At 71.2% G+C, this 55347-nt stretch carries 54 protein-coding genes and 4 pseudogenes (1 of these 58 only partly in view); 15 read left to right on the top strand and 43 right to left on the bottom strand.

Translation table 11 applies throughout. The features are described from left to right. On the bottom strand, positions 1-2892 hold the 5' portion of the coding sequence (locus tag AB0D29_RS10705; protein WP_362853199.1) for a S8 family serine peptidase. Its footprint begins 717 nt before the window's first position; only the first 2892 of its 3609 coding nucleotides appear in the window; its start codon is at positions 2890-2892; its stop codon lies off the left edge, out of view. 185 nt (positions 2893-3077) lie between these two features. Between AB0D29_RS10705 and AB0D29_RS10700 the strand changes: the two genes are divergently transcribed. The 3 genes from AB0D29_RS10700 (at position 3078) to AB0D29_RS10690 (ending at position 6959) form a co-directional block, all read left to right on the top strand. After that, positions 3078-4574 carry an MFS transporter gene (locus AB0D29_RS10700; RefSeq protein ID WP_362853198.1) on the top strand — a complete coding sequence of 499 codons (1497 nt, stop codon included), beginning with the start codon at positions 3078-3080 and terminating at the stop codon, positions 4572-4574. Between the two features lie 27 nt (positions 4575-4601). Beyond that, on the top strand, positions 4602-5231 hold the full coding sequence (locus AB0D29_RS10695) for a DUF6629 family protein (RefSeq protein ID WP_362853196.1): 630 nt from the start codon (positions 4602-4604) through the stop codon (positions 5229-5231). A gap of 87 nt (positions 5232-5318) precedes the next feature. After that, entirely contained in the window at positions 5319-6959 is a 1641-nt protein-coding gene (locus AB0D29_RS10690) for a GMC oxidoreductase (protein ID WP_362853194.1), read from the top strand. Positions 6960-7055: 96 nt separating this feature from the next. On the opposite strand, the gene AB0D29_RS10685 is transcribed toward AB0D29_RS10690, so the two are convergent. From AB0D29_RS10685 to AB0D29_RS10665, 5 genes are all read right to left on the bottom strand, one after another. Then, the gene (locus tag AB0D29_RS10685) at positions 7056-7535 is read right to left on the bottom strand and encodes a carboxymuconolactone decarboxylase family protein (protein ID WP_362853192.1); all 480 of its coding nucleotides are present in this window, start codon (positions 7533-7535) and stop codon (positions 7056-7058) included. After that, positions 7532-8614, bottom strand: a complete 1083-nt coding sequence (locus tag AB0D29_RS10680; RefSeq protein WP_362853190.1) for a dihydrodipicolinate reductase — start codon at positions 8612-8614, stop codon at positions 7532-7534. Before AB0D29_RS10680 ends, AB0D29_RS10685 begins: the two co-directional genes overlap by 4 nt. 70 nt (positions 8615-8684) lie before the next feature. After that, positions 8685-8846: a DUF6126 family protein gene (locus AB0D29_RS10675; RefSeq protein WP_362853188.1), complete on the bottom strand. Its 162-nt coding sequence runs from the start codon at positions 8844-8846 to the stop codon at positions 8685-8687. Between the two features lie 17 nt (positions 8847-8863). Then, complete coding sequence (locus AB0D29_RS10670) at positions 8864-9496, bottom strand: XRE family transcriptional regulator (protein ID WP_362853186.1); 633 nt, start codon at positions 9494-9496, stop codon at positions 8864-8866. A 91-nt stretch (positions 9497-9587) separates the two neighbouring features. Then, the gene (locus AB0D29_RS10665) at positions 9588-11123 is read right to left on the bottom strand and encodes an ATP-dependent DNA ligase (RefSeq protein WP_362853184.1); all 1536 of its coding nucleotides are present in this window, start codon (positions 11121-11123) and stop codon (positions 9588-9590) included. Between the two features lie 152 nt (positions 11124-11275). Here AB0D29_RS10665 and AB0D29_RS10660 point away from each other — a divergent pair, with 152 nt between their 5' ends. The 3 genes from AB0D29_RS10660 to AB0D29_RS10650 all read left to right on the top strand — a co-directional run bounded on the left by AB0D29_RS10660 (position 11276) and on the right by AB0D29_RS10650 (position 15439). Next, a complete protein-coding gene (locus tag AB0D29_RS10660; protein ID WP_362853182.1) occupies positions 11276-13984 on the top strand; it encodes an alpha/beta fold hydrolase in 2709 nt (902 codons plus the stop codon). Further along, positions 13981-14844 carry an ABC transporter permease gene (locus AB0D29_RS10655; protein ID WP_362809315.1) on the top strand — a complete coding sequence of 288 codons (864 nt, stop codon included), beginning with the start codon at positions 13981-13983 and terminating at the stop codon, positions 14842-14844. Before AB0D29_RS10660 ends, AB0D29_RS10655 begins: the two co-directional genes overlap by 4 nt. Before the next feature lie 64 nt (positions 14845-14908). Continuing rightward, on the top strand, positions 14909-15439 hold the full coding sequence (locus AB0D29_RS10650) for a hypothetical protein (RefSeq protein WP_362853180.1): 531 nt from the start codon (positions 14909-14911) through the stop codon (positions 15437-15439). 60 nt (positions 15440-15499) lie between these two features. On the opposite strand, the gene AB0D29_RS10645 is transcribed toward AB0D29_RS10650, so the two are convergent. The 9 genes and pseudogenes from AB0D29_RS10645 to AB0D29_RS10605 all read right to left on the bottom strand — a co-directional run bounded on the left by AB0D29_RS10645 (position 15500) and on the right by AB0D29_RS10605 (position 23075). Beyond that, positions 15500-16477: a D-2-hydroxyacid dehydrogenase family protein gene (locus tag AB0D29_RS10645; protein WP_362853178.1), complete on the bottom strand. Its 978-nt coding sequence runs from the start codon at positions 16475-16477 to the stop codon at positions 15500-15502. Beyond that, positions 16474-17424 (bottom strand): aldo/keto reductase, encoded by a 951-nt coding sequence (locus tag AB0D29_RS10640; RefSeq protein ID WP_362853176.1) that lies wholly within the window; start codon positions 17422-17424, stop codon positions 16474-16476. The genes AB0D29_RS10645 and AB0D29_RS10640 overlap by 4 nt, the downstream gene beginning before the upstream one ends. 44 nt (positions 17425-17468) lie before the next feature. Next, on the bottom strand, positions 17469-18125 hold the full coding sequence (locus AB0D29_RS10635) for a hypothetical protein (RefSeq protein ID WP_362853174.1): 657 nt from the start codon (positions 18123-18125) through the stop codon (positions 17469-17471). Between the two features lie 91 nt (positions 18126-18216). Then, positions 18217-18363: a hypothetical protein gene (locus tag AB0D29_RS10630; RefSeq protein WP_362853624.1), complete on the bottom strand. Its 147-nt coding sequence runs from the start codon at positions 18361-18363 to the stop codon at positions 18217-18219. A gap of 58 nt (positions 18364-18421) precedes the next feature. After that, a pseudogene (locus tag AB0D29_RS10625) lies at positions 18422-18805 on the bottom strand (SUKH-4 family immunity protein); the annotation flags it as partial. Between the two features lie 80 nt (positions 18806-18885). Continuing rightward, positions 18886-20676 carry an SMI1/KNR4 family protein gene (locus AB0D29_RS10620; protein WP_362853172.1) on the bottom strand — a complete coding sequence of 597 codons (1791 nt, stop codon included), beginning with the start codon at positions 20674-20676 and terminating at the stop codon, positions 18886-18888. Positions 20677-20947: 271 nt separating this feature from the next. After that, positions 20948-21313 (bottom strand): peptidase inhibitor family I36 protein, encoded by a 366-nt coding sequence (locus AB0D29_RS10615; RefSeq protein WP_362853170.1) that lies wholly within the window; start codon positions 21311-21313, stop codon positions 20948-20950. Positions 21314-21567: 254 nt separating this feature from the next. After that, entirely contained in the window at positions 21568-22212 is a 645-nt protein-coding gene (locus tag AB0D29_RS10610; protein WP_362853169.1) for an NAD(P)-binding domain-containing protein, read from the bottom strand. 50 nt (positions 22213-22262) lie between these two features. Further along, entirely contained in the window at positions 22263-23075 is an 813-nt protein-coding gene (locus AB0D29_RS10605; protein WP_362853167.1) for an inositol monophosphatase, read from the bottom strand. A 126-nt stretch (positions 23076-23201) separates the two neighbouring features. Between AB0D29_RS10605 and AB0D29_RS10600 the strand changes: the two genes are divergently transcribed. Next, on the top strand, positions 23202-24146 hold the full coding sequence (locus AB0D29_RS10600; protein ID WP_362853165.1) for a LysR family transcriptional regulator: 945 nt from the start codon (positions 23202-23204) through the stop codon (positions 24144-24146). Positions 24147-24179: 33 nt separating this feature from the next. Here the strand turns inward: AB0D29_RS10600 and AB0D29_RS10595 are convergent, their stop codons facing one another. The 6 genes from AB0D29_RS10595 to AB0D29_RS10570 form a co-directional block, all read right to left on the bottom strand. Next, positions 24180-24383, bottom strand: a complete 204-nt coding sequence (locus AB0D29_RS10595; protein WP_362853609.1) for a YdeI/OmpD-associated family protein — start codon at positions 24381-24383, stop codon at positions 24180-24182. A 115-nt stretch (positions 24384-24498) separates the two neighbouring features. After that, positions 24499-24912, bottom strand: a complete 414-nt coding sequence (locus AB0D29_RS10590; RefSeq protein ID WP_362853163.1) for a VOC family protein — start codon at positions 24910-24912, stop codon at positions 24499-24501. A 39-nt stretch (positions 24913-24951) separates the two neighbouring features. Then, complete coding sequence (locus tag AB0D29_RS10585) at positions 24952-25617, bottom strand: glyoxalase (protein WP_362853161.1); 666 nt, start codon at positions 25615-25617, stop codon at positions 24952-24954. Then, positions 25617-26138: an AraC family transcriptional regulator gene (locus AB0D29_RS10580; RefSeq protein ID WP_362853159.1), complete on the bottom strand. Its 522-nt coding sequence runs from the start codon at positions 26136-26138 to the stop codon at positions 25617-25619. Before AB0D29_RS10580 ends, AB0D29_RS10585 begins: the two co-directional genes overlap by 1 nt. Before the next feature lie 141 nt (positions 26139-26279). Then, complete coding sequence (locus AB0D29_RS10575; protein ID WP_362853157.1) at positions 26280-26690, bottom strand: VOC family protein; 411 nt, start codon at positions 26688-26690, stop codon at positions 26280-26282. Positions 26691-26890: 200 nt separating this feature from the next. Next, the gene (locus tag AB0D29_RS10570; protein WP_362853155.1) at positions 26891-27475 is read right to left on the bottom strand and encodes a DinB family protein; all 585 of its coding nucleotides are present in this window, start codon (positions 27473-27475) and stop codon (positions 26891-26893) included. A 226-nt stretch (positions 27476-27701) separates the two neighbouring features. Between AB0D29_RS10570 and AB0D29_RS10565 the strand changes: the two genes are divergently transcribed. Together AB0D29_RS10565 and AB0D29_RS10560 are read left to right on the top strand one after the other, a co-directional pair. Beyond that, positions 27702-28508 (top strand): DUF4328 domain-containing protein, encoded by an 807-nt coding sequence (locus AB0D29_RS10565; RefSeq protein ID WP_362853154.1) that lies wholly within the window; start codon positions 27702-27704, stop codon positions 28506-28508. 77 nt (positions 28509-28585) lie between these two features. Next, a pseudogene (locus tag AB0D29_RS10560) lies at positions 28586-28756 on the top strand (GNAT family N-acetyltransferase); the annotation flags it as partial. A gap of 156 nt (positions 28757-28912) precedes the next feature. Here AB0D29_RS10560 and AB0D29_RS10555 read toward each other — a convergent pair. The 11 genes from AB0D29_RS10555 to AB0D29_RS10505 all read right to left on the bottom strand — a co-directional run bounded on the left by AB0D29_RS10555 (position 28913) and on the right by AB0D29_RS10505 (position 41666). Then, on the bottom strand, positions 28913-30478 hold the full coding sequence (locus AB0D29_RS10555) for a polysaccharide lyase family 1 protein (protein WP_362853153.1): 1566 nt from the start codon (positions 30476-30478) through the stop codon (positions 28913-28915). 317 nt (positions 30479-30795) lie between these two features. After that, positions 30796-32085: a pectate lyase gene (locus tag AB0D29_RS10550; RefSeq protein WP_362853151.1), complete on the bottom strand. Its 1290-nt coding sequence runs from the start codon at positions 32083-32085 to the stop codon at positions 30796-30798. A gap of 58 nt (positions 32086-32143) precedes the next feature. Beyond that, on the bottom strand, positions 32144-33484 hold the full coding sequence (locus AB0D29_RS10545; protein WP_362853150.1) for a sugar ABC transporter substrate-binding protein: 1341 nt from the start codon (positions 33482-33484) through the stop codon (positions 32144-32146). Positions 33485-33575: 91 nt separating this feature from the next. Beyond that, positions 33576-34415 (bottom strand): PmoA family protein, encoded by an 840-nt coding sequence (locus AB0D29_RS10540; protein WP_362853149.1) that lies wholly within the window; start codon positions 34413-34415, stop codon positions 33576-33578. After that, on the bottom strand, positions 34412-35587 hold the full coding sequence (locus AB0D29_RS10535) for a Gfo/Idh/MocA family oxidoreductase (RefSeq protein WP_362853148.1): 1176 nt from the start codon (positions 35585-35587) through the stop codon (positions 34412-34414). Before AB0D29_RS10535 ends, AB0D29_RS10540 begins: the two co-directional genes overlap by 4 nt. Next, positions 35584-36459 (bottom strand): carbohydrate ABC transporter permease, encoded by an 876-nt coding sequence (locus AB0D29_RS10530; RefSeq protein WP_362853607.1) that lies wholly within the window; start codon positions 36457-36459, stop codon positions 35584-35586. Before AB0D29_RS10530 ends, AB0D29_RS10535 begins: the two co-directional genes overlap by 4 nt. Next, positions 36408-37382, bottom strand: a complete 975-nt coding sequence (locus tag AB0D29_RS10525; RefSeq protein WP_362853147.1) for a sugar ABC transporter permease — start codon at positions 37380-37382, stop codon at positions 36408-36410. The genes AB0D29_RS10530 and AB0D29_RS10525 overlap by 52 nt, the downstream gene beginning before the upstream one ends. A 59-nt stretch (positions 37383-37441) precedes the next feature. Continuing rightward, a complete protein-coding gene (gene araD, locus AB0D29_RS10520) occupies positions 37442-39163 on the bottom strand; it encodes an L-arabinonate dehydratase (protein WP_362853146.1) in 1722 nt (573 codons plus the stop codon). Continuing rightward, the gene (locus AB0D29_RS10515) at positions 39160-40068 is read right to left on the bottom strand and encodes a dihydrodipicolinate synthase family protein (RefSeq protein WP_362853145.1); all 909 of its coding nucleotides are present in this window, start codon (positions 40066-40068) and stop codon (positions 39160-39162) included. The genes araD and AB0D29_RS10515 overlap by 4 nt, the downstream gene beginning before the upstream one ends. Next, a complete protein-coding gene (locus AB0D29_RS10510; RefSeq protein ID WP_362853144.1) occupies positions 40065-40706 on the bottom strand; it encodes a GntR family transcriptional regulator in 642 nt (213 codons plus the stop codon). The genes AB0D29_RS10515 and AB0D29_RS10510 overlap by 4 nt, the downstream gene beginning before the upstream one ends. Positions 40707-40841: 135 nt before the next feature. Further along, positions 40842-41666, bottom strand: a complete 825-nt coding sequence (locus AB0D29_RS10505; RefSeq protein ID WP_362853143.1) for an NAD(P)-dependent oxidoreductase — start codon at positions 41664-41666, stop codon at positions 40842-40844. A 181-nt stretch (positions 41667-41847) separates the two neighbouring features. On the opposite strand from AB0D29_RS10505, the gene AB0D29_RS10500 reads away from it, so the two are divergent. Continuing rightward, positions 41848-42999 (top strand): hypothetical protein, encoded by a 1152-nt coding sequence (locus AB0D29_RS10500; protein ID WP_362853142.1) that lies wholly within the window; start codon positions 41848-41850, stop codon positions 42997-42999. A gap of 41 nt (positions 43000-43040) precedes the next feature. On the opposite strand, the gene AB0D29_RS10495 is transcribed toward AB0D29_RS10500, so the two are convergent. The 4 genes from AB0D29_RS10495 to AB0D29_RS10480 all read right to left on the bottom strand — a co-directional run bounded on the left by AB0D29_RS10495 (position 43041) and on the right by AB0D29_RS10480 (position 46109). Further along, on the bottom strand, positions 43041-43412 hold the full coding sequence (locus AB0D29_RS10495) for a MerR family transcriptional regulator (RefSeq protein WP_362853606.1): 372 nt from the start codon (positions 43410-43412) through the stop codon (positions 43041-43043). Between the two features lie 26 nt (positions 43413-43438). Then, entirely contained in the window at positions 43439-44197 is a 759-nt protein-coding gene (locus tag AB0D29_RS10490; protein WP_362853141.1) for an SDR family oxidoreductase, read from the bottom strand. 205 nt (positions 44198-44402) lie between these two features. Then, a complete protein-coding gene (locus AB0D29_RS10485) occupies positions 44403-44891 on the bottom strand; it encodes a hypothetical protein (protein ID WP_362853140.1) in 489 nt (162 codons plus the stop codon). Positions 44892-45140: 249 nt separating this feature from the next. Beyond that, positions 45141-46109 carry an oxidoreductase gene (locus AB0D29_RS10480; protein WP_362853139.1) on the bottom strand — a complete coding sequence of 323 codons (969 nt, stop codon included), beginning with the start codon at positions 46107-46109 and terminating at the stop codon, positions 45141-45143. A 220-nt stretch (positions 46110-46329) separates the two neighbouring features. Between AB0D29_RS10480 and AB0D29_RS10475 the strand changes: the two genes are divergently transcribed. From AB0D29_RS10475 to AB0D29_RS10460, 4 genes are all read left to right on the top strand, one after another. Next, the gene (locus AB0D29_RS10475; RefSeq protein WP_362853138.1) at positions 46330-46878 is read left to right on the top strand and encodes a TetR/AcrR family transcriptional regulator; all 549 of its coding nucleotides are present in this window, start codon (positions 46330-46332) and stop codon (positions 46876-46878) included. Between the two features lie 494 nt (positions 46879-47372). Further along, the gene (locus AB0D29_RS10470) at positions 47373-47912 is read left to right on the top strand and encodes an NUDIX hydrolase (RefSeq protein WP_362853137.1); all 540 of its coding nucleotides are present in this window, start codon (positions 47373-47375) and stop codon (positions 47910-47912) included. 227 nt (positions 47913-48139) lie between these two features. Continuing rightward, entirely contained in the window at positions 48140-48688 is a 549-nt protein-coding gene (locus AB0D29_RS10465) for a DUF1062 domain-containing protein (RefSeq protein WP_362853136.1), read from the top strand. Between the two features lie 136 nt (positions 48689-48824). Next, positions 48825-50318 carry a serine/threonine-protein kinase gene (locus AB0D29_RS10460; RefSeq protein ID WP_362853135.1) on the top strand — a complete coding sequence of 498 codons (1494 nt, stop codon included), beginning with the start codon at positions 48825-48827 and terminating at the stop codon, positions 50316-50318. A 10-nt stretch (positions 50319-50328) separates the two neighbouring features. On the opposite strand, the gene AB0D29_RS10455 is transcribed toward AB0D29_RS10460, so the two are convergent. The 6 genes and pseudogenes from AB0D29_RS10455 to AB0D29_RS10430 all read right to left on the bottom strand — a co-directional run bounded on the left by AB0D29_RS10455 (position 50329) and on the right by AB0D29_RS10430 (position 54750). Beyond that, the gene (locus tag AB0D29_RS10455; RefSeq protein ID WP_362853134.1) at positions 50329-50484 is read right to left on the bottom strand and encodes a hypothetical protein; all 156 of its coding nucleotides are present in this window, start codon (positions 50482-50484) and stop codon (positions 50329-50331) included. 170 nt (positions 50485-50654) lie between these two features. Further along, positions 50655-51278, bottom strand: coding sequence for a hypothetical protein (locus tag AB0D29_RS10450; RefSeq protein ID WP_362853133.1), 624 nt, complete (start codon positions 51276-51278; stop codon positions 50655-50657). After that, a complete protein-coding gene (locus tag AB0D29_RS10445; protein WP_362853132.1) occupies positions 51275-52765 on the bottom strand; it encodes a hypothetical protein in 1491 nt (496 codons plus the stop codon). Before AB0D29_RS10445 ends, AB0D29_RS10450 begins: the two co-directional genes overlap by 4 nt. Before the next feature lie 45 nt (positions 52766-52810). Then, positions 52811-53278: a hypothetical protein gene (locus AB0D29_RS10440; protein ID WP_362853131.1), complete on the bottom strand. Its 468-nt coding sequence runs from the start codon at positions 53276-53278 to the stop codon at positions 52811-52813. 254 nt (positions 53279-53532) lie between these two features. Then, positions 53533-53943 carry a RidA family protein gene (locus tag AB0D29_RS10435; protein WP_362853130.1) on the bottom strand — a complete coding sequence of 137 codons (411 nt, stop codon included), beginning with the start codon at positions 53941-53943 and terminating at the stop codon, positions 53533-53535. A gap of 149 nt (positions 53944-54092) precedes the next feature. Further along, positions 54093-54750 (bottom strand): annotated as a pseudogene (locus AB0D29_RS10430) (transposase). 32 nt (positions 54751-54782) lie between these two features. Here AB0D29_RS10430 and AB0D29_RS10425 point away from each other — a divergent pair. Continuing rightward, a pseudogene (locus AB0D29_RS10425) lies at positions 54783-55091 on the top strand (hypothetical protein); the annotation flags it as partial. Positions 55092-55110: 19 nt separating this feature from the next. Here the strand turns inward: AB0D29_RS10425 and AB0D29_RS10420 are convergent. After that, a partial coding sequence (locus AB0D29_RS10420; RefSeq protein ID WP_362853129.1) for a hypothetical protein occupies positions 55111-55347 on the bottom strand: 237 nt, incomplete at its 5' end.

Here is a 55347-nt window from a genome sequence, read left to right as displayed (position 1 = left end):
CAGGGTCCGCGTGCGCTTCTGGTTCGCCGGGAGCACGATCTCCACGGACGGCTTGGACGCCGTCACCTTGCCGGTGCGCAGGGACTGCGTCACCGCCGTGACGTCGGCGGCCTTGACGTTCACCGTCGCCGTGGCGGACTCGTACTGGGGCGCCGCCAGCGAGACGGGGAGCGAGCCCGACGGGCTCTGGACGACGTATCCGCCGTCCGCCGCGGTGGTCGCCGACACCGCCGTGTCGCCGGTGCCGACGGTGACCGTGGCGCCCGCGACGCCGTTGCCGTCGTTGGCGTCGAGCACCCGGCCCGCCACCACACCGCTCTTGGTGGTCCGGAAGGCGATGGACAGGCCGTCCGTGATGACCGCGGTGTTGAAGGAGTACTTGAAGGCGTCGGTGCCGGCCGCGTTCTCGACGCCGACCGTGGCCGTGGAGCCGCCCTTGATGCCGGTGCCGCCGGTCCCCTTGTAGGAGTAGGAGACGGTGCCGTCCTCGCCGATCGACGCCGAGAAGGAGAACTTGTCGGCCTGCGCGGACCAGTGGGACACCTGGCGCCACTCGATCACGTAACTGCGGTGCGGGGCGGTGCCGGTGACGGCGGTGAAGACGCCCGAGCCGCTGCCCGCGGCGCCGACGACCAGGTCGTCCCAGAACGGGTACAGGGCCGCGTTGGGCGTGGCCGTGCTCGGGAGGTCCCCGTTGATGTCACCGGTGTTGTTGCCGCCGAAGCTGACCGTGCCGTTCGTGCCGATCCAGGCCTGGCCGTACGTCTTGCCGTACAGCGGCAGCGGGAACGGCAGGTCGACGCGCTCGGTGGTGTTGTCGCCGGTCAGCGCGAGCTGCCGGCTCCCCTCGGCGTACGGGCGGTCGCCGGCCGTGGCGCAGGCGTAGCCGTACCCGTCGGTGCGCTCGGGGAGGTTCACCGCGACGGTGGCGTCGCCGGCGACGGTGACCTTCGCGGTGCCGCCGGTGAGGCAGCGCGAGGCGTGGGTGGCGCTCACGTCGTACGTGCCGTGCGGCAGGGTGACCTCGAAGCGGCCCTGCGCGTCGGCGGTCGCGGTCACCGGGGTGTCCGCGATGGCGACGGAGGCGCCGGCGGCGGGTCCCGCGGCCGAGGAGACGGTGCCGGTGAGCTTGCCGGAGGGTGCCTGGGTGAGGGTGAAGTCGCCGGTGGCGGTGGCGTTCTCGGTCACCGTGGCCGACGCGGTCTGCTGCCCGTAGCCGAACTTGGCGGCGGTCAGCGTGTAGTCGCCCGCGGAGAGGGACGGGAAGGCGTAGCTGCCGTCGGCGGCCGTGGTCGCGGTGCGGTCGATCGGGCCGTCGGCCGTGATCTTCACGCCCGCGAGCGGCTGGTCACCGGAGCGGACGACGCCGCCGAGGGCGCCGATCGCCCCGCGCGGGGCGGCGTTCACGGCGGCGAGGACGTCGAGCTTGCCCTCGCCGAAGACGTTGTTGTCGGCGGGCGTGCCGCCGCACTGGCTGCTGTCGGTGTCCTGGGCGGTGCCGTCCAGGAGCGATTCGGTCTGCGCGACGTCACCTTCGAGGGCGGGCGCGGCGGACCAGAGCAGGGCCACGGCGGCCGCGGTGTGCGGGGAGGCCATGGAGGTGCCGGAGAAGGCCTCGTATCCGCCGCCGGGTACGGAGGAGCGGACGTTCACGCCGGGGGCGGCGATGTTCGGCTTGATGATGCCGCCGGGGCCCGCGCCGCGCGAGGAGAAGGACGCGATCGCGTTGTTGATGTCGAAGGCGCCGGAGCTGTAGGAGCTCGCGTAGTCACCCGGGGAGCCGCTGGTGGAGCAGCCGGGGCCGGCGTTGCCGTTGGAGAAGGCCGGGAAGATCCCGGCGGCCCGCCAGGTGTTGACGATCTCCTGGTACCAGGTGTCGCCGCCCGAGCCGCCCCAGGAGTTGTTGACGATGTGCGGGGCGAGGTCGGGCCGGGGGTTCTGACCGTTCAGGTCGGTCGGAGCCACGATCCACTGGCCGGAGGCGAGCAGGGAGGCCTCGGAGCAGGAGTTGGACTCGCAGCCCTTGGCGGCGATCCACTTGGCTCCGGGGGCGACACCGATCTTGTTGGCGCCGCCGTCGTCGCCGACCATGGTGCCCATCGTGTGGGTGCCGTGGTCGTTGTTGTCGCAGGGGGCCGCGGTGGAGCAGACGCCCGCAGGGTCGAACCAGTTGTAGGCGTGGTCGTACGAACCGTCCGCCTTCTTGCCGCGGTACTGGTTGTTCACGGCCGGGTGCGTGTAGTCGACGCCGCTGTCGATGTTGGCGACGACGATGCCCTCGCCGCGGACACCGAGCTGGTCCCAGACCTGCGGGGCCTTGATCCGGTCGATGTTCCACTCGACGGCGTCGGCGGCGGCCTTCTCCCGCTTGCCCTCGGCGGGCTTGGGGAGCTCGACCTTGTCGTCGGCGTCGATCCGGGCGACCTCGGGACGCTGCGCCAGGGCCCCGGCGAGCTTCTCGCTGCCGACGACGCGGACGGCGTTCACGATCCAGTACGAGGTGTACTCGGCCTGGGCGCCTTCCAGGGCCTTGACGATCCCGGCCTGGCTGCGCGCGGCATGGTCCCTCTTGGTCCGCAGAACCGTTTCGGCCTTGGCGGCGCGGGTCTGCTGCTTCCCCGCGGCGGTCAGGTCGGCGGCACTGTCGAGGTACACCCAGAAGACGGCCTTGGCCGAGCCGTCGAGCTGGGCGCGGAGCTTGGGTTCGATCTTGCGCTCGGCCGCGCTCGGCGCGTCGGGACCGGGGTCCTGCGACGCCGCGGCGACGCCCGCGCCGAGCGGGAGGAGCAGGACCGAGGTGAGGGCGGCGAGCGCCGCGCGTAAGGACCGTGCGGGCCTTGTCGACCTTGTGGGCCTTAAGGCTCGTGAGGACCGGTTGTCGCGTTGGGCCACGTGTTGTCTCCTCGTACGCCGTGTGCGGGTTGTGCGGGAAGGGTGCGCGTGACGTGCGCGGGTCATGGTGAAGGAGAGGTCATGTGCATTACAAGAGGGCCTATTGAGCCGGATCGAGCCATCCCCCGGCCTCGGACAACGCCCTCCCGGTGGCCCTTCCCGGCCTCGCGGGCCAGCCTGAAGACATGACTGCGCCCGCCGAGCCGTCCGGAGCCGGTGTCCCGATCGCGTCCGCGCGCGGCCGGTGGATCCTGCTGACCACGGTGCTCGGCTCGACCATGGCCATGCTGGACGGGACCGTGGTGAACGTGGCGCTGCCGCGCATCGGGGAGGACCTCGACGCCGATCTGGCGGTGCTCCAGTGGACGGTGAACGCCTATCTGCTGACCCTGGCCGGGCTGATCCTGGTCGGCGGATCACTGAGCGACCGCTTCGGGCGGCGCCGGATCTTCGTCCTGGGCGTGGTGTGGTTCGCGGTGGGCTCGCTGCTGTGCGGGATCGCGCCGAACGCCGGGGTGCTGATCGCCTCCCGGGCCCTGCAGGGCATCGGCGGGGCACTGCTGGCGCCCGGCTCCCTGGCCCTGATCCAGGCCTCGATCCGCGCCGAGGACCGGGGGCGGGCGATCGGCCTGTGGTCGGGGTTCGGCGGGGTGGGCGCGGCCGTGGGACCGTTCCTCGGCGGCTGGCTGGTGGACGGGCCGGGCTGGCGCTGGGTGTTCCTGCTGAACGTGCCGCTGGCCGCGGTGTGCGTGCCGGTCGCGCTGCGGCACGTACCGGAATCCCGGGACCCGCAGGCGCACGGTCGGTTCGACGTGGCCGGGGCGGTACTCGGTGCGACCGCCCTGGGGCTGGTCACCTACGCGCTGATCGAGGCCCGGTCGGGCACGGTGGCGGTGACCGTCGCGGCGGTGCTCGGGGTCCTGCTGGCCGTCGCCTTCGTCTCCGTGGAGCGGCGGCGGACCGACCCGATGGTGCCGCCGGACATCTTCGCGTCCCGCCAGTTCACCGCGGTCAACCTCGTCACCCTGTGCGTGTACGGGGCCATCGGCGGGTTCTTCTTCCTCGCGGTGCTCCAGCTCCAGGTGGTGTCCGGCTACTCGGCGCTGGCCGCCGGGGCCGCGATGCTGCCGACGACCCTCCTGATGCTGCTCCTGTCGGCCCGCTCGGGTGAGCTCGGGGAGCGGATCGGGCCGCGCATCCCGCTCACGGTGGGGCCGCTGCTGTGCGCGGCCGGGACGCTGCTGATGCTGCGGGTGGGGCCCGCGGCCTCGTACGTACGGGACGTGCTGCCCGCGATGGTCGTGATGGGCATGGGCCTGGTGGCCCTGGTCGCCCCGCTGACGTCGACCGTACTGGCCTCGGTGGATCCCGGCCGGGCCGGCCTGGCCAGCGGCATCAACAACGCGGCGGCGCGCGTCGCCGGGCTGCTCGCGGTGGCGGCGCTCCCGCTGCTGTCCGGAATGGGACCGGAGTCGTACCGCTCGGCGACCCAGTTCGACGCGGCCTTCGGGCGGGCCATGCTCTGGTGCACCGGGGCGTTCATCGCCGGCGCCGCCGTGTCCTGGGCGACCGTACGCTCCCCCGCGCCCACCGAGGCGTGCCACCCGCAGTGCCACACGTACTGCGCGGTGACGGCCCCGCCGCTCGAACCGCCGCGGGAGGGGAAGCGGGGACTTGGCTGACTTCCGGGTCGGGTCCGGCTGATCCCCGTGTGCTGGAGCGCGACGGCCGATCTGGTGGCGGGCACGGTGATCGCCGCCGTCGGAGTCGTGTGCGCGGCGCGCGTGCGGCGGGCCCGCGATCTGCCGATCGCCGCGCTGCCGCTGGTGCTGGGCGCACATCAGCTGGTGGAGGCCGCCGTCTGGAGTTCCGGGGGCGGGTGCTCCGCGGCGGCCACGGCCTGGGCCGCGATCGCCCTGCCGCTGCTGCCGGTCTGGGTGCCGGTGGGGGTGCTGCTCGCGGCCGCGCCCGGGACGCGGCGCCGGCTGTGGGGGCCGGTGGCCGTGGGCCTCGCCACCGCCGCGGTGCTCGCGTACTGCCTCGCGACCCGGCCGGTGACCGCCGAGATCCGGGGCCGCACCATCGGCTACGGCGTGAATGTTCCGTGGATGCCGCTCGTCCTGACGGGCTACCTGTTCGCCACGCTCGGCGCCCTGCTGCTCGCCGGGGACCGGCGGCTGCGCACCCTCGGCGTGGTGCTGGCCGCCGGGGCGCTGGCCTGCTCAGCGCTGTGGCGGCTGGAATTCGCCTCCACCTGGTGCGCCTTCGCCGCGGTCGCGTCCGCGCTCGTCCTGGGCTGGGTACGGCGCCGGGAACCTCCCTGCCGCGCCACACGCTGACCGAAAGTTACCTAGACGTATGTAGTGACTTCACATGCACGCGGCAGTAGAACTCGTTCCCATTCCACCGAGAGTGAGGAACCTCGCATGGGTGACAATACCCTGCCCGGAAATGGCTCGAAGGGAATTTCCCGTCGTGGATTCATCGGTAGAACTGGTTCTATTTTGGGAGCCGTGGCCCTGGCGGGCCACATCACCCCGGCCCAGGCCGCTCCCGCCGCCGCCCCGATAGCCGACGGCGCCCGCGTACCGGCCCTGGTCATCGGCACCGGTTACGGGGGCTCCGTCGCGGCGCTGCGCCTCGCGCAGGCCGGCGTGGACGTGCAGATGATCGAGATGGGCATGTCCTGGGACACCCCCGGCTCGGACGGGAAGATCTTCCCGAAGGTGACCACTCCGGACTACCGGTCCTTCTGGCTCCGCACCCGGACCAAGGCGCCGCTCAGCAACTTCCTCGGCTTCCCGATCGACAAGGACGTCCCCAAGTACACGGGGATCCTCGACGCCGAGGACTTCGCCGGCATCACGGTCTACCAGGGCCGCGGCGTCGGTGGCGGTTCTCTGGTCAACGGCGGCATGGCGGTCACGCCCAAGCGCGCCAACTTCGCCGCCGTCCTCCCGTCGGTGGACGCCGACGAGATGTACGCGACCTACTACCCCCGGGCCAACGCCGGTCTCGGTGTGGGCATGATCGACCCGGCGTGGTTCGACACCGCGGACTGTTACCAGTTCTCCCGCGTCGGCCGCAAGCACGCCCAGCGCTCCGGATTCGCGTGGACCTTCGTGCCCGACGTGTACGACTGGGACTACATGAAGCAGGAGGCCGCCGGCACCGCCACCAAGTCCGCCCTGGCCGGCGAGATCCTCTACGGCAACAACCACGGCAAGAAGTCGCTGGTGCAGACGTACCTCGCCCAGGCCAAGGCGACGGGCAAGGTCACCATCTCGGCGCTGCACAAGGTCACTTCGGTCTCCCCCGCCGCGGGCGGCGGCTACACGGTCACCATCGACCAGATCAACACCACCGGCGACACCGTGGCCACCAAGACCGTGACCGCGGACCGGGTGTTCTTCGCGGCCGGCAGCGTCGGCACCAGCAAGCTCCTGGTCAAGCTGAAGGCCACCGGGGCGCTGCCGAACCTCAACAACGAGGTCGGCAAGGGCTGGGGCGACAACGGCAACGTCATGTGCGGCCGCGCCAACCACCTGTGGGACCCGACCGGCAAGCTCCAGTCGACCATCCCCTGTTCCGGCATCGACAACTGGGACGCCGGCGGCGCGTTCGCCGAGGTCGCGCCGCTCCCCACCGGGATCGAGACCTACGCCTCCTTCTACCTGTCGATCACGAAGAACCCGAACCGCGCCGAGTTCACCTGGAACGCCGCGACGGGCAAGGCCGACCTGAGCTGGCAGACCGCCTGGAAGCAGCCGTCCATCAACATGGCCAAGACGATCTTCGACAAGATCAACTCGAAGGAGGGGACGATCTACCGGACCGACCTGTTCGGCGGCAACAAGATCTGGAACGACACCCTCACCTACCACCCGCTCGGTGGCGCCGTCCTGAACAAGGCCACCGACAACTACGGCCGCCTGCACGGCTACACCGGCCTGTACGTGATCGACGGAGCGCTGATCCCCGGAAACGCCAGCGTCAACCCGTTCGTCACCATCACGGCACTCGCCGAGCGCAACATAGAGAAGATCATCGCAACCGACCTCCCGTAGGGCCGCGTCCTCCCCCCAGCGGCCGGGGCCGTTCGGATTCACCGAACGGCCCCTTGTCATTCCCCGTTCCGCGCCGCCCGGAGCGACGCGGCCCGCTCAGTGACCGGGCAGTACGCACACGCTGTCGAGGCCGAGCACGTGGTTGAGCCGGCCGAAGGCCAGCCAGGACCCGATGCTCATCGTCAGCTCCACGATCTCCAACTGGCTGTAGTGCGCGGTCATCCGGTCCCAGAACGCGTCGTCGAGGCCGTGGTGGTCCAGGGTGTACCGCTCGGCGTACTCCGCCGCCAGCCGGGTGCGCTCGTCGAAGCGCTCGGTGGTGCGCCAGTCGGTGACGGCCTCGGAGAACTCCTCCTCGACCTTCTCCCCGTCCCGCTCGGTGCGCCAGTCGAGGCAGAAGACGCACCCGTTGATCTGCGCGACGCGCAGCCGGGCCGCCTCGAACTCGCGCAGGCCCAAGGTGGTGTGGGCGTACACCGACAGGGAGAAGTTCGCGGCGGCCATGCCGATGCCGGGGACCATGTCGCCCCACACGTACTCGATCGGGTGCTGGCCTTCGGGGATGTCGATCCTCATGACTTTTTCCTTCCGAGTCTGCCGGTGGCGGGGCGCAGCGGGACGTCGAGGGCGTCGTAGAGTCCGGGCTGCGCCTCGGTGAGCCAGTCGATGGCTCCGACGAGGCGGCCGACGGCGGTGGCGTTGCCGCCGGCCGAGCGGTTCTCGCCCTCGTCGGTGGCCTCGATGGTGACCTCGATGCGCGGCCGGCCCTCGATGACGACCCGGTGGGCGCCGTCGCCGCCGTCGGGGGGCGCGGGCCAGTCCGGTGCGCAGGAGGCGTGGATGCGGGTGACGTGCTCGATGACGATGCGGGGCTCGCCCTCGACGATGCCCTGTACCTCGAAGCGGATCGCACCCTGGGTGCCGGCCTCGAAGTCGCCCATGGTCCGGGTGGTCACGGTGGTGTCGAGGGCGCGGCGCTCCGACGTCTCGCGGATCTCGTCGAGTTCGACGCCGAGGGCCCGGGCCATCATCCGTATCTGCCCGCCCCACACCATGGTCGGGATCGAGGGCATGAGCATCATCGGCTCGTAGTCCATGGGGTGGCCCATGCCGACGAGGTGGCGGACGGAGTCCGGCTGGTCGTAGGTGGAGTAGTCGAAGATCTCCTGGCAGCGGATGACGTCGATGGTGGTGCCGAGGCCGCTGAGCAGGAGCGGGAGCACGTCGTTGCCCCAGCCGGGGTCGACTCCGGAGGCGAAGAGCGAGCCGCCGCCCTCCGCGATGGCGGCGAGCACCGGATCGCGGAACTCCGGTGGGGCGCTGCGGTGGTCGTAGAGCGGATAGAGGGCGGGGCTGACGACGACGGCGCCGGACCGGATGGCCCGGGTGATGTCGGCGAGGGCCTCGTCGGGCCGGATGTCCCCGGACGCGGCGTACACCACGGCCCGGGGGCGGGCAGCCAGGACGGCTTCGATGTCGTCGGTGGCCTCGACCCCCAACAGGTGGTCGAGGCCGCCGAGTTCGCCCGCGTCGCGGCCGGCCTTGGCTGGATTGTGGACGATGACGGCGGAGAGTTTCAGCGCGGGATGGGCCTCGACGGCGCGGATGGCCAGACGGCCGACGTTGCCGGTACCCCAGACAACCGTGGAAATCATGCGCGGAGGGTAGCCACAGGGCCCTCACGTTGCCAGAGCCGCGCGGCCCGAACTCGTCCGCGCCGCCGGGTTACTGGTTCTGGCCACCCAGGACGAAGAGGAGGTAGACGAAGAACGCGAAGAGGTGGCCGACGAACAGGTAGGCGATCAGCCGGATGATCAGGCCGCGCGGGAACTTGGACTCGAAGCGGGCCCGGACGGTCGTGGGCGCGGGCTTCTCGGCTTGGGACATGGGGTACGGCTCCTCCGCTATCGGTGGTGCGTGGTGGTGGTCGTGCCGCCGAGGCACAGCCCGGCGAGGCTGCTCTGCAGCAGGGTGTGGACGAACAGCAGGTCGGCGCCCCCGGAGGAGGCCGCGCCGATCCGGTGCGGAGTGAGCGAGTCGAAGTGCGCGCTGTCACCCGGCTCCAGCAGGTGCTCGGCGTCCCCCAGGTGCAGCCGCAGCCGCCCGTCCAGGACGTACAGCCATTCCTCGCCGGGATGTACGCGGACCAGCTCGCCCTGGCTGCGGCCGTGAGGGACGTGCACGCGCAGGGCCTGCATGCCGCGCCCGGAGCCGCCCGCCTGCCAGTACGTCCATCCGTCGGCCTCGCGGGCTCCGGGACCACCGGCCCGTACGATGGGATCGGCGACGGCCGGGGTCTCGCCGAGCAGCTCGGAGACCGTCGTACCGTAGGTGCGGGCGAGCCCGAGCAGGAGCGGCAGCGAGGGCTGGCGCCGGCCGGTCTCCAGGCGGGACAGGTGGGCGGGCGAGAGCCGCGCGCGTGCGGCGGCGGCCTCCAGCGTGAGTCCGGCGCGGCGGCGCAGTTCGCGCAGTTGCGGCGCCACGGCGGGCAGCTCGTCGGCCGCGTCTTCGGGGCCGGGGGCGGGACCGGGTTTCATGCCCCGATTGAGCCAGAGTCTTGCCTTTCTGGCAATCTCACTTGCCTCTGAGGCAAATCCTCTCCGGCTGCCCTCGGTCCCCTGTCGCCGGTCAGGGCTCGCGCCCCTCCCCCAGCACCGTTTCCACCGTGTCGGCCTGCTCCGCGTCCTTGTCCGGGCGGTGCCTCAGCACCCGCGCGAACCGCAGCGCCACCCCGGCCGGGTAGCGCGGGGAGCGCTGCAGCCCGTCGTAGGCGATCTCCACCACCAGTTCGGGCCGCACCCGCACGGTGAAGCCGTCGTCCGAGGTGGCGAGCGCGCGCAGCGCCCCGGTCTGCCAGCGCAGCATCTCGTCCGTGAGCCCTTTGAAGGTCTTGCCGAGCATGGCGTAGGTGCCGTCGGCGGCCCGCGCTCCGAGGTGCAGGTTCGAGAGCAGTCCGGTGCGCCGCCCGTGGCCCCATTCGGCGGCGAGGACCACCAGGTCCAGGGTGTGCACCGGTTTCACCTTCAGCCAGTGCTTGCCGCGGCGGCCGGCCGCGTAGGCCGAGTCCAGTGCCTTGACGACGACCCCCTCGTGGCCGCGGCGCAGGGTCTCGGCCCAGAACTCCTCGGCTTCGGCCGCCTGCGCGCCCGGATCCTCCACGGCGAGGCGCCGGACCCGGGCGTTCTCGGGCACGAGGGCGGCCAGGGCCTCGTACCGCTCCCGCACCGGGAGGTCGAGGAGGACCTCCTCGCCGACGGCCAGGAGGTCGAAGAAGCAGGGTACGACCGGGAGCGTGCGCCGTGCGGCCTCGACGTCGACGCGGGAGCCGACCCGGCTCGCGATCTCCTGGAAGGGGACGGGGTGGCCGTCCGCCGCTCGGCCGATGACCTCCCCGTCGAGGATGAACCGCTCCCCCGGCAGCGACCGGGCCAGTTCCGCCACCTCCGGGAGCCGCCCGGTGATCTCGTCCAGGGAGCGCGTGTACACCCGTACGTCGTCCCCGTCGCGGTGGACCTGTACGCGGATCCCGTCGAGCTTCTCCTCCACCGCGCACGGGCCGAGTGCGGCCAGTGCCTCGGCTACCGACTTGGCCGTGCCCGCCAGCATCGGCAGTACCGGCCGGCCGACGCGCAGGGTGACACCGCGCAGGGCCTGCGCCCCTTCGGCGAGCACCGCGGCCGCCACCCGGGGCAGCGAACCGTCCAGCATCACCGCCCGGCGCAGTTCGGCGGCCGGTACCCCGGCGGCCGCGGCCACGCCCTCCAGGGCCACCGCGTCGAGCGCGCCCTGGCGTACCTCGCCGGACAGCAGGCTCCGCAGGAACGCCTGCTCGGCGCCGGTGGCCGCGGCCAGCAGGGTGTCGACGATCCGGCGCCGCTCGGCCCCCGCGCCGGGGCCGGCGACGGCGGCGAGTTCGGAGACGGCCGCGTCGACGGCGCGGACGGTGAGGGTGGGCTCCGGCGCCGGTGCGCTCTCCTGGGCGAGGGCGCGCCAGCCGATGCCCGGGCGGCCCTGCGGGAGGCGCCCGGAGAGGTAGGAGATGACCAGAGCGGCTTCCTCGGGCGGCGCGGCTGCGAAGAGCTCCGCGAGCAGTGCGGTCTTGCGGGACCGGGCGGAGGTCTCGGCGACCTCCCGGGACACGCGTGCGACGTCGGCCAGCAGCATGCGGCCATCCTCCCGCCCCCGTTCGTACCGCGCAGGTCGGCGGCGCGTACCGCAGGTGCGGTACGCCCGGGGCCCGGCGTGGTCCTTGAGAAGGTCTGGGGTTCCGCCTGTGGGTGCTCGGCGCCCGGGTACCGGCCCTTTAGGGTTCCCATATGAAGCTCCGAATGCCCCGGCGCCGCCGAGACCGCCTCCTCGCGGGCGCCGCCGCGCTCGCCGTCGTGGCGGGCGCCGGTACGTGGACGGCCGCGTTCGCGTCCGGCGACGCGCCCCCCGTGCACCGTGAGGACCAGGTCCTTTCCATGCCCGGTGCCGGGATCGACACCTCCTATTTCACTGCGGGCGCGGGCGGCGGTGCGGAAAAACGTCCCGCCGTTCTCCTCGGGCACGGCTTCGGCGGCAGCAAGGACGACGTCCGCGAGCAGGCCGAGCGGCTCGCCCGGGACGGGTACGCCGTCATGACCTGGTCGGCGCGCGGCTTCGGCCGTTCCGAGGGCCGGATCGGCCTGAACGACCCCGAGTACGAGGTCAAGGACGTCACCCGGCTCATCGACTGGCTCGCGGCCCGGCCCGAGGTGGAGCTCGACGCGGCCGGTGATCCACGCGTCGGCGTGTCCGGGGCCTCGTACGGCGGGGCGATCTCGCTGCTCGCCGCCGGGTACGACCGGCGGGTGGACGCCATCGCTCCGCAGATCACCTACTGGAACCTCGCGGACTCCCTCTTCCCCCACGGCGTCTTCAAGAAGCTGTGGTCCGGCATCTTCTTCACCACCGGCTCGTCCGGCGGGATGCAGCAGGCCCGTCCCGGGCGGCCGGACCCCTCGGCCGCTCCCGGCTGCGGACGCTTCCAGCCCGAGCTGTGCGCGATGTACGAACGCGTCGCGGTGGCCGGCAAGCCCGACCCGGAGGCGCGCGCCCTGCTGGAGCGGCGGAGCCCCTCGGCCGTCGGCGACCGGATCAAGGTGCCGACCCTCATCGTGCAGGGCCAGGACGACTCCCTCTTCCCGCTGGACCAGGCCGATGCCATGGCCAAGGCCATCGCGGCGAACGGCGCGCCCGTCTCCGTCGACTGGGCGGCCGGCGGTCACGACGGAGGCGTGCGCGAGGCGGAGCGGGTCGAGGCCCGGGTGGCCTCCTGGTTCGACCGCCACCTGAAGGGGGACGAGGGCGCGGACACCGGTCCGGCGTTCCGCGTCACGCGCTCCGGCGGCATCGATTCCACCGACGGCGAGGTCACCCTGCGCGGCGCGAGCGGCGACACGTACCCCGGGCTGGTTTCCGGTCCGCGGCAGTTCGCCCTGACGGGACGCGAGCAGACCTTCGCCAATCCGGCGGGCGGCGCGCCCCCGGCCCTGTCCTCGCTGCCCGGCATCGGCGGGCAGCTCGCCGCCTTCGGGGCCGGGTTCTCCCTGGACTTCCCCGGGCAGAACGCCCGGTTCGAGTCGGCTCCGCTGACCGAGGACGTACGCATCACCGGGACCCCGACCGTAACCCTGAACGTGAGGTCGAGCGCCGCCGACGGTTCGGCCGTGCTCTTCGGCAAGGTGTACGACGTGGGGCCCGACGGGCAGCAGCAGGTGCTGCCCAACCAGCTGGTCGCCCCGGTGCGGGTGGAGAACGCGCAGCAGGGTGTGAGCGTGCGGCTGGCGCTGCCCGCGATCGACCACTCCGCCGCGGCCGGGCACCGGCTGCGGCTGGTGGTCGCCGCCACCGACCTCGGCTACGCCACCCCGGCCGCGCCCGCCGCCTACACGGTCGCGGTGGAGGGCCCCCTGGCCGTTCCCGTCGCGACGGGGGTGCGGACGGCCGCGGCCGGGCTGCCCGCCTGGACCTGGTGGCTGCCGCTCGGCGCGGCGGCGCTGGCCGCGGGGCTGCTCGGCATCCGCAGGACCGGCCGGGGGGCCGGGGGGACGCGGCCCGGCCCGGCGCAGCCGGACCCCGCACTGGCCGACGTACCCCTGGAGATCACCGGACTGACGAAGCGGTACGCGAAGGCGCAGGACCGGTACGCGGTGCGGGACCTGTCGTTCCGGGTGGAGAAGGGGCAGGTGCTGGGGCTCCTCGGGCCCAACGGCGCCGGCAAGACCACCACCCTGCGCATGCTGATGGGGCTGATCTCGCCGGACGCCGGGGAGATCCGGGTGTTCGGGCACGCGGTACGGGCCGGCGCGCCGGTGCTGTCGCGGGTCGGGGCGTTCGTGGAGGGCGCGGGATTCCTGCCGCACCTGACGGGCCGCGCCAACCTGGAGCTGTACTGGCAGGCCACCGGCCGCCCGGCCGAGGACTCGCACATGGCGGAGGCGCTGGAGATCGCGGGACTGGGCGACGCGCTGGAGCGCGCGGTGCGCACGTACTCGCAGGGCATGCGCCAGCGCCTCGCGATCGCGCAGGCCATGCTCGGCATGCCGGACCTGCTGATCCTCGACGAGCCGACGAACGGTCTGGACCCGCCACAGATCCGGGAGATGCGGGACGTGATGATCCGCTACGCCGCCGGCGGACGGACGGTCATCGTCTCCAGCCACCTGCTGTCCGAGGTGGAGCAGTCCTGTACGCACCTGGTGGTCATGGACCGCGGACAGCGGGTCGCGGCGGGCGAGGTCGCCGAGATCACCGGCGGCGGGGACACGCTGCTGGTGACGCTGGCGGAGCCGGTGGACGCGGTGGGCCTCGAGAAGGTGGCGGCGCTGGAGGGAGTGGGTTCCGTGGTGGCCGGCGACGACGGGCTGCTCGTGCGGCTCGACGGTACGACGGCCGCGGGGCTGATCGCCGAACTCGTACGGCTGGAGGTGCCGGTCACCGGAGTGGGACCGCACCGGCGACTGGAGGACGCGTTCCTCACCCTGATCGGAGGTCCGGCGTGAGCGCCGTACAGGAGGTGGCCCCGGGCTACCGGGCGAGCCGTACGCTGCCGCTGCGCGTGGAGGCGCTGCGGCAGTGGCGCCGGCGGCGGACGCTGGTGATGGGCGGGGTGCTGGCCGCCCTGCCGTTCATCCTGATGATCGCGTTCGCGGTCGGCGGCGGTCCGGGCAGCCGGGACGGCGGGAACGGCCGGGTCACCCTGATCGACACGGCCACGGCCTCGGGTGCGAACTTCGCCGCGACCTGTCTGTTCGTCTCGGCCGGGTTCCTGCTGGTGGTGCCGGTGGCACTGTTCTGTGGCGACACGGTGGCATCGGAGGCGAGCTGGTCCTCGCTGCGCTACCTGCTGGCCTCGCCGGTGCCACGGATGCGGCTGCTGTGGAGCAAGCTGGTGGTGGCGCTGGGCTTCAGCCTGGCGGCGATGGTGCTGCTGCCGGTGGTGGCGCTGGCGGCGGGCACGGCCGCGTACGGGTGGGGGCCGCTGAAGCTCCCGGCCGGCGGGGCCCTGGCGGCCGCGGACACCGTGCCGCGGCTCGCACTGGCGGTGGCCTTCGTCTTCGTCTCGCAGCTGGTGACGGCGGGGCTGGCGTTCTGGCTGTCCACGCGGACGGACGCGCCGCTCGGCGCGGTGGGCGGGGCGGTCGGTCTGACGATCGTCGGCAATGTGCTGGACGCCGTGACCGCGCTCGGATCCTGGCGCGAGTTCCTGCCCGCGCACTGGCAGTTCGCGTGGGCGGACGCCTTGCAGCCGCAGCTGGAGTGGGGCGGGATGATCAAGGGAACGGTGGTGTCGGTATCGTACGCCCTGGTGCTGTTCGCCCTCGCCTTCCGGGGATTCTCGCGCAAGGACATCGTCTCCTAGGGCCGTACGAGACACGGCTGTTCCCCGGTGTGCGTGGGGCGCCGGGAACATGAGGGGGCGGGGCGTGAACGAGGGATCGGGCGCGGACGGAAGCGGCCGGGACGGGCGGCTTCGGCGCGCGGGGCTGGCCGGCGGCGCCGTGATGGCACTCGCCGCGGTGGCGGCGGTCGTCAGCTCGGGGACGGAGGCGGGGCTGCCCTGGTGGGTGGTGGCGGCCCTGGCCCTGCCCACGTCCGGGCTCGCCGCCTGGACCGGGGCACGGATCGGCCGTCGGCAGGGCGTGCGCGACGCGGTCCTGGAGCCCGGGGAGACGGTGACCGGAACCTACACCGTCCGGCCCCCGTACCCCGGGCACACACCGCCCGCGGCGCACGAGGGGCCGCAGTACCAACTCCTCCTGACCACCCGCGGAATGCAGTTGTGGGAGCGTTCCGTCCTGCTGTGGCGGCACCCGTGGCCGGAGCTGCGCGTGCTCGCCGACGGCCCCCGGCTGCGCATCCACCACCAGGGGCAGGAGGCCGGCACCATGCTGCTGGAGCAGCCGGGCGCCGTACAGGAGATCCGTCTCGCGGCGAGGCGATACGGGGCCGGCTGACGCCCGGGGCGGGCGTCTCCACGGCGCCCCGCGACCGCTGTCGGCTACTGGGGGCGGCTGTCAGCCGAGGACGCGCACCGGTGAGCCGTCGAGGAACGCCCGGATGTCCTCGACCGCATCGCCGTAGTACGTGGCGTAGTTGGACCGTGTCACGTACCCCAGGTGCGGGGTGGCGAGCAGCCGAGGTGCGCTCCGCAGGGGGTGCCCGGCCGGCAGCGGCTCGATGTCGAAGACGTCGAGGCCCGCGCCCGCGATCCGGCCCGCGTGCAGGGCTTCGAGGAGCGCGTGCTGGTCGACGATCGCCGCGCGCGAGGTGTTGACGAGGTGGGCCGTCGGCCGCATCAGTGCGAGCTCGGCGGCGCCGATCAGGCCCCGGCTGCGCTCGCCGAGGGCGAGGTGGACGGAGACGAAGTCGCTGCTCGCCAGCAGCTCCTCCTTGGACGGCGCGAGCGCGACCCCCACCTCTTCGGCCCGTTCCTCGGTGAGGTTCGGGCTCCAGGCCACCACGTCCATGCCGAAGGCGAGCCCGACCCGGGCGACCCGGCTGCCGATCTTGCCGAGGCCGAGCAGTCCGAGCCGCTGCCCGTGCAGGTCCGCGCCGACGCCCTGCTGCCAGGGGCCGCCGTCGCGCAGGGCGGTGTTCTCCCGCACCAGGCCGCGGGCCAGGCCCAGCAGCAGGGCCCAGGTCAGTTCCACGGGCGGGGTGGCGGAGCTGCCGGTGCCGCACACGGTCACGCCGTTGCGTGCGGCGGCGGCGTAGTCGATCACCGAGTTGCGCATGCCGGACGCGATGAGCAGGCGCAGGCGCGGCAGCCGGTCGAGGAGCGAGGCCGGGAACGGGACGCGTTCGCGCAGGGTGACCACGATGTCGAAGTCGGCCAGCCGGCCGGCGAGCACGTCCTCGTCGTCCGTGTGGTCGGAGAAGCTCACCGTTTCGACACGGCCGGCGAGCGGCGACCAGTCCGCCGCCGTGCGCCCGACGTCCTGGAAGTCGTCGAGGAACGCACAGCGCAGGGGCCGCCGCCCGCCGCCCGTCACGCGCCGACGCCCGGGGCGATGGCGTCGATCTCGGCGAGCAGCTCCGCGTCGAGCGGGCGGTCGGCGACGGCCGCGTTGGCACGCACCTGCTCGGCGGAGGTGGCTCCCGCGATGACGGAGGCGCAGCCGGGCTGGGCGGAGAGCCAGCCGATGGCGAGTTCGAGGACGGTCCGCTCGTGCTTCTCGCCGAGCGCGGCCAGCGCTTCGACCACGTCGAGGCGCTCGTCGGTGAGGTACGCGTCGCGGCCTTCGAGACGGGAGCCGGCCGGGACGGGCGCGCCCCGGCGGATCTTGCCGGTCAGCAGACCGTTGGCCAGCGGGAAGTACGGGAGCACGCCGACACCGTAGTGCAGGGCGGCCGGGACCAGCTCGCGCTCGACCGACCGCTCCAGCAGCGACCACTCGTTCTGCGCCGACACGAAGGGGACCGCTCCGGTCTCGCGGGCGACGTGGGCGGCTTCGGCGAGCTGCCAGCCGGAGAGGTTGGAGTGGCCGATGTAGCGGACCTTGCCCTCGGCGACGAGCTCGGTGAGCGCGGCCACGGTCTCGGCGATCGGGGTGGCCGGGTCGGGGCTGTGCAGCTGGAAGAGGTCGATGTGGTCGGTGTCGAGGCGGCGCAGGGATTCCTCGACGGCCCGCCGTATGTACGCGCGGCCGCCGCGGGATCCGGCGGCCGGCCCGTACTTCATGTCCACGCCGTCGTAGCCGAACTTGGTGGCGAGGACGACCTGGTCGCGGCGGCCCTTGAGGGCCTGCCCGAGGTGGACCTCGGAGCCGCCGGCGTTGCCGTAGATGTCGGCGGTGTCGAGGAGGGTGATGCCCGCGTCCAGGGCGGCGTCGACCACGGCGCGGGTGGCCTGGGCGTCGAGCCGGCCACCGAAGTTGTTACAGCCGAGGCCGACGGCGGAGACCTGCAGACCTGAACTGCCCAGGGGGAGGTAGCGCATGCGTTTCGTTCCTCAGACTCGTCGGGTACATGATCAACCGCGTCTCAGTCTAGGCGGCCCGGTCCGGCGGTGGTACGGCGTCGGCGCCGTGCGACGTGAAATCCATGTGTCGCGAGCGCGGCCACCGCGGCGCCGCCCAGGGCCCAGGCCTCGGGGCGGTCGGCGACGCCGCCGTCCCCGTCCCCGTCCTCGCCTTCCCCGCCCCCGGCCGCGACGGTGATCGTGCCGCCTCCGGCGACGTACGGGCGGCTCCCCGCGGTGTCGCCGGAGTCGTGCGGGTTCACGTAGTCGAAGGTGACGGACAGCGGGTACTCTCCGGGCTGCGCGTCGGCCTTGATCCGTACCCAGCCCAGGTAGGACCGGCCGTTGTAGCCGATCTGGTTGTCCTCCGAATCCTCGGCCAGGACCGGGCTGCTCACCTTGACCACGCGCAGCTGGCGCCCCTCGGGAACGCGCGCCTGGTGCTGCGGATCGTCCTTGGCCAGCACCGGTACGAGTTCCCCCGCCCGGCCGACCTGCTCCGAGGAGGCCCACCCGCTCGCCCAGGACGGCGCGACCGCCGCCCCGAGCGCCAGGGCCGCGGCGCATACGACAACGACGGCGGCTGCCGCGGGCGCGGTGCGGCCGATCGTGCGGGTCTGGCTGGTGCGGCGTTTCCTGCTGGTGCTGCTGGTCACGCGGCTGTTCGTGCGGCTGTTCATGTCCCCGACTCCCCGTGTCTCGCCTGACCGTTCCGTCAGGGAGGAGGGGCATCGGGGAGCTCAGGTTGCCTCGGCCCTGCCGTGGAGGGGGCTAGTCGAGGGTGACGACGGTCGTGCGGCCGAGGTCGGGCTGGTCGCGCAGCGGCAGTTCGGTGCCCGGGCGCTCCAGTTCGAGGACGACGGCCGGGTTCTCGCCGTCGCGCCACAGCGGTCCGGGGGCGCAGAGGGTGCGCTGCACTCTCGCAGAGGTACTCCTCGGGACCGTCCGGCTCGTTGAGGAGCTCCGACGCGGTGACGCGGCTGCCGTAACGGTGAAGGGCCTCGAGCCACACGCCGACACTCGAGTTGGCGAACCATGCGTCCCCGTCCGGCAGGACGAAGGAGACCGCCCCGGTATCCGGCTCGAGGCCGAACGATGACGGCTCGGCCGGCGTATGGGGGTCAGTGGCCTCGGTGAGACGGTAGAGGGGTCCCCGGGACGTGAAGAGGGTCGGATCGGCCTCGTGCTGGAGCACGACTCGCTCGATCAGGCGTGGTGCTACCGGAATGCCCACCTCGACGAGCAGCACCCTCGTGGGGGCGGGGATCCGCCAGCCGGCCACGACCTCCCGCCTGGCTCGCGTGACATGGCCGATGCCGGCCCACCCAGTCAGCTGGCCATACGTCACCAATCGGATCATCCTCCTCGGTCGGCTACGGTCCCGTCCCGCCCCCGTGAGCCGGCCGGCACTCAAGGCACGGTCGTACGTGCGGACAGGCTTCAGTCGGACAGGTCCGCGGCGAGGTCGTCGCGCCAGCGTATGGACAGGCGTTGGCTCAGGATGGTCTCGGCAGCGGCCGGCAGGGGCAGCAGCAGGAACTCGCGCAAGGCCCCGGCCGCGGAATCCCGAACGGCCCACGCGGTGTGGTCGGCCGCGGTGACCGGTGCGGTATCTGCTTGCTGTCGGGCCTCGTCCAGCAGTCCCCGTGCCGCCCGGCTCTCCGCCGAGAGGGTCCTCATCCGCAGGTCGAGGGGGCCGTCGGCCGGGAGATCCACCGGCTCGTCCCGGCGGATCCGCTCCAGTGCCTGCGCGATCTCCGGGTAGGTGTCGATGCCGGTCTCGGACGCCAGCCGGGCGAGCTGCGCCGCCATCGCGGAGCGCAACCGCTGCGGCGGCGTCCGGTCCACGAGCCGTTCGAGGTCGAAGTCGCGTACCGAGGAGACCGGGTGCCGTGTCGGCCTCAGGTCGTCGAGGACCGGCAGGAGCAGCGCGCTCGCCAGCGGCTCGTCGCCGTCGCCCTCCGGGTCCCATGTGATGCCGTACTCCTGCGCCAGGCCGGCCAACAGCCGGGTGTACGCGGCTGTCGAGCCGGGCCAGGGATCGACGCCGACCCGCTGCCACTGCTGCCCGCCGGGTCCCATGACCGGCCGCCCGTCGGCGTCGGTCACGTAGTCCTCACGCGGTGAGTCGACCCGGCGGGCCGCCTCGGGCCGCTCCACACCGTCGTCGAAGACCGTGACGTGCACCTCGGGCCCTCGCTTCGAGAGCCTCACGACCCGAGTCCCGCGTGACAGCCGGCGCAGCACTTCCGGACGGCCGAACTGGGGCTCGCCGCTCTCCTGGGTGGCGTACGACCACCCCTCACCGCACCACCCGGCCCGGGCCATCGGACGGTACGCCGCCCAGCGTGCGGCGGCCGACAGCCGCGCCTGCTCCCGGCTGCGCGGCCGAACGGTCGCGGGCACACAGCCGAGCCTGTCCAGGAGTTCCTCGGGCGGAATGCCGGCCACGAACACGACGTCCGGCTGCTCTGGCGGTGCCTGCACGGCCAGAGCTTCGAACGTGATGACGGCGTACGCCCCGTCGGGCTGCGGAGCGGGCAGGACCGGCTCGGGCACAGGCGGGACCAGCGGCTCGGTGACCTCGGCGGCGAGGCCGAACGGGGAGAGCGGATCAGGGACGACCGTCGCGCCGTCATCCCAGATCAGCCGCCCCTCGAAGGCGAGCGGTATCCGCCCGTTGAAGGGCGTGGCGCTCTCGAGAGCCGTGGCGAAATCGGCAAGGACGTGACGCAGTCCCGGCCACGCGGTGAAGGACGGGCCGTCCTCGTCGAAGTACCGGCCGACATGCCCGTGGTGCGGGCCGGGGCGGGAGACGAGGAAGAGTCCGTCGGAGGACTGCCGGCCGATGCCCAGGGTGATCAGCAGTCGTTCGTGGGGCCAGTACGCGTACTGGTCGCGCTCCTCCTCATCGAGTTCGTCCTCGTCCTCGTCCTCGACGAAGTCCTCGCCGATGTCCCGCAGGAACTCGGTGCTCCGAACGATGTCCTCGACCCCGGACAGCGGTCCGTAGTAGCCCAGCGTCGGTGTTCCGTCCTGGAGCTGTACGCCGTCGTGGCGCAGCAGCGAGTCCTTCAGGTCGGGCGGGGACGTCACTCCGAGACGGAGTTCGGCCGCCGCTATGTCCTCCGGGAGGGCCGGGGGCCGGAGCAACCCGTGGCTGAGGGCAGCGTGCTGCGCGAGCCAGGTCTCGATGCGGGCCCAGGACTGTTCGACGGTGCACGGGGTCATGTCGACACCCTAGGTGCGGGCACTGACAGCCCCACCACCTGCCACAACGGCTGCGCGGCAAGCGCACAACAACGACAACAGGGCCTCCCGGCATCGCCCGGTAGCGATTCGTCGCGTCCCGGAGCTGCCAGAAGGCCCTGCCTTCATGCGTGCACGGGCCAGAGACCGCCCGTGCGGGAAGCCTGTTCGGCCTGCACCTTCCCCCGTGCTGTTGAGATGCGGCTTCATGGCCCCGCGCCCCTGCGAGCGCCGCCCCTTGCGAATGGGCTGGTCAGCGGCAGTTGACCCAGTTGTTGGACTTGAAGTAGTAGCTCTGACTGCCGGAGCCCTTGGCCCCCTTGGCGACGATGGTGCTGCTACCGGAGTAGTTGGTCCCCGAGTACGCCTTGAAGTCACAGGAGGCGCCATGGTTGTACCAGGACTTGAAGTTCTGGAACACCGCGTACTGGGTCAGGCTGGCGTTGGTCCCGGCGACCTGCTGCCTCTGGCCGGTGTAGTTCGATCCGGACCAGACGCAGAAGTAGCCCGAGGGGCAGTCCGACGCCGCCGCGCTCGCAGTCCCCGCGCCCCCGACCAGCAAACCGCCGGTCAGCGCGATACCGCCGACAATTCCTGCAAGATTCCTCGTCCTACGCATGCTTGTGTCCCCTTTGACGTGGAGGTGCGTCTAGTGACTCGGCCGACCGCCCGCCCGCCGGCCGCCCACGAGGCAAAAGGCCGGAGGAGAAGAAGACGCGGTTGGCGGAACTCGGCATGAGTCTGAGGGCGTACCCCAGGGCCGGTCTTGTATAAAACGGCACTCGGGAGAGACGGCGGCATGGTGGTGACAAGGCGGCCGTGGCACCTCGGTCACAGGCGCTGTTCGGCCAAGTACGACCCTGTCGCGGCGGGTCAGCGGGCGAGGGAGACGGCGAACGGTGTGAAGCCGTGCCGGCGCAGGACGTGGGGCACGGCCAGGATCATGGCCTCGGTGGCGCGGGCCGTGGTGATGTCACCGAGGTCCTCGATCCGTTCGGGCTGCCAGCCCAGGTCGCCGAGCAGGCCGGTGACGGTCTTCTTCGCGGTCTCGTCGTCGCCCGAGAGAAAGGCGGTCGGTGGGGTGGCCAGGGATTCGGGGGCGGTCATGACCATGAACAGCATGGTGTTGAGGGTCTTGACCACACGGGTGTCGGGGAGGGCGGCCTGGAGCCCCTCGGCGAGGCTGCTGCCGGGAAAGCACAGGTCGCCGGGCAGGCCGTCAGGGGCGTCGCGGGTGGCGTTGGAGACGTCGATGAGGATCTTGCCGGCGAGTTCGGCGCGCAGGTCGGTGAGGCGGTCCAGGGAGCTGTCGCCGGGCGTCGCGTTGATCACGATGTCCGTGGTGCGGGCAGTGGTGCGCTGGTCGGCGAAGGCGATCAGCGGGGCGAGGCCGGCGGTGCGGGCCGCGGTGTCTTCGGGGTTCCGGCTGCCGAGGGTGACGTGGTGTCCGGCTGCGGAGAGCTTGCCGGCGAGGTTGGTTCCGACGCGGCCGGCGCCCAGGATGCCGATGCTGGTCATGCGGTGATGCTCCTTGCGGTATCGGGGTGGGGAGGGGCGGAGACGTCCGGTCAGGCGATCGGCGAGAGGACCTTCAGGGCGGCGCCGTGGATGCCGGGGGCGGCGGCCAGGAAGTCGCGGCTGCCGGTGTTCCAGGGTTCGCCCGCCAGGTCGGTGACGGTGCCTCCGGCCTCGGAGACCAGCAGGGCGCCGGCGACCAGGCCGGAGCGGACGTCGGAGAACTGCCAGAACGCGTCCATGCGTCCGGCGGCGACGTGGATGAGCTGCATCGTGGCGGGCACGGACACGCGCACGACCAGGCCGTTGATGAGCATGGCGGTGACGGAGTCACCGATCCGCCGGAAGGTGCCCTCGTCCTCGCCGGGCTTGGCCTGGCCGGTGCCGGTGAGCGCGGCGCCCAGGTCGGTCTTGGCGGACACCTTCAGGGGTCGGTCATTGAGGCGGGCACCGCCGCCGGCGACGGCGGTGTAGGTGTCACCGGTCAGCGGCAGGTGGACGACGGTGAGTACCGGCTGGTTGTCGCTGACCAGGGTGGCGGTGACGGCCCAGTCGTCCATGCCGTGCACGTGGTTGATGTTGCCCTCGGCAGGGTCGACGACCCACCACTCCCCGGGCGGGAGCGCGCCGCCGGCCAGCTCGTCCTCGGCCCACTGCGACCCTTGCCGGGCCCGCAGCAGCGGTTCCCGCAGCACGGCCAGTACCGCGTCGTCGTTGGCGTGGATCTCGCCGACGACCTCGTCCAGGCTCACCCCCCGGGCGTGCGAGGTGTAGCGGTCGCGCAGCGTGACGCCGGCGGCCTTCACCGCGGCGGTCACGTCGGACAGGAGAGTCGTACCGGCGGCGAAAGGCATGGCTGTGCTCATGGCGGGCTCCCTGGGGAATCGGTCCATCGATCGAAGCGGGGCGGTCGTCTCGGCCCCCGCACTTCGAAGGTAGGCCGCCCGATCGTTAACAACAAGTGCATGCTTGTCACTTGTAGAGTTACCGTCATGCAACTGGATCTGAACCTGCTCACCGCCCTGGACGCCCTGCTGGAAGAGGGCAGCGTCGCCGGCGCCGCAGCACGCCTCCACGTCACCGCACCGGCGATGAGCCGCTCCCTGGGCCGCATCCGCAAGGCCACCGGTGACCAGATCCTGGTCCGCACCGGCCGCAGCATGGTCCCCACCACCCGCGCGCTGGCGATGCGCGCCCACGTCCACACCCTCGTGCAGCAGGCCCACCAACTTCTCTCCGCGCAGCAGGAACTCGACCTGGCGGCCCTGGACCGGGTGTTCACCGTGCGCTGGCACGACGCCCTGACCGCAGCTTCCGGCACCGCCCTGATCACCGCTGTCCACCACCAGGCCCCCGGCGTGCGGCTGCGCCTGTCCGCCGAACCCGGGACGGACGACGCCGAGTTGCGCCGGGGTGAGATCGACCTCGAATCGAGCTCCAGCGCTCCGACGCTCCCCGACATCCGCCACCACCTCGTCGGCAGGGACCGGCTGATCGTCGCCGTCCGACCGGGCCACCCGCTCACCGAAGGCCCGCTGAGCCTCGAGCGCTACGCAGCCGCCGAACACCTCACCGTCTCGCGACGCGGACGGCTGCGCGACCAGATCGACGACGCCCTGACCGCACGCGGCCTCGAACGACGCGTCATCGCCGCCGGACCCACCGCCGCCTTCGCCCTGCAACTCGCCCTAGACACCGACCTGGTGGTCACCCTCCCCGACGCGGTCACCCGCACGGCCCGGGAACAACTCGGCCTGGTCACGCTGCCGCCGCCACTCCCGTTGCCCGATGTCCCCCTGTACCTGCTGTGGCACAAGCGCTACGACGACGACCGCGCCCACACCTGGCTGAGAGACCTGGCCACCGAAACCGTCCAGGCACTGTTCACATCACCGACCGCCTCTCAACAGCCCCTCACCAACCAGCGCGAGCAGTGACGGACAGTGCTGCCGCAGTCCTGCTTTCGGGAGTCAGCCCCGCAGGGTGGCGATGGCCTTCTCGATACGCCGGCGGCGCGTCTCGGGCTTCTTCGCGCTCTCTCTGGCGCGCACGTGCTCGCGCTTGTGGCTGTACGCAAGGTGGTCGTAGGCGGCGCGGGCGGCCGGGTCGTCGTCCAGGGCCTGGGCGAAGTCCGCAGGCTCGACGACGACGCGCGGCTCGGTGTCGAGCTCCAGCTCGACCTCGACCTCCTCGCCGATCGCGACACCCGCGGCCTGTGCTGTTGCTGCTCCTGCTCCTGTTGCTCTGCCGGCTCACCGCGGATCAGGCCCGCCCGGCAAGAGATCGCGGCTACTCGGCGTAGGGCTGGTCGGTTCCCTGGGCGCTGTAGCCGAGACTCCAGATGTAGCCGTCCGGGTCGGCGAAGGTGCCGCCGTACCCGCCCCACGGCAGCGCACCTGCGGGCTTGAGGATCGTGGCACCGGCCTTCTGGGCCTCCGCCATGATCTCCTCGACCCGTGCCTCACTGCGGACGACGTAGGTCAGGACCAGCCCGCTGAAGCCGCTGCCTTCCTGGTCCGTGCCCACCTGGTCGGCCAGGCCTTCGCAGCTGTAGAAGCCGACGGGCGAGGCGCCGTCCGATGCGAAGAACACCGAGATGCCGAAGTCGCTCTGGATCTTCCAGCCAAGCCCCTCGGTGTAGAACCGCTTGGCCCGGTCCATGTCCCGGACACCGAGGAGGATCGAGCTGACGTGTGCTTTCATGCCTTGCTCCTTGAACGGTAGATGTATGTGTGCCGGGAATCAGGACAGCGTGGGGGCGCCCGACGCGGCAGCCTCCCAGGCGAACCCGTCCGGGTCGGTGAAGGTGTCGGCGGTGCTGCCGAGGACGATGCGGTGCGAGCCGGAGCCCTCGGCGGGGACGCCGAGGTCCTTGGCCAGGGCGCGGCGCTTGTACAGCGCCAGCTTGACGGGGCTGGAGGTGCCGGGGGCGAACTCGGCGTACTTGCCGCCGAAGCTCTTGGCGACGGTCAGGCCCCGGGCGACGTAGAACTGCTTGGTGGCCTTGACGTCCTCGACGCCGAGCAGCAGCACCAGCTCGTCGATCTCGCGGGTGGCGGGGCCGGTGTGCTTCTTCGCCGAGGTCGCGATCTTCCAGATCGTCCCGTCCGGGGCCTGGACGACGCCGCCGTAGCCCCACAGCGACTTCGCGGCGGGCTTCAGCACCGTGGCGCCGGCGTCCACGGCGGCGCCGACGAAGCCGTCGACGGTGGCCGGCCCGGACACCGTGAGCGCCAGGGTGAAGCCGCGGAATCCGGTGGAGTGCGCTTCGGACGCACGCAGATGGATGTACGTGTCCACGCCGAAGGCGCTGTAGAAGCGGCGGGCGGCCTCGGGGTCGGCCACCTCAAGGGTGACGGACGCGAGGGACATGTGGGCTGCGGTGGAAGTGGTGGTTGCCATGACCATCACGCTAGGGGCTGAGCGGCGGCCGGGGCTTCTCGATTCCTGACCGGTCTTGAGACTTGCTTCGCCACGCACGCCGGCATCCCCTCCACCTTGATCGCCGACCCCGCGTCGCGGGCCGAATCCGCAGCATCGGCATGGTCGGCCGCCGCATCCGCCGCCTGACGCCGGAAGGCTCCGGGCGGCATGGCGACCAGCTCGGTGAAGCGGGTGGTGAACGTGCCCAGCGACGCACAGCCGACCGCGAAGCACACCTCGGTGACGCTGAGGTCGCCCCGCCGGAGCATCGCCGTCGCCCGCTCGATGCGGCGCGTCATCAGGTACGCGTACGGCGACTCACCGTAGGCTGCCCGGAACTGCCGACTCAGGTGCCCGGCGGACATGTTCACATCGCGGGCGAGCGCCTCCACGTTCAGCGGCTGCGCGTATTCCCTGTCGATCCGGTCGCGGACGCGGCGCAGCCGCGCGAGATCGGCCAGACGCTGCGCCTGGATGCGCGCACGCCGCCATTCAGGCTTGCACATGAGAACCCTCCCCTTCGTCTTTCGTCTTCCCTTCCCATTTCCGTCGACGTCGTCGAGCGTCCGGGGTGCCCGGGCTCCCCGCCCCGGCAGGCACCCCGGACGCGACCCCGGCGGGCGACCGGAAGGGCAGGCCCGCACAGCTCAGCGCAGCTCCTGGATGCGGATCAGGTTGCCCGCGGGGTCGCGGAACGCGCAGTCGCGGACGCCGTACGGCTGCTCGGTCGGCTCCTGGACGACCTCGGTGTCACCGGCCTGCACCTTCTCGAACGTGGCGTCGAGGTCCGGGGTGGCGAGCAGGATCCAGCCGTAGGTGCCCTTGGCCATCATCTCGGTGATCGTGCGGCGCTCGTCCTCGGTGATGCCGGGATCGGCGGCGGGCGGCGCCAGAAGGATCGACGTACCCGGCTGCCCGGCCGGGCCGACCGTGATCCAGCGCATCCTGCCCTGCCCGACATCGCCGCGGACCTCGAAGCCGAGGACGTCGCGGTAGAAGGCGAGCGACGCGTCCGGGTCGTCGTGCGGAAGGGAAGTCGTGTGAATGGTGATGTCCATGACGAGCAGGCTAGGGGCGCCTCCATGAGCCGCGCTTCTCGATTCCTGATCGATCCGGACGCGCCCGGAGGTTCACGGGCATGTCACGCGGAACGCGCGCGCTTCCCGCGACGGCGCACCCGACGCCCGAGCGGGGTCCCCTGGGTATCGGACATCACCCACGTCATGCCGCGCGAACATCACGTCACGTGAGACAACCGCTAAGCCTTGATTGGTGCGGCCGACCTGGCGGCCTGCTCGATCTTCGCGCAGTAGGCCGCACGGGCTTCCTCGTCGATCTGCTGCTCGTGTTCGGCGCGCAACCCGGTCCGGCCGTCGAGGCCCTCGCGCAGGATGTCGGCGTGCCCGGCATGCCGGATGGACTCGCCGAGGACATGGACCATGATGGCGAACAGGTTCGTGTCGGCGTGGGGCTCCGGCCACCACGGCACGTGGCCGGGGGCGTCGAGGGGAAGCTCGTTGATCGTCGCGTCCGAGTGTTCCCACGTGCGCCGGTAGAACCCGACGATCTGATCGCGGGTCTCGTGCTCGGCCGCCCACTGATCGCTGCCGTCGGAGTCCTGCCACCGGGGCAGCGGTTCCGGGGAAGGGCGGTCGAAGACCTCGCCGAAGTACCTGGCCTCGACGGTGGCCACGTGTTTGACCAGGCCGAGGAGGTTGGTCCCGGTCGCCGTCAAAGGTCGGCGGGCGTCGTATTCGGACAAGCCGTCGAGTTTCCAGAGCAGCGCCTGGCGGTCCCGCCGTAGTCTCCCGTGCAGGTTGTCCTTCGCGAATTCATCGATCATGCGGCATGAGCCTGCCATGGGCTGCTCGTGGTCTCAAGATCCCGTACGTGGTCCGCAACGACAGGCAGGAGCCGAGGCCTGGCCATGGCCGGCGCCCTGACTCTGCTCTGACCAGCAGAAACTGTTTGGACTCCGGGTGCGGGACCGGCATATCTTCTCCGGGGCCACCCGCCCGCAGGGCGGGGGCCGTCCGCCTGTCATCCGTTCCCGTGGGGGGTCCACCGTCATGTCCTTCAGCGCGCCCGGCTCACCGCCGCCTCCGCAGTCTCAGCAGCCGTCGTTCCCGCAGCCCGGCGCGGCCCCGTACCAGGTCCCCCAGCAGGTATACGCCTACCCGGGCGGGCCTGGCCTCGCGGCTGCGCCGGTGCCCCAGGGCGAGCTGCGCTCCCCGAAGGGCCTCGCGACGGCGCTGACCTGGCTGCTCGGCGCCATGGCCGCGGTGCACCTCTTCTCCGCCGGCGCCGGCGCGTACGAGCAGTCGTGGTTGCAGGGGTTCGCGGGGAACACCCACTTCGACGATCTCGAACTCGGCCTGTCGCCCGCGCTCACCATGCTGGCCGGAGTGCTGCAGTTCCTCATGATGCTGCCCACGGTCGTCGTCTTCATCATCTGGTTCCACCGCGTGCGGAGCAACGGTGGCATCTTCCGCCCCGATGCCTTCACCCTGGGCCGCGGCTGGGCCATCGGCGCCTGGTTCGTCCCCGTGGGGAACCTGTTCCTGCCCTACCAGATCGCACGGCAGACCTGGCGGGCCAGCACCCAGCGCGGCCCCGACGGTTCCGACCGCACGGCGCCTGCCGCGCTGCTGACGTCCTGGTGGGTGGTCTGGGTCCTCGCGGCGTTCGCGGGCCGCGTCTTCAGCCGGATCTACATGGCGGCCGACACCGTGGACGAACTGCTCTCGGCGGGATTGCTCGGGATCGCCGCGGACCTGGTCACCATGATTGCCGGCGTGCTCGCCATCCTCTTCGTCCGCAGGCTGACGGCGATGCAGAACACGATGGCGACCGAGGGCCCGTACGCGCAGGCATGACGGGCCGGCTCCCCTCACACCGGGACGGGCTGCGGCGGCCCCCGACCCGCGAACTCGCACCGCACGCACTGGCCGCCGGCGTGTTCGTGGTCGAGCACGACGGGGCGATGATCGGCATTGCCACGCTCGACAGGCGGGGCGCGGAGCGTCCGGGGCACGTCCGTCCTGATGCCGGGGAGGCCGAGCTCAGCTACATGTTCCTGCCGGAGGCGTGGGGACGTGGGTACGCTCTTGAGGCATGCAACGCGGTGCCGAGCAGTGGTTCGGCGTGTGGTTCTCGGTCCCGCGGACTGGCTGAACGCGTACCGCCAGTCCTTACGACGGGCTCGCCGTCCGTTCCTACGAGGCGACCGTGCTGGTCGCAGCTCAAAGAATGGCTGCGACCAGCACTTTCACCACACGCCCTAGGACGCGTAGGTCTCGAACTCGGCGACCTTCGGCGTGCCGGTCGAGCCGGTGATCTCGAAGGTGAGCTTCTTCAACGAGGTCGCCGGGAAGGTGATGGCACCCGCCCCGCTGCCGGACGTCAGGACCGCGCCCGTGTCGCCGTTGACGACCCGCCAGGTGCCGATGGCGCCCGCCGAGCCCGCCGCCTCCCGGATGGCGATCCGGGACACGGTGGTGGCGGAGCCCCACTTGATCGAGACGGAACCTGCCGTGCCGGCCGGTGACCAGAAGGTGCTCAGGTCACCGTCCCGCACGTTGCCGTAACTCGTGCCGTCGGCCTTGCTCGAGCCGTCGGAGCCGGCGCCGATGGAGAGGTTGGTTCCGGCGGGCTGGGTCGGAGTCGGCGCGGGGGTGGTGGGCGCCGGGGTGGTGGGCGTCGGGGTGCCCGGCTGCGAGGTGGTCGGCGCCGGCGTCTGCGGGGAGCAGCTGCCGTCCGACACCCGCAGGCCCTTGTTCGCGCCCGCCGTCTGGCTCACGACGGCCGGTACGCAGCTTGCGTTGTCGAGGCTGTACCCGTAGGGGATGGCGACGGTCGTGTTGGACTGCGGGTTCGGGCCGGCCGGGTTGTTGTCGGTACCGGGGCTGGACCAGGTCACGTTGTCGAAGATGTTGCCGCTGACCTGCCAGTATCCGGCCGCGTCCGTGTAGAACGTGCCGATGACGTCCTTGGAGTCCTCGAAGTAGTTGTTGTCAACCTTGGCACGTGCTCCGGCCCGGGAGTTGATGCCGGACTCGTTGAGGCTCACGTAGTGGTTGTTGTAGATGTGGGCCGTGCCGCCACGCAACAGGGGCGCGCGGGAGTCGATGTTCTCGTACAGGTTGTGGTGGTACGTGATGAAGCCGTTCGAGAGGTCGCTCTCGCTGGAGCCCACGAGGCCGCCACGGCCCGAGTTGCGCAGGGTGCTGTAGGACAGGGTCACGTACTGGGTGTTGTCCTTCATGTCGAACAGGCCGTCAAAGCCTTCCGACTCCCCGCCCGACGCCTCCAGGCTGACGTGGTCGACCCACACGTTGCGGACGTCGCTCTCCATGCCGATGGCGTCCCCGCCGTTGGACGTGGGCGAGCCCGACTTCTTGACGTTCCGCACGGTCACGTTCTGGATGATGATGTTGCTGGATTCACGTATGTGGATGCCGAGTTGGTCGAAGAGCGCACCACCACCGACGCCGACGATCGTGACGTTGCTGATCTGCTTGAGTTCGATCACCCCGTCCGCGGTGTTGCAGCCGGTGCCCGACACCTTCGCGGTATTGCCGTGGTTGATGGTTCCCTCGACCTCGATGACGAGGGGTGTGCTGGTGCTGGGGCGGGCGCACAGGGCCGCGTGGATCGCCGTCCCGGTGGTGGCCCGTACGGTCTGTCCGCCCGCGCCTCCGGTGGTCCCGCCGTTCTGGGTCGCGTACCCGGTGGCACTGCCGGTCGCCGCCGATGCCTCGGGCATCAACAGCACCGCGCCACCCGCTGCCACCAGGGCCGCGGTGGCCAGCGCCGCGGAAAGTCGTGGTGCGACTGCTCGTCCCATTCTCGTCTCCCAATTCGTCTGCGACACGCGTCGCCGCATGCCAGGTCGTCTGATGCGTACGTGCTGTGCGCCGGCGGGCCGATCGCGATCACCTGCCTGTCTGACAGCAGGTCCTGACGCGTCGACGGCCCGAGCGGAACTCCGTGCCGGCTGCCTGATGCCGGATGCCGGGTCGGTGGCGACTCATCGGTCGCGTCCGCCGGGTGTTCCCTGAGGGGAGAAAGCGCTTCAGCCGGCCGAAGGGGGCCGGGGCCGGGCCAAGTCCGGCTCGCCCGGTAAGGGCGTCTCGCGGGCCGGTCCGCGTCGAGGGCGGAAGGTCAGCGCAGGCGGCCCGCGCCCGCGCAGCGGTCGACGAGGGCGGGCACGGCTTGCGGCGCGTCGACGCGCGTGCGCAGGGACGGCGTCCAGCCCGCGTCGGCGCGCAGGATCTCCTCGGGGAACTGGGCGTTGTGGACCGCGAGCAGGTCGACCCGCGCCCTGTTGACGAAGTTGTCCGCAACGGTGACCGGGGCGTCCTTCCACTTCTTGAGGATCTTGCCGGCCTGGATGCCCTCGTCGAGCGTGAACGCGTTCTTCTCCGCCACGAGCTGGGACTCGGTTCCGATGCCCAAACTGTAGGAGTACTCCGGACCGGGCACCACGAAGTGGTTGTTGTACGCGTCGACCTTGCCGAAGCGGACCCGCGGCGCCCTCTCTACGACGTTCTCGAAGAGGTTGTGGTGGAGGGTGGTACGCAGCTTGCCGCGGTCGGTGGCACCCGCGCTGTCGCTGTTGCCGATCATCAGGGTCTTGCCGTGGTCGGCGAAGACGTTCCAGGAGACGGTGACCAGGTCGGCGCCGCGCACGATGTCCAGCTCGCCGTCGTGTTGCTGGTAGGGCTCACCGTAGTACGAGGGCAGGGAACTGTCCGGGCTGGCCCCGTCGTTGAAGGTGTTGTGGTCGATCCACACGTGGGTGGAGCCGTACACGACCACGCTGTCGTACTCGGAGTTCCACGCCCCCGTCTCCCCGTCCGTCGGGTCCCACTGCGGGAAGCAGTCGAGCGGGCTCTCCACGGTCAGGTTGCGGACGACGACGTTGTCGACCCCCTGGATCTGGAGGCTGCCGCCGGTGATGCCGGCGTTCCTGCCGACGCCGACGATCGTCGTGTTCGCGGGAACGTACGCCTTGATGGCCGTCCCCTGCGCCTTGGCGGAGGCGGCGCGCAGATCCTCCTGCTCCCCGCTGACCGGGGATTCGTATCCCCAGACCGCGGGGTCGTAGGCGGCGAGGTACGCCTCGAACCCGTACCCGGGTTGCTCAAAGGCCGCGCAGCCTGCGGCGGTGGCGTTCAGCATGCCCACGACCTTGACGATCCGCGGCTCGGTGCCCGCGACGGCGAGCGCCGCACGGAGTTCGTCCCAGGTGGTGACGGTGAAGACGCGGGAGGCGGCTGCCGCGGCGCCGCCGCTGGTTCCCGTACCGTCCGACGCCCAGCCGTCACCGGCCGCAAGTACCTGACGTGCGGGGTCGGAGGGGGCCCGGCCCGCGTGCGCGGCGGACGTGGGACCGGTGACGCTCAGGACGAGGGCAGCGGCGCCCACCGTCCATACCCGTGTGTGTCTCATGCTCAGCTCTCCTCGGAATCGGGCCGGGTGTTCCATTGCGCCCCGCGGCGGGTGGGGCTCACTTGTTCTGCGTCTTCCACTCGGCCTGCGCCGTGTTCAGCTGCTCGGCGAGGCTGTCGAGGAACTCCTTCGACGTGGACTTGCCGAGCAGGACCTTCTGGAAGGCGGGCTCGTTGTCGGCTTTGGAGATGGTGTTCCAGTCGGGCAGGTAGTACGGCAGCTGCACGATCGTGGCCTTGCCACTGAAGAGGACCTCGGCGGCGAGCCTGGTCGGCTCGGCCTTCTGGATCCAGGCGTCCTGGGCGGCCTCGGTGTTGGCCGGGATCGCGCCCGCCGACTCGTTCCACTTGCTGTTGGAGGCGTGCGAGGCGGCGAACTCGATGAACTTCCAGGCGGCCGCCTTCTTCTTGCTCGACGAGAACAGGGCGAGACCGTCGACCGGATTGGAGACCTGCACCCGGGTGCCGTCGTCGGTCGTGGGGTTCGGGACGCCCCGGAACTTCTCCGGGCCGAGGGCCTTCACATGGTCCTTGTAGGAGCCCAGGTTGTGGCTCAGCATGCCGATCTCGCCGCTGTCCCACTGGGCGACCATCTTGGTGAAGTCGTTGTTGACGTCGGCTGCCGGGGTGTTGTTCTTGAACAGCCCCACGTACTTCTCCAACGCGGCCACGTTCTTGGGGTCGTTGACCGTGGTCTTGTCCCCGTTCCAGAAACTGGTGATCCCGCTCTGGCCGTACATCGCGTCCAGCGCCTGGGCGACGGAGCCCGCCCCGCCGCGGATGGTGTAGCCGAACTTGTTCGCGTCCTTCTTCGTCAGCTTGTCGGCCGCCGCGTAGAACGCGGACCAGGTGTCGGGCGCCGCCAGGCCGGCCGCCTCGAACAGGTCGGTGCGGTAGTAGAGGACACCGTTGCTGGCCGAGGTGGGGACGGTGAAGAGCTTGCCCTTGCCCCCCGCGGACCTCACGCTCTCGACCATCCCCGCGTTGAGCTTGCCCTTGAGGGCGCTGCCGTCGACTTTGTCGTCGAGCGGCTCCAGGGCGTTCTGCGCCGCGATCCCGGCGAGCATCGCCGCTCCGATGCCGCCGACGTCCGGCAGACCGCCGCCCTGGATGGCCGTGTCGTACTTGGACTGCACTTCCGTCGAGGCGATCCCGACGTAGTTCACCTTGATCTCTGGGTTCTGCTTCTCGAAGTCCGTGATGATCGCCTTCCAGACGTCGGTGCGGACACCGCCGTTGTTGTCCCAGAAGGTGATCTCGCCCTTGCCCGAACCCTCGCCGCCCTTGTCGCCCGCCGCGCCGCTACCGTCGTCTCCGCAGGCGGTGGTGGTCAGGGCGAGCACGGTGGTCAGGGCGAGGGCGCAGACGGCTCTGCGCCGCCCTGCACGGAAGTTGGTCATCGTCGGCTCTCTTCTCTCGGGGTCTCTCGGGGTCTCTCGGGGTTGTCGTGTGGTGGGGGGAGGGTGCTCAGGGGTGATGCGGTGCTGCGGCTCATGCGTCGACCGCCTTGCGCGCCAGCGCCGCGGCCTCTGCCCGCCCCAGGCGTCCGTCGGCCACCACGGTGGTCACCCGCCGTTCGACCTTCGCTCCGGCGGCTATGGCCAGCCGCCGGTCATGGGCGAGGCAGGAGCCCACGCCGGGGTATTCCGCGGCGCGCAGGAACCACGGATCGCGCCGGGTTTCCTCGGTCGCGCCGGCGAGGACCAGGGTCCAGCCCTGGCCGGCCAGCGCGACCCAGTCGGCACGGGAGCCGTGCACGGCCTCCTCACCGTCGGCGTCCGCACTGAAGACGACGGGCGCCGCCGCCTCCTTGGGTGCGCGCCAGAAGAAGCCGCCGTAGGCCGCGCCCGGCCGTCCGTTGGTGGCCGGGCTGCCGATGGACAGGGCCCGGCCCGACACTTCGGTGAGGACGAAGGTGAAGTCCAGGGCCCAGGCCGAGTCGCTCAGCACCGCCGAGGCGACGGTCCGGCGTTCGCGCAGGAGGACCACGCCGCCGGCCGTCCAGCTCAGCTCCTCCACGAACCCGTCCGGGTCGCGCCGGGTGAAGCCGTCGTGGCGCTGCACGCCGTGGTTGTCGAGCGCGGTCGGCCCCCTGTCCCGGACGAAGGTGCGCCCGCCCCAGAAGTTGTGGCCCGCCACGTCGGGTACGGCCACGCCGACGCCGAGGTGGTGCGCGTGGTCCTCGGGCATCAGTTCGGTGACACGGACCCCGCCCAGGGTGGTGACGGGATGCAGGTAGGGCCGGGGGGACCGGTCCCGTGCCATGTCCGGGTCGGCGGTGTAGTGGGCCACCGGGCGGCCGGCGCACTGCAGGACGAGCGCCGGGTTCATGGGGTCTCCGCCCTGGTCGGCAGCTTCCACGGGGCGTCGAGTTCGGAGTACAGACTGAGCGAATAGGCACTCGTGTCGACGAGCCCGTCGATCCCGTCGACGACCCGCCGCGGCCCGCTCGCGCCCGGCTCGGTGTGCCAGTACGCGTCCGGCAGCGCCACCGGGTCGGGCGACAGCCGGATCGCCTCCACGACCCGCATGAACGCACCGGTCTCCTCCGGCGGTACGCGCAGCGGCTCGGCGCCGGTCACATGGCCGACGAGGTTCTCCAGGAGATCGGTCCGGCCGTGGACGGTCTCCTCCGGGCCGTGCCCGGCCCGCTGGAGTAGCACCCGGTCCTGCCGGTACCAGAGGGTGATGCGCCCCCGGGAGCCGTGGACCACCACGTACGGCTCCGCGTCCCTCTCGGCGCACAGGGTCGCCGCCACGGTGAGCGGGGTACCCGCCGTGGTCACGATCCGGACGCAGGAGGTGTCGTCGGCCTCGATCGCGTTCGCGCGCAGCAGCTCGGCCTCGACGTGTTCGACGTCCTCGGCCCGGCTGCTTCCGGCGAGCGCCAGCGCGGTGGCGACGGCGTGGGCCAGCGGGTTCGTCAGGGCCCCGTCGACGACGTCGATGCCGTCCAGGCGCCGGCGGCCGGCCCACGGTGCGCGCCGGAAGTACGCCTCGTCACGCACCCACGCGCCGGCCGCGCCCACGCCGAGGAGCTCGCCGATCCCGCCCGACTCGATCACCTGCCGGATCGCGGGAACGGCATGCGAGCCGAGGGACTGGAAGCCGATCTGGCAGGCCACACCGGCTGCCGCCATTCCGTCCGCCATCCGGCGGAACTCCGCGTACGAAGGGGCCGGGGGCTTCTCCAGGAGTACGTGCGCCCCGTGGCGGGCGGCGGTCAGAGCCAGATCGGCATGGGTCTGGATCGGCGTACAGATCACGGCGATCCGGGCCCCGGTGGAGGCCATCAGCGCGTCGAAGTCCGAGGACTGCTCCGTGGCGTCGAACCCGTCCAGTTCTGCGGCGTCGAGCGGCCGCAGCTCGCACACCCCGGCGAGGCGGACCAGGCCGAGCCGTTCGAGCCGGCCGATGTTGAGCAGGTGCGAACGGCCGTGGCCGCGTGCGCCCGCCAGGACCACGGGCAGCGGCGTGCGTACGGTGCCGGCGGTGTTGCTCATCCCTTCACCGCCCCTGCGCTGAAGCCGGTTACCAGCCACTTCTGGATGAAGGCGAACACGATCACGACGGGCACGGCGGCGATGACGCCGCCCGCGGCGAGCGCGCCCAGGTCGACGCTGTCCGCGCCCAGCAGGGTGTTGAGGCCGACGGGGATGGTCTGCTTGTCCTGGCTGCTGAGGAACATCAGCGCGAAGAGGAAGTGGTTCCAGGCGTGGACGAACGCGAAGGAGCCGACGGCGACCAGACCGGGCCGCAGGAGCGGCAGGACGACGATGCGGAACGCGCTGAAGCGGTTGCAGCCGTCCACCCAGGCCGCCTCCTCCAGCGAGTACGGCACGTTCCTGATGAAGCCGCTGATGAGGATCATGGACAAGGGGAGCTGGAAGACCGTCTCCGCGATGATGACGCTGCCCAGCGAGTTGATCATCCGTAGACCGGCGAAGGTCTGGAACAGCGGTACGAGCAGGAGCGCGCCCGGGACGAACTGGGAGCACAGCAGGGCCAGCATGAAGCCCTTCTTGATCCGGAAGTCGAAGCGGGCCAGCGCGTAGCCGCCGGTGAGAGCGATCACCGTGGTCATCACCAGGGTCGCGAGGCCGATGAGCAGGCTGTTCTGGAAGAAGGTGGCGAAGTTCCGCTCGGTCCACACCTTCTCGAAGTGCTCGGTGGTCGCGGGCCACGGCACCAGTGAGGTGGACCCTGCCGGTCGGAGGGCGAAGAGCAGGATCCAGTAGAAGGGGACGAGGGTGAAGAGAAGATAGATGCCGAGCGGCAGGTAGATCTGCCACCGGGGGACCTCGTCCCAGGCACGCCGCCGGTTCACTTGTTCTCGCCTCCGAACCTGCTCAGGCGCAGATAGACCATCGAGCAGAAGAGAAGGATCACGAACGCCACCGTCGTGAGGGCGGAGGCGTATCCGAAGTTGTGGGCATCGACGCTGGTGTTGGCGATGTAGAGGGGCAGAGTGGTCGTCTCCCCCGCCGGGCCGCCGCCGGTGAGGGTGTAGAGGAGGTCCACGTTGTTGAACTCCCACACGGCGCGCAGCAGGGTGGACAGGATGATCGCGTCCCTGAGGTGCGGCAGCGTGATGTGGAGGAACTGCCGCAGCCGGCCGGCCCCGTCGACCTCGGCGGCCTCGTACAGGTCCTTCGGTACGGACTGGAGGTCGGCGAGGATGAGGATCGCGAAGAAGGGGACGCCGCGCCACAGATCGGCGACGACCACCGCGGAGAAGACCGTGGAGGTGTCGGACAGCCAGGACGTGCCGTACTCACCGATTCCCATGTCGGCGAGATACCGGGTGATGCCCGTCTGGGAGTTGTACAGCAGCACCCAGATGGCTGATGTCAGCACGCCGGAGACCGCCCACGGGGAGAACACCAGCGCCCGGCCCAAGGCGCGGCCCGCGAACGTCTGGTTGACGATCAGCGCGAGGGCCAGGCCGAACAGGAGCTGCAGGCTCACCTCGACGGCGACCCACTTCAGGCTGAAGGTCAGCGTCCCCCAGAAGTGCGGGTCGTCCGTGAAGATGTGAACGAAGTTGTCGAATCCGGCGAAGCCGTTCCGCCACGGCTTCGTGGGGTTGTAGTCCTGAAGGCTGTAGTAGAAGACGCTGAGCACGGGATAGGCGATGAAGCCGAGCATCAGCAGCCCGGCGGGCGCGATCAGCAGGTACGGCAGCCGGCGGGGGGCGGCTCCGGTGCGGCGGCGGCCGTGGATCTGGCGGGCCTGGAGTGCGGGGGAAACGTGGGGGGCCTTCGGGGCCTGAGGGGGTCTGGTCACAGCTGAGGCCATGACGGTGGCTCCGTTCTTGCTGTTTCGGACAGGCGGATTCGTCGGCCGCGCGAAGAGAATCAGCCCGCGTAGGGATCGGGAGTCGCCCCCGGCCGGGCCAGGAACTCGAAGTCGCATCCCGTGTCGGCCTGGGTGATCTGTTCGTTGTAGAGCGCCCCGTATCCGCGCTCGTAGCGGACCGGTGGCGGGGTCCACGCCTCGCGCCGACGCGCCAACTCGTCCTCGGACACGTGCAGATGGAGCCTGCGGGCGTGGACGTCGAGGGTGATCGTGTCGCCGGTGCGGACCAGGGCGAGCGGCCCGCCGACGTGTGACTCGGGCGCGACGTGGAGCACGCACGTGCCGTAACTCGTCCCGCTCATCCGGGCGTCGGAGATCCGGACCATGTCCCGTACGCCCTGCTCCAGCAGCTGCTTGGGGATCGGCAGCATCCCGTACTCCGGCATCCCCGGGCCGCCCTTCGGCCCGGATCCCCGCAGCACGAGTACGTGATCCGCGGTGATCCCGAGCGCCGGGTCGTCGATGGTCCGCTGCATCGTGCGGTAGTCGTCGAAGACGACCGCCGGACCGGTGTGCTTCAGCAGGTGGGGCTCGGCGGCGACGTGCTTGATGACCGCGCCGTCCGGGCAGAGGTTCCCGCGCAGCACCGCGACCCCGCCCTCGGGCGCGAGTGCCCGGTCGCGCTCACGGATCACTTCGTCGTTGTGCACGCGAGCGCCGTCGAGCTGCTCCCGCAGCGTGCCGTGGGAGACGGTCGGTCGGTCGAGGTGCAGTACGTCGGTGAGGCGGGAGAGGAATGCGGGCATGCCGCCGGCGAAGTGGAAGTCCTCCATGAGGAACCGTCCGCCGGGCCGGAGATCGGCCAGCACCGGCACGCTCCGCGCGATCCGGTCGAAATCGTCCAGGGTGAGCTTCACCCCGGAACGGCCGGCCATGGCGATCAGGTGGATGACGGCGTTCGTCGACCCGCCGAGCGCCAGGACGGCGGCGACCGCGTCCTCGTACGCCTCCCCCGTCAGGATCCGGGACAACCGCAGATCCCGCCGTACGAGCTCCACGATCCGCATGCCGGAGGCGGCGGCCATCCGCTCGTGCCCCGAGTCGACCGCCGGGATCGAGGACGCTCCCGGCATCGTCACGCCCAGGGTCTCGGCGGCGGCGGTGAGCGTGGAGGCCGTGCCCATCGTCATGCAGTGACCGGGAGAGCGGGCCAGCCCGCTCTCCAGCTCGGCCATTTCGCAGTCCCCGATCAGCCCCGCCCGCTTGTCGTCCCAGTACTTCCACATGTCGGTTCCGGAGCCGAGGGTCTGGCCCCTCCAGTGGCCCGGCAGCATCGGTCCGGCGGGCACGAAGACGGTCGGCAGATCCACCGAGGCCGCGCCCATCAGCAGTGCCGGGGTCGACTTGTCGCAGCCGCCGAGGAGAACCGCGCCGTCGACCGGATAGGAGCGCAGCAGCTCCTCCGTCTCCATCGCGAGCAGGTTGCGGTAGAGCATCGGCGTCGGCTTCTGGAAGGTTTCGGAGAGGGTGGAGACCGGGAATTCGAGCGGGAAACCGCCGGCCTGCCACACTCCGCGCTTCACGGCCTGCGCGCGGTCGCGGAGATGGACGTGGCACGGGTTGATGTCGGACCAGGTGTTGAGGATCGCCACGACGGGCTTGCCCAGGTGCTCCTCGGGGAGGTAGCCGAGCTGGCGGGTGCGGGCGCGGTGGCTGAACGAGCGCAGCCCGTCCGTGCCGTACCACTGGTGGCTGCGCAGCTGCTCGGGGCGTCTGCTCATGCCTGCCATCCGGCGGCTATCGCGGCGACCTCGGCGCGCCGGGACTCGGGCAGCTCGCGGCTGGGCGGACGGATGTCGCGGCGGCACAGACCGAGCGAGGCGAGGGCCTCCTTGACGACGGTGACGTTGTCGGCGCTGCCGTCGGCGGCCCGCAGCTCCTCGAAGCGGCGGATCCGCTCCCACACCTTCATCGCGGCCGCGTAGTCGCCCGCCCGGAGGGCCGACAGCATCTCCAGGGAGAGCGAGGGGCAGACGTTGACGAGGCCGGAGGTGAAGCCCGTCGCGCCGCTCGCGAAGTAGGAAGGGGCGTACGGTTCGGCGAGCCCCGCCACCCAGGCGAACCGGTCGAGCCCCGCGTCGCGGGCGAATCCGGCGAACCGCGCCGCGTCCGGAACGGCGTACTTCACGCCGACGACGTTCGGGCAGAGGTCGCCCAGCTCCGCGAGCCGGACACCGCTCAGCTGCGCGTTGCGGATGTAGGGGACGACGCCGAGTTCGGGCACGGCCTCGGCGATGGCCCGGTGGTAGTCGACCCAGCCGCCCTCGGAGACGTACGGGTGAACGGGCTGATGCACCATCAGCATCTGTGCGCCACACGTCCGTGCGTGCCGGGCGGCCGCGACCGCAGTGGGCAGGTCGTGGCCGACGCCGACCAGGACCGTGGCGTTGCCCCCGGCCGCGTCGATGGTCAACTCGGTGACCAGGGACCGCTCTTCGGGTGTGAGGGCGTAGAACTCCCCGGTGTTCCCGTTCGGGGTGAGCGTGCGCACTCCGCCGTCGATCAGACGGCGGAGCAGGGCGCGGTGCGCTTCGCAGTCGAGTTCGCCCTCCGCGGTGAAAGGCGTGACGGGAATGGCCACGACATCGGCGAGTGCGTTCTTGAGGTGTTCGAACGTCATGGTCACTCGCTTTCCTGGGGGAAGGCCCGCTGGACGAAGGAGGCGATGTGTTCGTGGACGGCCCGGCCGGCCCGGTCCGCGTCGCCGGCGGCCGCGAGCCGCAGGATCTCCTCGTGTTCGGCCGCTTCGCGTTCCCAGGAGGGGACGGCGGCCCAGGCGACGGTGGACACGAGAGCGGCTTGGTCGCGGACCTCGTCGAGCATCCGGCCGAGCAGGGGGTTGCCGCAGGGCAGGTAGAGCGCACGGTGGAACTCGCGGTTGGCGAGCGAGCGTTCAGCCGGGTCCTCGGCCCCGGCGGCCCGCCGCAGCGCCTCCCTGGCGGCGTCGAGCGGGGCCCGCGCGGCCACGGTGCGGCGGACCGCCTCCGGCTCGAGGAGCAGCCGTACGTCGTAGACCTCGCGGGCCATGTCGGCATCGACCATGCGCACGGTGACGCCCTTGTACTGGCTCATCACCACGAGCCCGCTGCCGGCGAGGGTTTTGAGCGCCTCGCGCACCGGGGTCTTGGACACCCCGAAGCGCGCGGCGAGTTCGGTCTCGACCAGTGCCTGACCAGGGCTGAGGACTCCGGTGAGGATGTCGTGTTTGATCGCCTCCAGAACGTACTGGGTGCGGGACGGGATGGGGCTGGGGGCGAAGGCCATGACGCACTCTCAGATCTCGTATATCGCGTCTCATATATGACGTATGAAGTGCAGTGACGAGAAGCTATGGGGGCGCCGGTGTTTCGTCAATGCTTCGCGCAGAGAAAATGAGAGCGCTCTCTATCCGGTTCGCCGTCAGTGCTGCCAGCGCGGCGGGTCGGTGCAGAAACGGCCGCCCAGGTACAGGTCGTCGGGGTCGCCCTCGTCCGGAACGCCCTGCTCGGAGATGAGCTGCTCCGCGAACCGTTCCGAGTCGTCCTGCGGTTCGTAGCCGATGGCCCGGGCCGACGAAAGGTCCCACCACAGCCGGGTGTTGGCGGAGGAGCCGTACACGACGGAGTGTGCGACGTTCTCGGCGGTGAGCGCCGCGTGCAGGAGCCGTGCGCAGTCGGCCGGGCTCAGCCACAACGACAGCATCCGCACCGACGTCGGCTCGGGGAAACAGGAACCGACCCGTACCGAGACGGTCTCGACCGCGTGGAGGTCCCAGTAGAGCTGGGCGAGGTCCTCGCCGAAGCACTTGGACAGGCCGTAGAAGCTGTCGGGCCGGCGCGGTGTGTCGACGGGGACCAGGGGGTCGCCCCCTCGTGGGCGCGGGGTGAAGCCGACGGCGTGGTTGCTGGAGGCGAAGACGACGCGGCGCACCCCCTCTTCCCGGGCGGCCTCGTAGAGGTGGTGCAGCCCCGTGACGTTGGCGGCCAGGACCTTCTCGAAGGTGGACTCCAGGGATATCCCGGCGAGATGGACGATGGCGTCGACCCCCCGGACCGCCTCCCGCAGGGCCGCGCGGTCGGCGAGATCGGCGACGATGGCGTCCGGCGCCCCGTCGACGGGGACCACGTCGAGCAGCCGGAGCTCGTATCCGTACGCGGGCAGCAGCTCCCGCATCAAGGTGCCGACGCCCCCGGCCGCGCCGGTGAGCAGGACGGTGCGGGGCTTGGGTGTGCGTGAAGTCTCCATGAGCAGAACTTAGTCACGTATGTGAACGTACGCAGGGGCGTTTCCAAGGATCGTGAAACTGCTGTCGACTGCTTGACGAGGTCAAGCGCGGGTGCCTACTGTTCGCAACGCTCGCCCCCACGGGCCGAGTTCACATGTCTGAACAATCCCGAATTCGCACACGGACGGTGAGGCTGCGGTGGTGACGGCGACCGGATACGCGTATCCCTGGGACTTCGTCGGCGACCCGGCAGCGGCGGACCGGGCTCGCGAGGCGGGCGTGGAGAGCGTAGCCGTGGCGGCGAACTACCACAGCACCCGCGCCGCCACCCCGCTCCACCCCCGACACCGCCTGGTCGAGGCCGAACACGCCGCCTGCTACCTCCCGATCCGCCCCACCGCCTGGCGGAGCACGAGGCTGGCGCCGCGCGCTCCGCGCTGGTGCGTTCCCGACTCCTTCGCCGTGGCCAGGGAGGCGCTCGGCGCCGCGGGGCTGAAGGTCGCCGCATGGACCGTCCTCACCCACAACAGCGCATTGGGACGTGACCATCCGGACCTCGTACGGCGCAACGCCTTCGGCGAACCGTACACCTACGCCCTGTGCCCGCAGGCGCCCGAGGTCGCCGACTACTGCGCGACCCTCGTGCACGAGGTCGCCCTGCTCGGAGGGGCGGACGCCCTGATCCTGGAGGCCGCCGGTCCGCTGGGCGTGGACCATGGCGGACACCATGACAAGACCGAGTTCGCCCAGTGGACCCCCGTCCAGCGGGAGTTGCTCTCGCTGTGCTTCTGCGCCTCCTGCCGGCGCGTCCAGCGGGTGGCGGGGCTCGACCCCGAACGGATCACGGCGCGGGTCCGGGCCGCCGTCGGCCCCGCCCAGCCGCCGAAGAGCCCCGAGGAGGCCCTCGGCGCGCAAACGGCCGCCGCGCTGCGCGAGTGCGCCGACGCGTCCGCGTCCGCCCTGCACACCCGCCTGGTCGCCGCCGCGCGTACCGCCGCGCCCGGTATCCGCATCACCCTGCACGGCTCCGCGTCCCCGTGGGCGACCGGGGCCTTCGCGCCCCTCGGGCCGACCGTGGTCGAGGGCATCGACGCGGTGGTCGCCAACTGCTGGGCCGCCGAGCCCGGTGCGGGTCCGGTGGCCGCCCTCCGCGATCTGGCGCCGCCCGCCACCGCAGTCGGCGGCTACTTCCGCCCCGAGACCCTGCCCGCGGACGAAGACGGCCTCCGTACGCTGGCCGCCCGCCATGTGGCCGCGGGCCTGGGCGAGGCACACCTCTACCACCTGGGCCTCGTTCCGCGCGCCGGCCTCGAGCGGCTGCGGGAGCTCGTCACTGCCCTGCGGAGTGTGTGAGCCGTACGGAAGGGCCGGAACACCGGTGGTGGGACGACTGGTCAGGCCACCGGGCGGATTCGCTCGCCGGTCTTCTCCCGGAGTGCGGCTTCCAGCCTGTCGCGGGCCTCGGTCTGGGCGGCGATCCTTTCGTTGAGGACCGCCAGCCGTTCCCGCGCGACCCGCACACCCTTGTCGGAGGGCGGTGCGGCAGCCACATCGCCGTCCAGGCAGGGCAGGAACACGCGTACGTCGTCCAGGATGAGCCCGGCGGCCAGCAGACGGCGGATGTTACGAACCCGCACCACGGCCCGCTCGTCGTAGATGCGGTAGCCGTTGGGGGCCCGCTCCGAGGAGATCAGTCCGGCCTGCTCGTAGTGCCGCAGCGCACGGGCGGACGCCCCTGTCGCCTTGGCCAGTTCACCGATCCGCACCTGTCCCACCTCCCGGGTCACTCCTATCACGCCACGACCGCCCCGCCGTCGACCGGGAGCACCACTCCGGTGACGAACGATGCGGCCGGTGCGGCAAGCTGGGTGATCGCCCAGGCCACCTCCTCGGGTCGGCCGATCCGGCCCAGCGGGGTGTGCGCCAGCTGCCACTCCCGTACGGCGGCCATCCGCTCCGGCGTCAGGTTCTGGTGCTCTCCGATGGGGGTGTCGATCGCGCCGGGGGCGACCGCCGCCACCCGGATCCCACGGGGTGCCAACTCGACCGCCCAGCTGCGGGTCAGCAGCTCCAGGGCGGTCTTGGTCGCCGCGTAGACCGAGCTGCCGGGCCAGGCCCGCTGCCCCACCGACGTACTGACGTTGACGATCACCCCGCCCGCCCTCTCCAGGGGTGACAGCGCGGCCTGGGTCAGCAGGATGGGGGCGACGAGGTTGGTGGCGAGCTGAACCGCGATCGTCTCCGGCGTCAGCGTGCCGAGGGCGCCGCTGCGCACCATGCCGGCGTTGTTGACCAGCACGTCCAGCCGGCCGTGTGTGTTGAGCACGGCCCGGATGATCCGATCGGGCGCGCCCTCGGCGGTGATGTCGGCGGCCAGCGGCATGATCCGGTCGTGCCCGGCAGCGGTCTCCTCGAGCGGCTCGGCCCGCCGCCCGATCGCGACCACGTGTGCGCCCTCGGCGGCGAAGGCCCGGGCGGTGGCCCGGCCGATCCCCGTACCTGCTCCGGTGACGGCGACGACCCTGCTGCGCTGCGATGCGGTGCTGTTCATGCGGCCATCGTGCAACCCTGCCACCAGCGGCAAGGTCAAGCAGCCACGGCCGGCGTCTACCGGTGGGGGCGTACGGACCCTGGCGCGCGAGGCGGACTCCGGCTGCTGCCGAGCCGCTGGAGGCGATGATGCATCTCCTCGGCGGTGGCGGTCAGCAGGCTTCGGCGCGCGGTGGCGGTGGCCACGGCGCGGGTGGTGTCGCTGCTCATCGCTGCGGCCGGCGGGTGAGGCGGGCGCGGCGGGCGGCGGCGAGGTCGAGTACGTCGTCGGTGGCGGGCCGGGGCGGGCCGTCGAGATCGACGGCGTGGCTGCGCAGCATCGAGACCAGGTACCGGCCGGCCGACGGGGCTCCGGCGGGGATGCCTCGGTCGAGAGCGGCGGCGAGCGTGGTGGCGAGCTCGCGGGTGTGGTCGGCGAGCGCGCCGGCAGCGTACCGGGCGGCCTCGGCGGGGCGGTGGCGGCGGGTGAGCTGCCGGGTGAGGGTGGCGAACGCTTCCCCCGGCAGGGCGGCGAGGAGCTGCTCGGTGTCGAGCTCGTCGGCGAGGCGGCGCAGCATGGCGGCGGCGGTGGCGCGCGGGAGGTTCGAGCGGACGTCGGCGGGGCCCTGGTTGGGAAGGGTGACGATCAGGCGGTGCGTGTCGAGGGAAGCGAGGGTGACAACGTCGGGGATGACGACGTCGGGGGTGCGGGTCACGGGGACGGGGCTCCTGTCGGGGTCGGGGTAGTGCTCACGCGCGCGGGAGGGGCCGCGACCTGTCGCGCGGGCCGGCCGCGGCGAGGGGCTGGAACGGCACCTGCGAGCTGTGCTGTGGGGGCCCATGTCGTACGCGGGGTTGCCATTCGTTGGACTGCACGTCGAGTTGGGGGTCGTGGACCAGGCTGCCGACAACAGCCACAAGGGTTGCGCCTGACGCGAATGTCGTCCGAGTCGAAAGGGGGCCGGCTAGTAGGACTGCTCGGCGGCGTATCCGGCATCATCGGACAGCCGGAAGCGGACGCCGGTGAGCGTTTCGGACAGCTCCCACAGCCGGCGGGCGGTGGTGGTGTCACGTATGGCAGGCTCCCGGCTGCGTAGGACCGGCTCGCCGCGTAGCTGCAGAGGCCCGCCGGGCACGACGTACGCTCCGCCCGGCAGGTCCGGGACGGTCGCGGCGTACAGGGAGGTCTTGGCGCCTTCGGGGGTGGGGCGGAAGGCGACGCGGAGCAGCAGCCGGGTCAACGCTCCATGGATTCGGCCGCGGTTGCCGTTGGCGCCGCCGGTGAGAACGTTGGTGCGGGTGAGTCCGGGGGCGACGGCCGTGCTGCGCAGCATCAGGCCTGCGGCGTCGGCGCGGCGTTGCAGTTCGGTGGCGAAGTAGAGGTTGGCGCGCTTGGACTGCAGGTAGGCGAACATGGCACCGTAGCGGCGTTCGGCGTTGAGGTTGTCCAGGTCGAAGCGGGCGAACCGCTGGCCTTCGCTGCTGACGGTGACCACCCGCGGATCGGGCGAGGCCAGCAGGTGGGGCAGCATCAGCCCGGTCAGGGCGAAGGTGCCGAGGTGGTTGATCCCGAACTGCGACTCGAAGCCGTCGGCGGTCCGGGCGAACGGCACCATCGCCACACCGGCATTGTTGACCAGCAGATCGAGCCGGTCGTGGTCCCAGCCGTCGGCGAAGGCGCGTACGGAGGCAAGATCGCCCAGGTCGAGGAGACGCACCTCGGCACGGGCGCCGGGTGCCCGGGCGAGCAGCCGGTCCAGTGCGGCCTGCCCCCGCTGGGGACTGCGGCAGGCCAGCACGACATGGGCGCCCCGGCGAGCGAGCGCCTCCGCAGTGACCTGGCCGATGCCGCTGTTGGCCCCGGTCACCACCGCCAGGCGGCCGGACTGGTCGGGGATCGAGTCGGGGGTCCACGTATGGAAAGTCCTGGTCATGGCCTTGCTTCTCCTGGATCGAGGGCGTTCGGCTGACGGGGTGGGGTCGTCCGGCGCACAGCTGCCCAGCCGGCACATGCACCCCTCAATGCAACTTCCAGTTGCGATAGACTGGAGCCTGACACGTGAGTACCTGCTAACGCAACTGGGAGTTGCAATGGATTCGGGTTCCCCCGGCCCCGCCCGCCCGGTCGGGCGCGGCCGCAAGGCTCAGGAGGCGGTGCGCGCCGCCACCCTCGCCGAGTTGGCGGACAGGGGCTATGCCGAGCTGACCGTCGAGGGCGTGGCCCAGCGGGCCGGGGTGCACAAGACGACGGTCTACCGGCGCTGGAAGGACCGGCCGAGCCTGGTCGTGGACGCGCTGGCCGAGCGCTTCGCCACCGACATCCCCATTCCGGACACCGGCGCCATCGAGACCGATCTGCAAGCGCTCGCCCAGGCACTCGTGCAGAGCATGACGGGGCCGGTGGGCAGGGCGGTGCAAACCGCGATGTACTCCGACGCCGGCCGGCTGCCGGAGATCGCCGAAGCGCGGCGGCGGATCTTCGCCGACAGGTTCCGGCGGGCCGAGCCCGTGGTCGCCCGCGCCATCGAGCGTGGCGAACTCCCGGCCGACACCGACCCTGTCGAGCTGATCAAAACGCTGGTCGCACCGATCCACTTCCGGTTGCTGGTCAGTCCTGATCCGGTCGAAGAGGGCACCGCCGACCTGGCTGTGAGGATCACGCTCGCGGCCGCCCGCGCCGGCGCCCTGGCTGTGAACTCATGACCGGCAGGTGGGCGTCGTAGTCCGCGACGGGCCCGGACAGGTCGATGTCCGCTGGTGGGCAGGGCGGTCCGGTTGAGCGGGTACTCGACCATCCCCCGCCAGCCGCACGAGCAGCTACCCCGCAGGTCCGTGACCGGGGGCCGGCTGGACCTGCCTTCGCAGACGTGCCGCTCCCGTGACGACCGCATGTCCACCCCGCAGCCCGAGCCGAAGCAGACCGGGCCCGGCCCGCTGCCATCGGCAAGCCCCCTCCTTGAGCATCCTGTCCACGACGACCAACCCACCACACCGCGCTCGATCGGGACCAGCCAGCGGCCGGTCCACGACGTCCAGGCTGCCCCGACTGGCCCACCCACGCACCGGGATCCACCGAAAGCGGTACAGGCGATGCCACCACTCCGGTGCACGGCGCGATGCTGCTGCACCGACTGTCCGAGGTCCTGCCTCGGGGCAAGACCCGGACGGCAATCGGGCCCGCTGGAATACTGGCGGCCATGACGAACACCCCTGCCGCACCCGCCCCGTTCTCCCGGATCAAGATCCGGACTGGGGCGCTGGTGTTCTGCGGCGACGACGTCGCCCTCATCCGCCGCGACCGCACCGAATCCACCCACTACACCCCGCCCGGCGGCAACGTCGAACACGGCGAGGACCTCACCCACGCCCTCGCCCGCGAGCTCGCAGAAGAACTCGGCCTGGACACGGCGGCGGCCGGGGGCGGGGACCTGATGTGGGTCGTCGACCAGCGCGTGACCCGCCCGGGCCCCACCCCGCCGCCGCGCAAGCTCCACCTGATCTACCGCTTCCACATCAGCCCCGAGATCCGTGCGACCCTCGCCGAGCAGGAACTGGACGAACTCCCCGACGGCAGCCACGAGGTTGGTGTCATCGAGTGGATCGACTACCGCGAGACCGCCGAGCTGCCCATCTTCCCGCCCATCGGCCCAGCCCTTGCCGCCCTCGCCGATCCGCACGCCGCCGTCACCGGCACGGCCCTGGATGCGGTCACCGACGCGAACTACACCTGGGTCTAGCACTCACGCCTGTCAGGGCCGGACCAGGCCAGTGGCAGCGGAGGCGCCCGAAAACCAGTGGAACAGCGTCGCTGTGCGCCACTACCGTGCCGTCGAACCGAGTCGTCCAGGCAAGGACATGCCGTTGTACACCCTGTGAGACCCCCAAGCGCTGATCGGTCGCGCGTCGCACATGTGCGCCGTGCTGCTTTTTGCTGCGGACTTCTCACTGAAACCGGTGTATTTCTGTGCTCAACAACTGGGCGGTCGTGCCCACCTGCCTGCCCCTCGTTCGCCGCCGTTGCCATGCATGCGCGTCCGAGCGCTTCCGGGCGAACGGCAAATTTCGTGTCAACGCGAACCACAAGCTCCTCGACGCCTGGCTGCTCGTGCTCTGTACCGCTTGCGGGGACACCGCGAAGCTCACGGTCCTGGAGCGGATGAACGTGCGCTCCGTACGACCTGAGCTCCTGGACCGCATGCATGACAACGACCCTGGCCTGGCAGCCGAGGTGCTCCAGGATCCGGTCATGCGGCGGCGCAATCGCATCGCCCTCGACTGGGACGACGCCTGGCGGCTCGACACCGACGGATCGGATCACCTGGGCCGGGAGGTGATCGACGTCTCGGTCCGCTTCGCGGCGCAGATCCCCGTCCGGCCGGTGCGGGTGATCGCTGAAGGTTGCGGTCTTTCCCGGGCCGAGGTCGAAAGACTGATCGCGGACGGGAAACTCGTGTCGACGGCCCGGCTGGACGGCAAGCTCTCCGGCGACTTCACCTTCATGCTCAAGCGCTGAGCCCTCCCCCGCACCTGGGGCCTGTCCGGCAAGATCCGCCGGACGGGCCCTAGCCCCCGCGGCAGCACCCCTGGGAGGCTTGGTTTCTCGCGCAGTCGGGGGATTCCAGGCCCCCTGGGGTGAAAACGGGGGAGTCGTGCAGCAGTTGATGCCGGAGGACCCGGCCTCGATCGGGCCGTACCGTCTGTCCGCGCGGCTCGGTGAGGGAGGGATGGGCCAGGTCTTCCTCGGCGTGTCCCGCAGCGGCCGTCGACTGGCGGTGAAGGTGATACGCCCTCAGATCGCCGCCGATCCCGGATTTCGCGAGCGGTTCCGACGCGAGGTGGCCGCGGCGCGGAGCGTGGGCGGCTTCTGGACCGCGCCGATCGTGGACGCCGACCCGGACGGCGCGATGCCGTGGGTCGCCAGCGACTACATCGAGGCGCCCGATCTGAGCTCGCTCGTGCACGACCGGGGTCCACTGGGGGCGCGGGAGTTACGGTCCTTGGCCGCCGGCCTCGCCGAGGCCCTGGAGGCCATCCACCGGACCGGACTCGTCCACCGGGACCTGAAGCCGTCGAACATCCTGGTCACCGGGGACGGCCCCAGGGTCATAGACTTCGGCATCTCGAAGGCGGCGGAGGGCGCCACGACGCTCACCGGCACGGGGCTGGTCATCGGCACGCCCGGATTCATGAGCCCCGAACAGGCGTCGGGCGGACGGGTCGGGACGTCGAGCGACATCTTCTCGCTGGGTGCGGTGCTGGCGTTCGCGGCGACCGGGGACGGGCCGTTCGGCGAGGGCAGCGTGCCCGCGTTGCTGTACCGGGTGGTCCACGACGAGCCTCGCCTCGACAGGGTTCCGGACGGACTGCGGGGTGTGGTGGCCGGGTGCCTGCAGAAGGCGCCGGAGCGGCGTCCGTCGGCGTCCCAGGTCCTGGACCGCCTGAACGGGGACGACGCGGAGGATGCGGCGCCGAGGCCCGCTCCCGCTCCGGGCCCCGATGCCGTACCGAGGACGGCGCCGTTGACGGAGGCGGACGCACGGCAGAAGCAGGACGAGCCGGTCTCGGGGGTCTCCGATCCTGATGTGGTGGAGGTACGCGCGGGCCTGGTCCGGCAGCAGGGCAAGGCGGCGACCGTCTGGCTGTCGGTCATGGCGATCGGCGCCTTGCTGATGCTGAGCAGCATGTTCGTGGAGTGGGCCGGCTGGGCCTGGTTCGCGGCGTTCCTGGCGCTCGGCTTCGCGATGACCATGGTGGCGTTGCCCTTCATAGTGAGGCTGCCGCCGCTCCAGCGGGTCGTCACGCTCACGGGTGAGCAGCTGAGGTGTCGTGCGCAGGATCTGGAGTGGTCGGTCCCCTGGACGGACCTCGAGCGCATCACGGTCAGGCCCCCGCGCAGCGCGTCGGCCAACGAGCGCCACTGGGAAGTCTCGGCCTCACTACGGCACGGGGTGAAGATCCCGCCCGGGTTCGTTACCGGGGTCAAGAACCGGGCGGGCGTGTCGCTGGACTTCGACAAGCGGGAGGATCCCGTGCCCGCGATGCGGCGCCTGGACGACGGACTACGCCGCTTCGCGGGCAAGCGCTACGCACGGCATGTCGCCCTGGCGGCCCTTCTGGACGAGGCACGGGACCGACGGGACTAGGCCGTTTCCTTCAGACCGCGACGACCCAGTCGACGTCACCTTCGGCATCGGCATCGGCATCGGCATCGGCATCGGCATCGGCCTCGGCCTCGGCGAGCAACGCGGTGAAGACCATCTCCCAGGTGCCGTCGCCCCCATCCGCAGCCGGTTGCGGCCACGCTTCCACGACCCGCACCTTCCCGGACAGGTCCGTCCGGGAAGGTGCGGGCGGCCAACCACATGGGAAGGTCACGGGGGATGTCGTTGGTTCTGCTCGCCGTGGTGACCTCGTGCTCGTTGCGGGTGGTGTCGCGGCGGACGATCTCGTAGCCGCCCTCGTCCGGAAGCGGCGGCGGGTCAGGGGCTCGGTCGGTCCGGTGCGGTCCCGGGCCCGTAGTGAGCCCTCAGGTATATGCGGGTGCGGTCCGGAGCGTACGCGTGGACGTAGAGGCGGACGCAGCGTTCCTCGGTCGTGTCGTACGCCTCCGGCACTCCGGACGGGAGTGCGGTCGGCCCGCCCGCGTTCGAGCCCGGACAGACGTAGCCGTAGCGCATGCCGTCCTTGAGCGTCTCCGGCTCCGGAAGGCCGAAGTGGGCGAAGTCGTGCGGTGGGACGGCAGCGGCGGCCGTGGGCTCCAACATCGTGCCCTTCGGGGGGTTCTCCTTCAGGTACGTGTCCGCTTCGGCCCGGGTCAGCGTGAAGGTGAGCAGGCCCGTGTCGTAGCGGGAGGTGCTCTCGTACGCGGCCTCCGGTGACCCTGCCGTACTCGGCACCGGGAGGCCCATCTGCCCGCTCATCCACTCCGGTGTGATGCCGGCCGCCCAGCCGGAGCCCGATTCCGGTCCCGTGCCGTCCCCGAAGCCGGCCGGACCGGTGCACCCCGCCACTGCGAGAAAGACTGCGATCACGCCCGCTGCGGCCCGCACCGCGAGCAGCCGGGGGCGGGAGGTGCGGCTCCCGCCCTTGGGGAATCCGGTCATCGTACGGTGCCCCTCCCGCCACCCGTCGTCGGCGGCCGGTCCTGCTGCTGCTCCCGGCCGGGATTGGTCCGTCCGTCCCTGCTCTCCCCGGGACCGGGGAGCGGCTCCTGATTGCTGGCCTCGGCGGTCCCCAGCTCGTAGTGCCGCACCCCGCTGCTGCCGGACATGTCGAACTCCTGGGCGACCCCCGCCCGGTGCAGCTCGGCCATGTCCCCGTCGGGGATCGAGAGGGGGCCGATTTCGACGCCCTTGCCCTTGTCCCAGTTGTAGCGGTCCCAGACGTTGGCCTGGTAGTCGATGCCCACCTTGGGGTTTCCGTTCTCGTCGGGAACCACCGTGACGACCCCGGTGACATTGCTGTTGGTCCCGCCCACCGCGTAGAACCAGTTCGCGTCGAGGTCCTTGCTGAAGTAGAAGCCCTCGGGTGCCTTGGCCTCGACAGGGAAGGCGATCGGCTGCCCGCCGTTCTTCCGGAACTCCTCCAGCGCCTGCGTGCGCCAGGCGTTTTGGTTCTCCCGGACGATGTTGTCGACGTACGTTTGGAATTCGGGCACGTCCCCCATCATCGTGTCCACCGGCAGGTTCATGGGACTGCCGCTGTTGCCGAGGTAGTGCGACATGTGCCGGGCGGCGTCGGTCATGCCCTTGAAGTCGGCGGCCTGGATCAGGAGTTCCATCTTCTTCTTGGTCCTCCAGTCGTCGAATCCGCTCGATTCGGAATCGTACGCCCCGGCACCGGCGTCCGGGGCGACCTGCTGCATGGTCGGGCTCAGGATGCCCGCCGCCATCAGTTCGTCCTTCCGGGCCAGCCAGAGCTGGGCCCGTGCGGCCGGACTCAGCGATTCCCACAGGCGGTGCAGCTCCGCCCGCTGCTGCGGATTCGCGCCCTTCCCGAGAGAGGCGAGCTCCATGGCGCGCGGGAACTGTTCCTCGTCGAGAGAGGTGTAATGGGCGTGGCCCGCGTTCTGCGCGTCGCTGCCGTGGCTGTTCCGCAGGGCCCGTGCGGCGGCGGCGTCGACTTCGGCGGCGTGCCGGATGATGCCGTTGAGGGTGTCCCGGTACCACCGGATCCGGTCCAGTGTGCGCTGGTCGGTCTCTCCGGGCTCGCAGACGGTAACGGTGACGAGCACCGTGCCGTCCGCGCCGTTGAGGACCGCGAGTCCGAGGTCCGGCGGATTGCGGGACGGATCTCCCTTGGCGGCGTCCTCGGTGAGGAGCTGGGCCTGCTTCTGATACTGCGTCAACTCTGCGTGCGCGTCGGCGAGGACGTTCGCGATGCTGTCGGCCTCCCTCTGGAGGTCGGAGAACTCCTTGGCCGATTTGCCGATGAACTCCCTGGTCACACCGGCGTTGACGCCCACCCAGCGGGCTTCGTCCGACTTCTTGACGAGTCCGCCGCGGACATCGCTCTCCAGCTTGGCCAGCTCGCCGGCCACGGTCCTCCAGTCGGCCGCGGCGGTGCCGAGGCCGGCGAGGTCCAAGGCCATGAGATCCGCGTAGGTTAAGACCCCCACCTGTCCTGACCCCTTCCCCTACTTGAAGTAGTCGTTGAGCGCGGAGACGGACGGCGGGCCGGTCCGGCCTTTCAGCTCGGCGGCGATCCTCGCGTCCTCCTGCGCGTGCAGCTTCTTGCTGTAGTCGAGGTGGTTCGAGATGTGCGCGCACGCCTGCAGGACGTACTTCACCTGCGAGGTCCAGACTTCGACGGTCAGTTCGAGTTCCGCCCCCAGCGCCAGATTGCGGCTCTTGAGCGCGGCGGCGGCCCGCATGGTGGATCCCGCCCCGTTCTGGTCGATGCCGGCCCCGGCGATGTCGGCCCGCTTCTTGAGCTCTCCGTGCAGAATGGCGGCCTCATGCCCCACGGCGCCCAAGTCGTCCTGGTTCACGACGAGATCGCCGTCCTCGGCGGAACCGGCGGCCGGAGCCTGGTTCAGTCGTGTCGTGACCTCGCGGTCGTCCCGCGCAGCCGTCTTGGCCCGCTCCCACTCATCCCACGCCATGCGTCCTCCCCCGTTCCTCCCCGCTGTGGAACCTCCCGCCACCGTAGCCGACCCGAACGCGTATCGGACTGAATTCCCTTACTGGGCCCGGTAGTTCGGGCGAGCGAGGACGGGTACCGGGAGCCCGATCCGGTCGACCGCCCGCCGAAGCCGGACGACTGACCCCGGCGCCCGGGCGTTCCGCTGTCGTCCGCCCGCTCCAGGTGCCTACCGTGCGGGGGCGGCGCGGAAGAGCGCGTGCACCGAAGACTCACTCATTCAGGCAGCGCCACAGTGAGATCCACCTCGACGAGCTGTCCGGGAAAGCCCAACTGGGAGACGCCCAAGAGCGTGCTGGCGGTGGTGAACGCCGGACCCAGGGCAGAGTCGGTGAGCCGACGCCACGCGGCTCCGAGAACTTCTCTCTCATCGCTCCGCACGTAGATCACTGACCGCACCACATGTTGCGGCTGAGCACGCACCGCTGCCAGGGCAGTGAGCGCATTCGCGACAACCTGGTCGACCTGTGTCTCGAGGGAACGGGAACCGACGAGGTCACCGTTCCGGTCAAGCGGGCACTGCCCAGCCAGATAGGCCGTACGGCCTGCCTCCACCAGGGTGACGTGGTGGTAGCCAGGCGTCTCATGCAGCTGCTCGGGGTTGATGCGGGTGATCTTCTCAGTCATGTCCGAGAGTCTGACCGGAGTGGTGCCCGCACGCACCGCAATTTGCCCTACCGCCAAGCACTCCGATGGAACGTGGAGGCCATTGTGTTGATCCGCGAGCGCGCTGAGCTGCCTCGACCAGGGTTGCGTGAGTGCGTGGATGTGCTGAATCAGCGATTCACGGTGCTGCGGGGGCGGTCGGCGAGCCCCGGGTGATGTTGGGTATCGCGTTCAGGCTCGCGCCAGTTCGGGGTGGATTCACGGGTGAGCCGACGGCTCATGAGTTCTACGTCGATGCCGAGGGTGGCGCCGTGGTCGATGGCTTTGGTGTGGTAGCCGGTATCGGCCCAGGCCTTGGTGACGCGGGGGTGGGCCTTCGCGATCTGTGAGAGCACCTGGATGCCGCCGACGTTGTCGGCGGCGCCGGCCGCGGTGACCAGGACCGCCAGAAGCAGGCCGAGGGTGTCGACGCCGATGTGGCGCTTGCGGCCCGCGATCTTTTACCTGCATCAATGCCCTGGCCGACGGCCGGGACGTTGGCGGACGTCTTGATGCTCTGGGCGTCCAGCACGCAAGCCGTCGGCTCGGCGTCCCGCCCCTCGGCCTCTCTCTGCCAGGCTGCGAAGTACAGGTGGACGGTTTCCCACGGTGCGAAGTCGTGCGGCAGGTACCGCCAGGCGATCCCTGTGCGGTCGACGCAGAGGACCGCGTCCGTGATCCGGCGAAGGTCGGGCTCGGGCGGACGGCCGTTGTCCAGGCCCTTCCCTCTCCGCTCGGCCCGCCAGGCCGACAGAATCGGTCCCAGCAGTCCCACCGGCCATCGGACAGCTCACTCGGATACGGCCGTTGTCGTTGGCCACGACGGGCACCACCAGGAGTCCGACATCTGGTGCGCCGGTACTTGGGCTGAGCAGATGAAGCGTCCGCATGACGAGCGTTCCGTGGTTGCCCGCGCGGAAGTCCGGCTGGCCGCCAACCTCGCCGGCCTCCCCGAGCGTGAGTACTGTGACATCGCGATCCAGCCGTTCCAGCTCACCGTTGACGGGGTGGTCTTCGGCCTCATCACGGAGTGCCATGCCGAGGACGAGGACGGCGAGGACGACTGGGCTGAGCTCTATCCGGATCGGTTGGGCTTCTCGGCTCCGTGGAACGGCGAGTACGACACCTGAGCGCCTGGGTGGCGGCGCGTCAGGAGCGGCCAAACCAGCGGCGCTTGGCCCGGGGCTGGGGCGTGGCGCCATTCGCCGGGGCCACCGACGGGGCGTCGTACTCGCGGGAGATCACCTGGACCTGGCCCGACTCGGCGTCGTGGCGCACCGTGTCCAGGCCTTGGCGGTTCAGTTGGGCGATGGTGTCGGCGTGGGTGGTGGTGTTCAGGGCGAGCATCGCGACCTTTGGGGGCCTCCGACCGAGGTTCACCTCCTC

Origin of the sequence: Streptomyces sp. NPDC048424 (assembly GCF_040651555.1) — a bacterium.
Taxonomy (GTDB): Bacteria; Actinomycetota; Actinomycetes; order Streptomycetales; family Streptomycetaceae; genus Streptomyces.
Note: the sequence above shows the minus strand (reverse complement) of the source record. Positions and strands in the feature narration are given on the sequence as shown.

Coding starts and splice junctions, on each gene's coding strand:
- AB0D29_RS10700 (WP_362853198.1), top strand. CDS start 3,078: ATGACTGCGCCCGCCGAGCCGTCCGGAGCCGGTGTCCCGATCGCGTCC.
- AB0D29_RS10690 (WP_362853194.1), top strand. CDS start 5,319: ATGGGTGACAATACCCTGCCCGGAAATGGCTCGAAGGGAATTTCCCGT.
- AB0D29_RS10685 (WP_362853192.1), bottom strand. CDS start 7,535: ATGAGGATCGACATCCCCGAAGGCCAGCACCCGATCGAGTACGTGTGG.
- AB0D29_RS10680 (WP_362853190.1), bottom strand. CDS start 8,614: ATGATTTCCACGGTTGTCTGGGGTACCGGCAACGTCGGCCGTCTGGCC.
- AB0D29_RS10675 (WP_362853188.1), bottom strand. CDS start 8,846: ATGTCCCAAGCCGAGAAGCCCGCGCCCACGACCGTCCGGGCCCGCTTC.
- AB0D29_RS10670 (WP_362853186.1), bottom strand. CDS start 9,496: ATGAAACCCGGTCCCGCCCCCGGCCCCGAAGACGCGGCCGACGAGCTG.
- AB0D29_RS10665 (WP_362853184.1), bottom strand. CDS start 11,123: ATGCTGCTGGCCGACGTCGCACGCGTGTCCCGGGAGGTCGCCGAGACC.
- AB0D29_RS10660 (WP_362853182.1), top strand. CDS start 11,276: ATGAAGCTCCGAATGCCCCGGCGCCGCCGAGACCGCCTCCTCGCGGGC.
- AB0D29_RS10640 (WP_362853176.1), bottom strand. CDS start 17,424: ATGCGCTACCTCCCCCTGGGCAGTTCAGGTCTGCAGGTCTCCGCCGTC.
- AB0D29_RS10635 (WP_362853174.1), bottom strand. CDS start 18,125: ATGAACAGCCGCACGAACAGCCGCGTGACCAGCAGCACCAGCAGGAAA.
- AB0D29_RS10620 (WP_362853172.1), bottom strand. CDS start 20,676: ATGACCCCGTGCACCGTCGAACAGTCCTGGGCCCGCATCGAGACCTGG.
- AB0D29_RS10615 (WP_362853170.1), bottom strand. CDS start 21,313: ATGCGTAGGACGAGGAATCTTGCAGGAATTGTCGGCGGTATCGCGCTG.
- AB0D29_RS10610 (WP_362853169.1), bottom strand. CDS start 22,212: ATGACCAGCATCGGCATCCTGGGCGCCGGCCGCGTCGGAACCAACCTC.
- AB0D29_RS10605 (WP_362853167.1), bottom strand. CDS start 23,075: ATGAGCACAGCCATGCCTTTCGCCGCCGGTACGACTCTCCTGTCCGAC.
- AB0D29_RS10600 (WP_362853165.1), top strand. CDS start 23,202: ATGCAACTGGATCTGAACCTGCTCACCGCCCTGGACGCCCTGCTGGAA.
- AB0D29_RS10590 (WP_362853163.1), bottom strand. CDS start 24,912: ATGAAAGCACACGTCAGCTCGATCCTCCTCGGTGTCCGGGACATGGAC.
- AB0D29_RS10585 (WP_362853161.1), bottom strand. CDS start 25,617: ATGGTCATGGCAACCACCACTTCCACCGCAGCCCACATGTCCCTCGCG.
- AB0D29_RS10580 (WP_362853159.1), bottom strand. CDS start 26,138: ATGTGCAAGCCTGAATGGCGGCGTGCGCGCATCCAGGCGCAGCGTCTG.
- AB0D29_RS10575 (WP_362853157.1), bottom strand. CDS start 26,690: ATGGACATCACCATTCACACGACTTCCCTTCCGCACGACGACCCGGAC.
- AB0D29_RS10570 (WP_362853155.1), bottom strand. CDS start 27,475: ATGATCGATGAATTCGCGAAGGACAACCTGCACGGGAGACTACGGCGG.
- AB0D29_RS10565 (WP_362853154.1), top strand. CDS start 27,702: ATGTCCTTCAGCGCGCCCGGCTCACCGCCGCCTCCGCAGTCTCAGCAG.
- AB0D29_RS10555 (WP_362853153.1), bottom strand. CDS start 30,478: ATGGGACGAGCAGTCGCACCACGACTTTCCGCGGCGCTGGCCACCGCG.
- AB0D29_RS10550 (WP_362853151.1), bottom strand. CDS start 32,085: ATGAGACACACACGGGTATGGACGGTGGGCGCCGCTGCCCTCGTCCTG.
- AB0D29_RS10545 (WP_362853150.1), bottom strand. CDS start 33,484: ATGACCAACTTCCGTGCAGGGCGGCGCAGAGCCGTCTGCGCCCTCGCC.
- AB0D29_RS10540 (WP_362853149.1), bottom strand. CDS start 34,415: ATGAACCCGGCGCTCGTCCTGCAGTGCGCCGGCCGCCCGGTGGCCCAC.
- AB0D29_RS10535 (WP_362853148.1), bottom strand. CDS start 35,587: ATGAGCAACACCGCCGGCACCGTACGCACGCCGCTGCCCGTGGTCCTG.
- AB0D29_RS10525 (WP_362853147.1), bottom strand. CDS start 37,382: ATGGCCTCAGCTGTGACCAGACCCCCTCAGGCCCCGAAGGCCCCCCAC.
- araD (WP_362853146.1), bottom strand. CDS start 39,163: ATGAGCAGACGCCCCGAGCAGCTGCGCAGCCACCAGTGGTACGGCACG.
- AB0D29_RS10510 (WP_362853144.1), bottom strand. CDS start 40,706: ATGGCCTTCGCCCCCAGCCCCATCCCGTCCCGCACCCAGTACGTTCTG.
- AB0D29_RS10505 (WP_362853143.1), bottom strand. CDS start 41,666: ATGGAGACTTCACGCACACCCAAGCCCCGCACCGTCCTGCTCACCGGC.
- AB0D29_RS10490 (WP_362853141.1), bottom strand. CDS start 44,197: ATGAACAGCACCGCATCGCAGCGCAGCAGGGTCGTCGCCGTCACCGGA.
- AB0D29_RS10480 (WP_362853139.1), bottom strand. CDS start 46,109: ATGACCAGGACTTTCCATACGTGGACCCCCGACTCGATCCCCGACCAG.
- AB0D29_RS10470 (WP_362853137.1), top strand. CDS start 47,373: ATGACGAACACCCCTGCCGCACCCGCCCCGTTCTCCCGGATCAAGATC.
- AB0D29_RS10450 (WP_362853133.1), bottom strand. CDS start 51,278: ATGACCGGATTCCCCAAGGGCGGGAGCCGCACCTCCCGCCCCCGGCTG.
- AB0D29_RS10445 (WP_362853132.1), bottom strand. CDS start 52,765: ATGGCCTTGGACCTCGCCGGCCTCGGCACCGCCGCGGCCGACTGGAGG.
- AB0D29_RS10440 (WP_362853131.1), bottom strand. CDS start 53,278: ATGGCGTGGGATGAGTGGGAGCGGGCCAAGACGGCTGCGCGGGACGAC.
- AB0D29_RS10435 (WP_362853130.1), bottom strand. CDS start 53,943: ATGACTGAGAAGATCACCCGCATCAACCCCGAGCAGCTGCATGAGACG.